We start from the raw sequence: 53,934 nt of genomic DNA, 5'->3' as shown, positions 1-53,934 counted from the left end.
CACCCACGGCAGGCCGGGACCGCCACGGCGGCGCCAGTCGATGGCCCGCAGGGTGTGGGTGACGGCGCCGCTGCCGACGATCATCACCCCCTCATCCCGCAGCGGCGCCAGCGCCGCGCCCAGGCGGCGGTGCCAGGCGGCATCGCGGTCGGGGACCACCGAGACCTGGAACACCGGCACGTCGGCCGCCGGCCGCAGCAGCGCCAGCGGCACCCAGGCGCCATGGTCGAGGCCGCGCTCCGCCGGCGGCGCCGGGTCGAGCCCGGCCGCCGCCAGCAGCTCGTGCGCCCGCCGGGCCAGCGCCGGGGCGCCGGGGGCGGCGTAGCGCTGGGCGTACAGGTCGGCCGGGAAGCCGTAAAAGTCGTGGATGGTGGCGGGCTGCGGCGCCGCATCGACGGTCGGCGCCGTCGTCTCCCAGTGGGCGGAGATCACCAGCACCGCCGCCGGCACCGGCAACGCGGCGCCAAGGGCCCGCAGGGCGGCATGGGCGGGGATGGGGTCCAGCACCAGGGTGGGGGAACCGTGGCTGACGAACAGGACTGACGGGCGCATGGCGATGACCTCCGGGTTGCTGTCCTGAAGGTAGGGCAGCGGCGCGGCGGTGTCGGCAGCGACGGCGGACCCGGACCGTTCACCGGGTGGAAACAGTGCCGCGCCTCAGCACGGCCCCGGCATGACCCAGCCGATGTGGCGCCCGCTGGCCGACACGGCGGCGCTGGCCGGCCCGCAGCCGGGCGGCGGCTCGGTTTCGGCGAGGCGGGCGAACACCGGGCCTTCCGGCGGGGCATCGGCGGGCAGGGCCTCGATGCGCTCCACCGCCATGCCCTGCGACGGCGCCAGGCAATCCCACCGGCGGCCATCCGGCGCCCGCAGGTGGACGCCCACCACCCCGGTCCGCACCGGCCAGGCCTGGGTCGCCATGGCGGCGGGTTCGCCGCTGGCGTCCATGCAGGCGGTGACGGCGGGCAGGAAGTCGGCCAGCCATGCCGTCCACAGCCAGCCCGGCGGCGGCGACTCGTAGACCGTGGCGGGGGCGGGATTGTTCACCCGCTGCGCCAGCCGCTGGCCGTATTCGGCGCCGCTGCGGCTGAGCTGCTGGAACGGCGGCTGGTGGCCGCACGACGAGGCGACGGCGCCAAGACCGAGGCCGACGACGGCGGCGACCGGCAGCAGGATGCGGCGGGACAGCAGGCGCATCATCAGGTTCCGGCCGCCTCTTTCGGCTGCGGCAGGCGCACCCAGTCGGGCAGTGCCACCGTCACCGCCACGCCGTCGGCGGTGAGCGGCGCCTCGCGGTGCTCCAGCCGCACCAGGGCCAGGGCGCGGCCGGACACGCTGGTGCGCACCTCGCCGGCCTCCTTGCCGTCGGCGGTGAGCAGGGGCGTGCCCGGCGCCGCCGTGTGGCCGGGGGGCAGGGTCAGCGGCAGCAGGCGCTTCTTGGTCAGGCCGCGGTACTTGGTGCGGGCGGTGAGTTCCTGGCCGACGTAGCAGCCCTTCTTGAAGTCGACGCCGTTCAGTTCGTCGAAGCCCGACTCCAGCAGCAGGCCCTTTTCCACCTCGATGTCGCGGCTGCCGTCGGGCAGGCCGAGGCCGATGCGCAGGGCCTCGTAGTCGTCCCGGCCGGCCGGCACGGCGCCCAGGTCGGCGAGGACGGCGGCGGCCCGCTCCGTCGGGGCGATGACGCGCAGCGGCGCCCCGGCCAGGCGCGGGTCGGTGAAGGCGATGCCGTCGCCGTCGCCGCCCGGCAGCGGCAGTACGGCGCCGGGGGCGTTCTCCGGCAGGCCCAGGCGGGCGGCGGCCCCGGCACCGAACACCGCCGCCACCTCCCAGCCCTCGGCGACGGCGATCTGTACCTTGGCGCGCAGGCGATAGCGCGACAGGCGGGTCTTCAGGTCGTCCAGGCGGGCCTGTTCGGCTTCAAGGAACAGCGTCTCGCCCATCTCGACGATGACCATGTCGTGCAGGAACTTGCCCTGCGGCGTCAGCAGCGCCGCCCACACGGCGCGGTCGGGCGCCACCTTGGTGACGTCGTTGGAAACCAGCCCCTGCAGGAAAGTGCGGCGGTCCTCGCCGGCGATGGTGAGGAGGCCGCGGTGTTCCAGAACGGTGTAGCGGATGTCGGCCATGGCCTGCCCTTCGCGATCATTCGTGGCGACTCGTTGCGCCAAAGGTGGCGCCATGGGCCGCGCTTGGCAAGGCTTGCGGCGGTGGCCTATAACGGCGGCTCCGCTGACTGCACGGTTGTCCGATGAAAGTCTGCCTGTTCGACGACTCCGTTCCCTTCGACGCCTGGACGCCGGCCCGCGCCCCCCTGGGCGGCGCCGAGAAGGCCTTCGCCCTGCTGCCGGGGCCGCTGGCCGGGCGCGGGCACGAGGTCCACGTCTACAACCGCTGTCAGTACTCCATGCCCATCGACAATGCGCGCTGGCACAACCCGGAGGCGCCGCGCCCGCTGGAGGCCGACGCCCTGATCGCCTTCCGCCGGCCGTCGCTGCTGGAAACGGTGCGCCGCCCCGGCCGCCGCCTGCTGTGGGTGACGGCGGCGCCGGAATACCTCGGCAAGGCGGCGGCGAAGTCCATCCTCGGCGCCATGCAGCCGACGCTGGTGTTCATCGGCGACACTCAGAAGGCCCGGCACAAGGGCGACGGTGTCGTCATCCGCCCCGGCGTGGCGCCCGCCTACCACCGCACCCCGGCGACGCCCGACGAAGCCGGGCCGCCCCGCGCCGTGGTCACCACCCACCCGAGCCACGGCCTCGACTGGCTGCTCGACCTGTGGATGGACGAGGTGCGGCCGCAGGTGCCGGAGGCGTTGCTCGACGTCTATTCCGCCAGCCTGCACAAGGCGATGATCGACCCCGAGGCGGCGCCGGAAGACCTGCGGCCGCTGGTCGCCCGCTGCCTGCGCGGCCAGGACCATGGCGTCGCGGTGCTGGAGCCCATGGGCGACGAAGGCATGGCCAAGGCCTATCGCACGGCGCGGGTCCACCTCTACCCCGGCCACCCCGACGACATGGCGTGCTGGACCCTGGCCGACAGCCAGGCGGCCGGCTGCCCGGCGGTGGCGCGCGGCTATCCGGCGGTGGCGGAGCGGGTGGACAACGGCCAGACCGGCTATCTGGTGCCCGATGCCAGCGCCTTCGCCAACGTGGCGGTGGAGCTGCTGCGCAACGACGCCATGCACGCCAGCCTGTCGGAAGCCGCCCGCGCCCCCCAGCGCCGCCGCACCTGGCAGGCGGCGGCGGCGGAGATGGACCAGCTGCTGCGGCGGCTGCCCGCCGGCTGAGGCGGGCGGGGCGGGGCGGCCCTTGCGGCGCCGCCGTCGCTGTGCCATGAAAACCACCCCGCTGCCGGAACCACCGCCATGAACCCCCTCATCCGCCTTGTCGATTCCCTCGTCCGCCTGAAGGGCTACCAGGTCCGCCGCGACAACGGCCTCGGCCTCGGCGGCATGCGGATGGTGCGGCGGGCCCTGGACGACGGGCAGGCGGGCGAGGCGGTCGCGGCGCTGGAGGATCGTCCTCGCCCGGCGGCCCCGCCGGCCGGGGACCTTGATGCCCTGCACGTCTGCCTGCGCACCTGCCTGCGCGAGAACCGCAACGTAAACCCCAAGCCGCGCCTGACCGGCAGCAGCCTGGAGGAACTGACCCTGCGCTGCACCCTGTCGCTGGTGCGGTCGCTCAACCACGCCGCCCGCCACGGCGGCGGCGGCGTCAGCCTGCGGGTGCTGGACGACCGGTCCGATGCCGCCCCGCTCGCCCGCCTGCGGCAGGTGCTGGCGGAGGCCGACGCCGCCGTGCCGGTGGAGGTGGTGACCACCGCCGAACCCGGCCAGGGGCCGTCGCTGCACCAGCAGTTCGACTGGGCGCGGCAGCAGGACGGCCTGACCTATTTCGTTGAGGACGACTGGCTGCACGAGACCGACGGCGTGCTCGCCATGTGGGACTTCTACCGCGACATGGCGGCGCGCTGCGGCAGCCATCTGGTGATCGCCCCGCAGGAGCACGGCTCGCTCTACATGGACCATCCGCCGTCCTACATCGTGCTCGGCCGCGACCGGCGCTGGCGCACCATCCACAACGCCACCCACACCCTGTTCACCCACGGCCGGGTGGTGCGCGAGCAGTGGGAGTGCTTCGAGAACACCCGTTTCGTCGGCACCCGCAAGCGGGCGCTGGGCAGCGAGCGGCAGACCACCAACCGGCTGTTCGACCGCATGCCGGCCTTCAGCCCGCTGGCCCCGGCCGCCGTGCACCTGCAGTACGACGAGATCCTGCCGCCGTTCTTCGACTGGCGCCCGCTGTGGGAGCGCAACGACGTGTCCCATCGCGTCGCCGCCGTTTCCGCGCCGGCCGGCTGAGCGGCGGGCGGACGGACGCGCGATCATGACCCGGCGGCTGCTGTTCATCACCTCCAACCAGATCGGCGACGCGGTGCTGTCGACCGGCGTGCTCGCCCACCTGCTGCGGCAGGAACCGGACCTGCGGGTGACGGTGGCCTGCGGCACGGTGCCGCAGCAACTGTTCGCCGCCGTGCCGAACCTGGACCGCCTGCTGGTGGTCCGCAAGCGCAAGCGCGCCGGCCATTGGCGCGAACTGTGGCGGCAGACCGTCGGCACCCGCTGGTGGCGCATCGTCGACATGCGGCGGTCCGCGCTGCCGTGGCTGCTGTGGGCGCGGCATCGCCAGTCGGTGCCGAAGATCGACGGCCTGCACCGGGTGCAACTGGCCGCCGCCGCCCTCGGCCTGCAGGACGATCCGCCGCCGCCGGTGATCTGGACCCGCCCCGAGGACGAGGCGGAGGCCGAACGGCTGCTGCCGGCCGCCGGCGGGCCGGTGCTGGGCGTCGGGCCGACCGCCAACTGGCCCGGCAAGTCGTGGCCCATCGACCACTGGATCGACCTTACCCGCCGCCTGACCGCCGCCGACGGGCCGCTGCCGGGGGCGCGGGTGGCGGTGTTCGGGGCGCCGAACGAGCGCGAGGCGGCGGCGGCGCTGCTGGCGGCGCTGGACGGGCAGGCGGTGGATCTGGTCGGCGGGCCGCACCTGCTGACGGTGGCGGCGGCGCTTGGTCGCTGCCGGCTCTATGTCGGCAACGACAGCGGCCTCATGCACATGGCGGCGGCGGCCGGGGCGCCGACGCTCGGCCTGTTCGGGCCGACCGACGACCGCCTCTACCGCCCGTGGTCGCCGCGCGCCGCCATCGTCCGCACGCCGGAAAGCCTGGAGGACTGGCGCCGCCACATGGCGCGGCCGGAGTTCGACGTTGCCACCACCGGCTCGCTGCTGACCAGCCTGGAAGTGGCGACGGTGGAGCAGGCGGCGCGGCGGCTGTTTTCCGATACGGCCGGCGCGGGAGTATGATAAGCAGGCTGCCGCCCGTCACTGCGCGAAGAACCATGCGTCCGCTGAAGGTCATCCACGTCGCCAACCTGATGCTCCGCGCCAAGGGCGCGGGCTACTTCGGGGTGCCGTTCAAGATCAGCAACGGGCTCGCCCGCGCCGGTCACAACGTGCTGAACTTCAGCGACCGCGACATCGCACGCGCCAGCACCATCTTCCGCACCACCAAGGCCGGCATCAAGGGCGTCAACCGCAAGCTGCTGGAGGTGGCGGCCGACTTCCAGCCCGACCTGGTGCTGTTCGGCCACGCCGACACCATCCGGCCGGAGACGCTGGACCGCCTGCGCCATCTGGTGCCGGGGGTGCATCTGGCGCAGTGGAACGTCGACCCGCTGTTCGAGGCCGATAACGTCGCCCGCATCAACGGCAAGATCGGCCGCGTCGACGTCACCTTCGTGTCCACCGCCGGGCCGACGCTGCGCGACCTGGGGCAGGGGCGCCACCGCGTCGCCTTCCTGCCCAACCCGGTCGACCCCTCCATCGAGCGCGCCCGCTGCTTCGACATGGCCCGCGACGCCCTGGCGGCCGACCTGTTCTTCCCCGCCGGCCTTGGGACCGAGCCGCGCTTTCACGCCGGCCGCACCACCTGCGGCAACGACATCGCGCGGCTGATCCAGGCCCGGCTGCCGGACCTGCGCTGCGACTTCCCCGGCGTCAACGGGGCGCCGCGCAAGTTCGGCCGCGCCTACGAGATCGCCCTGTCCAACGCCGCCATGGGCCTCAACCTCAGCCGGCGCAACGACGTCCACCTTTATACCTCCGACCGCATGGCGCATCTGGCCGGCAGCGGCGTGCTCACCTTCATCGACCGCGCCACCGACTACGGCCAGCTGTTCGGCGAGGACGAACTGGCGTTCTACGGCAGCGAGGACGAGCTGATCGAGCGGCTGGCCTTCTTCCACGCCGACGATGCCGCCCGCCGCCGGGTGGCGGAAGCGGGCTGGGCCGCCTACCGCGCCCTGTTCGACTGCACCCGCGTCGCCGCCTACATGATCGCCGTGCTGTTCGAGGGGCTGGACCCGGAGGCCTATCGGTGGGCGCGCTAGCCTTCCTGCGGCGGCCGGATGTCTTCGCCGCCCTGTTCACCGTCTTCGTCGCCGCCGGCTATCTGGTGCGGCCCAATCCTACCTGGGCCTTTCCGTTCTATGCCCTGATCCTGCCGCTGACCCTGTGGCTGGTGTGGCGGGAGCGGCACGGCGCCGGCTGGCTGCGCGACCCGGCCCTGCTGCTGGCCCTGGCAGCGGCCGGCTGGTATGCGCTGTCGATCCTGTGGAGCGTCGATCCGCTGCCGGGGGCGGCGCGCAAGTCGGCGTCCGGCTGGTTCACCACCAGCGTCTTCCTGCTGGCCGGCACGGCCTTCTTCGCCACCGCCCCGGCGGTGTGGCTGCGGCGGCTGATGCTGGCGGTGCCGGCGGCGGCGGTGGTCAATGCGGTGCTGTCGCTGACCCTGTTCGCCCTCGACGACGGCGGCCAGACCCGGTTGCACGGCTGGGCGGAAACCCGCCACCCTATCCTGGGCGCCAACGTCATGATCTTCGCCGGCGTGCTCGCCCTGCCGCTGCTGGCCCGCGACGAGCCGGCGCGGGTGCGGCTGCTGGCGGCGGCGGCCCTGGTGGCGGTGACGGTCTTCGTGCTGGCGACCGGCAGCCGCGGCCCGACGCTCGCCTGGGGGGCGGTGCTGACTGTCTATGCGGTGCTGGCCGGATCGCGCGCCCTGATCGCCGCGGTGGTGGCGGCCGGCGGGCTGGCGGCGGCGGTGGGGCTGGTGGTGGCCTCGGGCATCGCGCCGGACAGTCTGCCGCTGCCCGAGGTGCTGCGCGGTCTGCTGGCGGCGGCGCAGGACAACCTCAACCGACCCTCCTACCGCATGGAAATCTGGTCCGCCGCCATCGGCCACGGGCTGGAACGGCCGCTGATCGGCCGGGGCATCGCCGAGAACGGCCTCTTCAAGCAGGCCTACAACTTTCCCCACAGCCTGTATGTCTCCGCCTTCTACTACACCGGCGTGGTCGGGCTGGCGCTGGTGCTGGCGCTGCTGGCGACGCTGGCGCGGCGGGCACTTCGCCGGGCCGAGGGGCGGCTGCGGGCGCTGCTGGCGGCGACGCTGACCCTGCCGGCGGTGGCGGGGCTGACCGACCTCGGCTCCATCATCCGCTCGCCCGAAGAAAACTGGTACATCCTGTGGTTGCCGGTGGTGCTGGTGATCGGCCTGACCCGTAGAGCCCGGCAAGAGGATGATCTCCCGTGAGGGTTCTTTTCATCGACAGCACCAGCACCCTCTACCATGGCGGCTCCATGGGGGAGAAGGCGCTGGGCGGCATCGAGACGGCAACGGTGGAACTGTCGCGCCACCTCGCCCGCCTGGGGCACACGGTGGCGGTCGCCAACGCCGTGGCGGCGCCGGTGGAGGTGGCCGGCGTGCGCTGGATGCCGAGGGCAGAGGCGCGCGGCGAGACCGCCGACGTGGTGATCGTCAACAACGACCCCCGCCTGTTTGACGAGGCGCCGCAGGCCTTCCGCGCCGGCGCCCGCGCCGTCACCTGGCTGCACAACCGTCTGCGGGTGGAAAGGACCATCCGCAAGGGGCAAATGGGCGCCTTCCTGCGCTACCGGCCGGAGGTGGTGTTCGTCGGCGACCTGCACCGGCGCGACACCAGCCGCCTACACCCCTTCCGTCGCCGCATCGTCATCCCGCTTGGCGTTTCCGGCGACTTCCTGGCCGCCCCGCCGCTGCCGGCCGAGCCGCCGCCACCGCCGCGCGCCATCTTCACCTCGCAGGCCTATCGCGGCCTCAACGACATGATCGGCCTGTGGATCGACCGCATCCGCCCGGCGGTGCCGCAGGCCGAGTTCCACGTCTACACCGGCAAGCCGGAGCCGGCGCGCAGCGCCGAGGAGATGGCGGCGGCCGGCATCGTGCTGCACCCCCGCGTCGCCAAGCCGGAGCTTGTGGCCGCCCTGCGCGCCAGCCGCGTCATGCTCTACCCCGGCCACAAGGACGAAACCTTCTGCCTGGCCGCCGCCGAAGCCCTCTGCCTGGGCCTGCCGGTGGCGACGCGCGGCATCGGCTCGCTGCGGGAACGGGTGCGCGACGGCATCGACGGCCTGATCGCACCCGACCTCGACCGGCTGGCGGAGGGGGTGATCGCCCTCCTGCGCGACGACGGCGTGTGGACGCGCCTGCACGCCGGCGCCGTCGCCCGCCGCGCCGACAGCGGCTGGGACGCGGTGGCGCAGGCGTGGGATGCGCAGGTGCTGCGGCGGCGCTAGCGTGTTTTCCTTGACCGCCGGCCGCGGCTGACGCTGGATTGAGCGCGGCCCGGACGGGCGGTGGGCCGTCCTTCGACGCACAGGTGGGGAATGGAGCACTTGCGGGTTCTACAGGCCATGGCCGGCGCCGAGCACGGCGGCGCGGAACTGTTCTTCGAGCGGCTGGTGGTGGCGCTGCATCGCGCCGGCATCCAGCAGCACGTCCTGCTGCGCCAGAACGCAGAGCGCGGGCGCAAGCTGCGCGAGGCCGGCCTCAACCCGGTGGAACTGCCCTTCGGCGGCCGTTTCGACTTCCGCACCAAGCCCGCCTTCAAGCGCGAGATCGAGCGGTTCCAGCCCCATGTGGTGCTGACCTGGATGAACCGCGCCACCAGCTTCTGCCCGAAGGCGGAGGGCTTCGTCCACGTCGCCCGCCTGGGCGGTTACTACGACCTGAAATACTATCGCGGCTGCGACCATCTGGTCGGCAACACCCACGACATCGTCGACTATCTGGTGAAGAACGGCTGGCCGGCGGAGCGGGCGCATTACCTGCCCAACTTCGTCAACGCCGAACAGGCGCCGCCGGCGCCGCGCAAGCCCAACTACACCCCAGACACGGTGCCGCTCATCTTCGCCCTCGGCCGCCTGCACGAGAACAAGGGCTTCGACGTGCTGCTGAAGGCGGTGGCGCGGCTGTCCGACTGCTACCTGTGGATCGCCGGCGACGGCCCCCTGCGCCAGCAGCTGGAGGATCAGGCCCAGGCGCTTGGCATCAAGCCGCGGGTGCGGTTCCTCGGCTGGAGGGAGGACGTGGCGGCGCTCTATGCCGCCGCCGACCTGTTCGTCTGCCCGTCCCGGCACGAGCCGCTCGGCAACGTGGTGATCGAGGCCTGGGCCCACGACCGCCCGGTCATCGCCACCGCCAGCCAGGGGCCGGCGAAGCTGATCCGCGACGGCGACAACGGCCTGCTGACGCCGGTGGACGACGTGATCGCGCTGGCCGACGCCATCAAGCGGGCGCTGCGCGACAAGGACCTGCGCGGCCGCCTCGCCGCCGCCGGCCGCGCCGCCTATGAGGCCGAGTTCACCGAGGCGCAGGTGGTGGCGCAGTACCGCGACTTCTTCCGTCAGGTGATCGCCGACAAGGCGGTGGCCGCCGCCGTGCCGGTGGAGTAGGGCCATGTGCGGCATCGCCGGAGCCATGAGCCGCGACGGCTCCCCCGTTCCCGCCGCGCTGGTGGAGCGCATGGTGGCCGCCTTCGGCCATCGCGGGCCGGACGGCTCGGGCGTGCACAGCCACGGCGACGTCACCCTCGGCCACGGGCGGCTGGCGATCATCGACCTGGCGACGGGCGATCAGCCGCTGTTCGGCCCCGGCGACCTGGCGCTGGTGGCCAACGGCGAGATCTACAACTACCGCGAACTGCGGGCCGACCTGCCGGACGAGAGCTTCCGCACCCAGTCCGACTGCGAGCCGCCGCTGGCCCTCTACCGCCGTCGCGGCCTTGCCTTCACCGATGCCCTGCGCGGCATGTACGCCATCGCCCTGCACGACCCGGCGGCCGGACGGCTGGTGCTGACCCGCGACCCCTTCGGCATCAAGCCGCTGTATTACGCCGAGACCGACCGCCTGTTCGCCTTCGCCAGCGAGCCGGCGGCCCTGGTCGCCGCCGGGGTGGTGCCGGCCCGGGTGGCGGAGGCGCCGCGCGACGAGCTTCTGAACCTGCAGTTCACCACCGGCGCCGCCACCCTGTTCCCCGGTATCCGCCGCGTGCTGCCCGGTGAGACGCTGGTGGTGGAGCGCGGCCGCGTCATCGACCGCCGTCGCCTGTCCGCCCTGCCGCCGCCGGGCACGCCGGCCCCGGTGCGGCGCGACGGGGCGGCGCTGGAGGCTTTCGACCGCCTGTTCGCCGAAACGGTGGACCTGCACCAGCGCTCCGACGTGCCCTACGGCATGTTCCTGTCGGGCGGCGTCGACAGTTCCGCCGTGCTGGCCATGATGGCGCGGCTCAACCCGTCGCCGGTGCTGGCCTTCACCGCCGGCTTCCCCGAAACCGGGGTGCATGACGAGCGCGATCATGCCCGCGCGGTCGCCAGGGCGGCCGGGGCGGAGCATGTGGAGGTGGCGGTCACCGAGACGGATTTCTGGGACCACCTGCCGGCCATCGCCGCCGCCATGGACGACCCCGCCGCCGACTACGCCATCGTGCCCACCTGGCTGCTGGCCCGCGAGGCGCGCAAGGCGGTGAAGGTGATCCTGTCCGGCGAAGGCGGCGACGAGCTGTTCGGCGGCTATGGCCGCTATCGCCATGCCATGCGGCCGTGGCCCTTCACCCGCCCCATGCGGCGCAAGGGCACCTTCGACGGCCTGGGGGTGCTGCGGCGCCCGGCCGATGGCTGGCGCAGCGGCTTCGCGGCGGCCGAGGCGGCGGCGGCGTCGGCCGGCTGGCGCACCCGGTTGCAGCAGGCGCAGGCGCTCGACATCGCCGACTGGCTGCCCAACGACCTGCTCGGCAAGCTCGACCGCTGCCTGATGGCCCATGGCGTCGAGGGGCGGGTGCCGTTCCTGGACGTGCCGCTGGCCGCCTTCGCCTTCGCCCTGCCGGACCGCCTGAAGGTGCGCGGCGGCCAGGGCAAGTGGCTGCTGCGGCAATGGCTGCAGCGCCACCTGCCGGCGGCGCAGCCGTTCACGCCCAAGCGCGGCTTCACCGTGCCGGTGGGGGAATGGATCGCCCGCCACGGCGCCATGCTCGGCCCCATGGTGGTGGCCCAGCCGGGCGTGGTGGAGCTTGTGGACCCCGAAGCCGGCCGCCATCTCTTCACCAGCAGCGACAGGCGTGCCCGCTTCGCCGCCTGGACGTTGCTGTTCTATGCCCTCTGGTACCGCCGCCACATCCTCGGCCGGCTGCCGGAGGGCGATGTCTTCGCCACCCTGACCGCCGCCCCGTAAGCCCAGGAGAGCCCGCCGTGTCCGACCGTTACGACCTCATTCTCCGCAACGGCACCGTGCTGACGCCCAACGGCCGCCAGCAGATCGATATCGGCGTGCGCGGCGGCCGCGTCGCGGCGCTTGGCCTGCCTGCCTCGGCCGAGGCGGCGGAGGTGATCGACTGCACCGGCCTGCACGTGCTGCCGGGCGTCATCGACAGCCAGTGCCACTTCCGCGAACCGGGCCTGGAGCACAAGGAAGACCTGGCGACCGGCACGCTCGGCGCCATCAAGGGCGGCGTGACGGCCATCTTCGAGATGCCCAACACCAAGCCCTCCACCACCACGCCGGAGGCCATCGCCGACAAGCTGGCCCGCGCCAAGGGGCGGGCGTGGTGCGACCATGCCTTCTTCATCGGCGCCGCGCCCGACAACGCCGAGGACCTGGGCGCCTGGGAGACCCTGCCGGGCTGCGCCGGGGTGAAGATCTTCATGGGCTCGTCCACCGGCTCGCTGCTGGTGGAGCAGGACGCGGTGATCGCCCGCGTGCTCGCCAGCGGCCGCCGCCGCGTCGCCGTCCACTGCGAGGACGAGGAACGCCTGCGCGAACGCAAGCATCTGGCCGACGAAGGGGCGCATCCCCGCTTCCACCACGTCTGGCGCGACCCGGAAACGGCGCTACGCGCCACCAAGCGGCTGGTGAAGCTGGCCGAGGCGGCGCGCCGGCGCGTCCACGTGCTGCATGTGACGACGGCGCAGGAAATCCAGTTCCTCAAGGATCACAAGGATCTGGTGACGGTGGAAGTGCTGCCGCAGCACCTGACCCTGACCGCCGACGCCTACGAGACGCTCGGCACCCTGGCGCAGATGAACCCGCCCATCCGCGAGAAGGAACACCAGGACATGCTGTGGTGGGGCATCGCCCAGGGGGTGGTGGACGTCATCGGCTCCGACCACGCGCCGCACACGCTGGAGGAAAAGGCCCAGACCTATCCCGCCACGCCGTCGGGCATGACCGGCGTGCAGACCCTGGTGCCGATCATGCTCGACCATGTGGCGGCCGGGCGGCTGACGCTGGAGCGGTTCGTCGACCTGACCAGCGCCGGCCCCGCCCGCGTCTTCGGCATTGCCGGCAAGGGCCGGGTGGCGGTGGGCTATGACGCCGACTTCACCCTGGTGGACCTGAACGCGAAGCGGACGATCGAGAACGCCTGGATCGCCAGCCGCTGCGGCTGGACCCCCTTCGACGGCAAGACCGTCACCGGCTGGGCGGTGGCCACGGTGATCCGCGGCACGGTGGTGATGCGCGACGACGAAGTCATCGGCGACCCGCTGGGCCGCCCGGTGCGGTTCCAGGAGTGCTACCCGGAGGGGTGAGGGGTAGTTGCTCGCCTTGACTTATGTTCGCATTTCGCGAACATGGACGGGGTAGGGCGGGGGTGACGCATGCGTGTCAGGTGGACGAAGCGGGCTGTCAAGGAGATGGCGGCCATTCCAGGACCGGTCCGCCACCGCATCATCGCCAAGGTGGAGCAATACGCGGAAGCACCCCCCTCTCTTGGCAACAATGTGAAGTCACTGATCGGCACCGACTGCATGCGGTTGCGAGTGGGGGACTACCGGATCATTTTCCACATTGAAGATGGTGGAGTGGTGGAAGTCATGGTCGTTCTTAACGTCAAGCACAGGCGGGAAGCCTATGACTGAGATGATCTCGGTTCCCAAGGCGGACTATGACGCCCTTCTCGGGAGGCTGCAGGATCTTGAGGATCTGGTTGCTGCCCTGGAGGCCGCCGGCGATGTCACTCTGCCCCATGAGGTCGCGGTGCCGATCATGAACGGCACTCATCCCGTGCGGGCCTGGCGGGAGTATCGCGGCCAGTCACTCCGGGCGGTGGCGGAAGCCAGCGGCCTGTCGGCAAGCTATCTCTCCGAGATCGAAACCGGCGCCAAGACCGGCACGGTGGACACCTATCAGTCTCTGGCGCGGGTCCTCGATACCTCGGTTGAGGCGCTGTTGCCTTAGGTCGGGAGTAGATCGACGCCGGCAGGCGCGGGCGCATACCCACCCGCCCCCGCTCACCCCCTCACTCCCCGCGCAGGCGGGCGAGGAAGCGGCGGGTGCGGGGTTCCTGGGGGGTGTCGAAGAAGGCGCGGGCCGGGCCCTGTTCCACGATCCGGCCGCCCTCCATGAAGATTACCCGGTCGGCGACGTCGCGGGCGAAGGCCATCTCGTGGGTGACGATCACCATGGTACGATGTTCCGCCGCCAGCCCGCGGATCACCGCCAGCACCTCGCCCACCAGCTCGGGGTCGAGGGCGCTGGTCGGTTCGTCGAACAGCAGCACGTCGGGCTCCATGGCCAGCGCGCGGGCGATGGCGACCCGTTGCTGCTGCCCGCCGGACAGGCTGGAGGGGTAGGCATCGGCCTTCTCCGCCAGCCCGACCCGGGCGAGCAGGGCGCGGCCGGCGGCCTCGGCCGTGGCACGGGGCACCCCCTTCACCACCACCGGACCCTCGGTGACGTTTTCCAGCGCCGTGCGGTGGGGGAACAGGTTGAAGGTCTGGAACACGAAGCCGACGTGCTGGCGCAGCGCCCGCACCGCCGCCTTCTGCCGCGCCAGCGGGCGGCCGCCGTCGACGGTGATGGCGCCCACCCGCAGGGTGCCGCCGTCGGGCGCCTCCAGGCAGTTGAGCAGGCGCAGCAGGGTGGTCTTGCCCGAGCCGCTGGGCCCGATGAGCGCCACCACCTCGCCCTTCGCCACGGCAAGGTTGACGGCGTCCAGCACCGTCACGTCGCCGAACCGCTTGGTCAGGCCGGCGGCTTCGATCATGGTGGTCATGGCGTCAGGCCTTCACATGGCGGGAGGCGCGGGCTTCCAGCCGGTGCTGGCCCCACGACAGGGCGGTCGACAGCACCCAGTACAGCGCCGCCGCCGCCAGGTACATGGTGAACACCTCGTAGGTGCGGGCGGTGATCAGCTGCGCCTGGCGGAACAGTTCCGGCACCTGGATGGTGGCCGCCAGCGAGGTATCCTTCACCAGGCTGACGAAGCTGTTGCCGAGCGCCGGCAGGGCCACCCGCGCCGCCTGCGGCAGGATGGTCCGCCGCAGGGTCTGGGCCGGCGTCATGCCGATGGAGTAGCTGGCCTCCCACTGGCCGCGGTCGATGGAGGCGATGGCCCCGCGCAGGATCTCCGACGTATAGGCCGCCATGTTCAGCGAAAAGCCGATGAGGGCCGAGGGAATGGGGTCCAGCCGGATGCCCGCCTGCGGCAGGCCGTAGTAGATGATGAACAGCTGCACCAGCAGCGGCGTGCCGCGGATGAACGACACATAGACCCGCGCCGGCCAGCGCAGCACCTTCAACGGCGACAGCCGCATCAGCGCCAGCACGAAGCCCAGCAGCAGCCCGAAGGTCATGCCGCCGATGCTGAGCACCACCGTGTAGACGGCCCCCTTCAGCAGAAAGGGGGCCGCCTGGGCCAGCGAGGCGAGAACGCCGTCCATGGCGTCACTGCGTCACGTCGGAGCCGAACCACTCGGTGGAAATCTCGGCCAGCCGGCCGCTCTGGCGCAGGCTTTCGATGGCCTGGTCGAGGGCGGCCAGAAGCTCGGGGTTGTCCCTGCGGATGGCGATGCCCATGCGCTGCTGCGAGAACGGTTCGCCGGCGGCCACCACGGCGCCGTCCGACTGGCGCAGCAGGTAGCCGGCCATCAGCCGGTCGTTGAGCAGGGCATCCAGGCGGCCGACCCGCAGATCCTGGAGGGAGGCGACATTGTCGTCGTAGGTGCGCACGTCGGCGCCGGGGGCGTTCTCGCGCAGCCACTGTTCATAGTTGCTGCCGAGGCCGACGCCCACCGCATGGCCGTTCAGGGATTCCGGCGTCGTCAGCGTCTCGGCGCGGTTGCGGGTGGTGATGATCTGGATGCCGGAAATGGTGTAGGGCTGGGTGAAGTCGTACTTCTCCTGCCGCGCCGGGGTGATGGTCACCTGGTTCATGATGGCGTCGAAGCGCGACGAATCGAGGCCCGCCAGCATGCCGTCCCACTTGGTGGGTACGAACTCGGCCTTAACGCCCAGTTCGCCGGCCACCGCCTTGGCGAAATCGATCTCGAAGCCGACCAGATTGCCCTGTTCGTCGGTGTAGTTGAACGGCGGGTAGGTGCCTTCCACGCCGATGCGCAGGCTGCCGCGCTCCTTGATCTGGTCGAGCAGGCTCGGCTGCTGGGCGGAGACGGAACCGGCACCGGCGCCAAGGCCGGCGGCGAGCAGGGTGGCGAGCGCGAGGACGCGGCCCAGGCGGGGGAACAGCATGTCGGTCTCCTGGCGGTGCGGGTGATGCAGGCAGAACGCCTGCCGCCGGCACACGGGCTGAGGCATGAAGCCCGGAGATAATAGGCCGTGCTTGAACTGTCAAATGCGCATCAATCTACCATCCGTCGGTGTGAGATGGAGGGCGGGGAGGCTGCTGCCGCCTTGACAACCGCTCGGGTGTTTTGTCTACTCACTCAATCGACAATATGGAGTTGAAGCGATGCAGCCTCGACATCCCCTTGTCCCGCCGCCCGTACCGGGGGTTGCCCTGGTCATCGTCGGCGGCGGTGCGGCCGGGTGCCTGGCGGCGCTGGCCGTGGTGCGGCAGACCGGCGGCCGGGTGCGGCCGGTGGTGGTCGATCCGGCGGCCCAGCCGGGGGAGGGGGTGGCCTACGGCCTCGGCTGCGACCGCCATCACCTGCTCAACGTTCCGGCCGGGGGCATGAGCCTCACGAGCGCGCAGCCGGAGGATTTCCTGGCCTGGGCGCGCGCCCACGGTGCCCGTCTGGGCTGGCCGGAGGCGGCGGAGGCCGTGGCCGGCGACTACCTGCCGCGCCGCCTCTATGGCGCCTATGTCCGCCAGCGGGTGCAGGAGGCGCTGGCCGCCGGCGCCATCTGTCACCGCCGCACGGTGGCCACCGCCCTGCGCCGCTGCGGCGGCCTGTGGCGGGTGAGCCTGGGCGACGGCGGCGAGCTGGTGGCGCCGGCGGTGGTGCTGGCGCTCGGCAACCAGCCGCCGCGGATGCCGGTGGTGGACGATCCCGATGGCGTGCTGACGGGGCCGCTGTGTCGCCGCGATCCGTGGGACCCGCAGGCGCCGCCGCTGCCGGACGGGCCGGTGCTGCTGGTCGGCAGCGGCCTGTCCATGGTCGACTGGGCCCTGCGCCTGGGCGGCGACAGCACCCGCGGCGCCCCCGTCCATGCGGTGTCCCGCCGTGGACTGCTGCCGCACCGGCGCGGCACCGCCCGTCCGGCGCCGGCGCTGTTCACGCCGGACGATGCGGCGGCGGGCCTCGTCACCCTGATGCGGCGCCTGAAGGAGGCATGCCGGGCCGAGGGCGCCGACTGGCGGGCGGTGATCGACGGGCTGCGGCCGGTGACGGCGGACCTGTGGGCCCGCCTGCCGACGGCGGAGCGGCGGCGCTTCCTGCGTCACGCGGAAACCCTGTGGAATGTCCACCGCCACCGCATGCCCGACGCCTCCGCCGATGCCATCGACCTGCTGCGGCAGGCGGGGCTGCTCAGTGTCCACGCCGGCCGCATCGCGGCCGTGCGGCGGCTGGGCGACGCGCGGGCGGCGGTGACCCTGGCCCTGCGCGACGGCGGCGAGGCGACGCTGGCGGTGGCGGCGATCATCAACTGTACCGGCGCCGACGGGCACCCCGCCCGCATGGCGAGCCCGCTGGTGCGGCAATGCCTGGCGGACGGCCTGCTCGCCGCCGATGCCTGCGGCCTCGGCTTCGCGGCGGAGGCGGACGGCACGCTGCACGACGGCGGCGGACAGCCGCAGGCGGGCCTGTTCGGCCTGGGGGTGATGTTGCGCGGCACCCTTTACGAATGCACGGCGGTGCCCGACCTGCGGGCGCAGGCGGAGACGCTGGCGGAGCGGCTCGCCCCCGCGCTGACGACCCTGGAGGCGCTGCCATGACCCGTGATCCCCTGCTCGCCCTGATCGACGCCCTGGATGCCGCCGATCCGTCGCCGCAGCGGGCGCCGGCCGCCGCCGCCGCCGCCGCCGCGCATGTGCCGGCCCTGCTGGGCTGCGCCGGCTGGCTGCCGGCCGCGGCGGCGGTGGCGGAGACCGGCGGTTACCGCCGCACCCTGCTGCACGACGATCCGCGCGGGCGCTTCAGCATCGGCTGCCTGACCTGGGGACCGGGGCAGGCATCGCCCATCCACGACCATAACGGCTGGGCGGTGCTGGGGGTGGTGGCCGGCCGTCTGGTCACCCGCAGCTATGCCGCGGCGGCGGGGCCGGAACCCCTGACCATCACCCGCGTCGACGTGCTGGCGCCCGGCGGCGTGCAGGCGGTGGCGACGGCCGACGACATCCACGAGGTCCGCAACGACGACCCCCGCGACCTCGCCATCAGCCTGCACGTCTACGGCTGCCCCTTCGCGGTGGCGACGCGGCGGGTCTACGACCGCCCCATGGAGGCGGCGGGATAGGGGGAGTCATGCCAGGCCGCATGAGCGGCGGCGCGCGGTCGCGCTTGCCACGCTGCAACGAGCTGCGCTCATTGCAGCGTGGGCTCAGCCCGTGGTCTCAGCCGGCGTCGGCGATCAGGCGGCGGTCGCCGGCGGCCATGTCGGCGAGCGTGGTGCCGTCGAGCACGGCGGTATTGGCGCGGTGGGCCTCGGCGAAGACGCGGCGGATGCGGCAGTTGGCCTCGCCGTCGCAGTCCTCGCAGCGGCGGTAGGCCATGCGGCTGAGGCAGGGCAGCGGCGCCAGCGGCCCGTCGACCATGCGCATCACCTCGCCGACCGAGATCAGGTCCGGCGACCGCAGCAGGGCATAGCCGCCGTTCTTGCCGCGCCGGCTGGACAGCAGGCCGCGATGCTTCAGGTCGAGCAGGATCTGTTCCAGGAACTTGCGCGGGATGCGCTGGCCCTCGGCGATGTCGGAAATCAGCACCGACTCGCCGACGCCGGCATCGGCCAGCACCAACAGGGCGCGCAGGGCATACTTGGCCTTCTGGGAAATCACGCTGCGGATCCGCTCCTTGCAGGGGGACCGCTCTTGTTCGCCGATGCGCCGGCGCGGGTCAAGGTGCATTGCTGGCGTCTTCGGGGCAGGGCGGTCGGGAAGTTCGTTCTTGACTTTCTATACCTAGTCGGTAGGCAATGTAAAGGAAGATGGTCTGACAGAGGGAGTTCCCGATCATGCGCGACCACCGTTTTTCGCTGCTTGGTGCTGTAGCCGTCGTTGCCGCCGGCCTTGCCTGGACCGCCGCGGCGGCCGAGACCACCCTCCTGAACGTGTCCTACGACCCGACCCGCGAGCTGTACCGCGAGTTCAACCAGTCCTTCGCGGCGGCGTGGAAGAAGGAGACCGGCGAGTCGGTGTCGTTCCAGATGTCGCACGGCGGGTCCGGCAAGCAGGCGCGGGCGGTGATCGACGGTCTGGCGGCGGATGTGGTGACGCTGGCGCTCGCCTACGACATCGACGCCATCGCCGAACACACCGGCCTCATCAACGCCGACTGGCAGGCGGAACTGCCCAACGACAGCGCGCCCTACACCTCGACCATCGTGTTCCTGGTGCGCAAGGGCAACCCGAAGCAGATCACCGACTGGGGCGACCTGGTGAAGGACGGCGTGCAGGTCATCACCCCCAACCCCAAGACGTCGGGCGGAGCGCGGTGGAACTTCCTGGCCGCCTGGGCCTGGGCGCTGGAGCACAACGGCGGCGACGAGGCCAAGGCGCGCGAGTTCGTGGGGCAGGTGCTGCGCAACGTGCCGGTGCTCGACACCGGCGCCCGCGGGTCGACCACCACCTTCGTCCAGCGCGGCATCGGCGACGTGCTGCTGGCGTGGGAGAACGAGGCCTTCCTCGCCATCGAGGAACTGGGGCCGGACACGGTGGAGATCGTCGTCCCGTCGCTCAGCATCCTCGCCCAGCCGCCGGTGACGGTGGTGGACGGCAACGTCGACAAGCGCGGCACCCGCAAGGCGGCGGAAGCCTACCTCGCCTACCTCTACAGCCCCGAGGGCCAGCGGCTGGCGGCCAAGCACTACTACCGCCCGGTGAAGCCCGAACACGCCGATGCGGCCGACATCGCCCGCTTCCCCGACCTCAAGCTGGTCACCATCACCGACACCTTCGGCGGCTGGCAGGCGGCGCAGGCCAAGTTCTTCGCCGACGGCGGCGTGTTCGACCAGATCTACCAGCCCAAGTGAGGCAGCCATGATCGCCCGCCGCACCGCCCCCGGGTGGCTGCGCCCGAGCGTCATCCCCGGCTTCGGGCTGACGTTCGGGGTGACGGTCGCCTATCTCGGCCTCATCGTGCTCATCCCGCTGTCGGCGGTGGTGGTGCGGACCGCCGGCCTCGGCTGGCAGGAGTTCCTGGCGCTGGCCACCGACGGCCGCACGGTGGCGGCGGTGCGCCTCAGCTTCACCACCGCCCTGCTGGCGGCGGCGATCAATGCGGTGTTCGGCCTGCTGGTGGCGTGGGTGCTGGTGCGCTACCGCTTCCCCGGCAAGCGGCTGGTGGACGCCATGGTCGACCTGCCGTTTGCCCTGCCGACGGCGGTGGCCGGCATCGCCCTGACGGCGCTTTACGCCGGCAACGGCTGGATCGGCCGCTTCCTGGAACCGCTGGGGCTGAAGGTGGCCTATGCCCCGGCCGGCATCGTGGTGGCGCTGACCTTCATCGGCCTGCCCTTCGTGGTGCGCACCGTGCAGCCGGTGCTGCAGGACCTCGACCGCGAGGTGGAGGAAGCCGCCGCTACCCTGGGCGCCGGCCGTGCCCGCACCCTGGCGCGGGTGATCCTGCCGGCGTTGTCGCCGGCGCTGCTGACCGGCTTTGCGCTCGCCTTCGCCCGTGGGGTCGGCGAGTACGGCTCGGTCATCTTCATCGCCGGCAACATCCCGCGGGTGTCGGAGATCGCGCCGCTGCTCATCGTCATCCGGCTGGAGGAGTTCAACTATGCCGGGGCGACGGCGGTCGCGGTGATCATGCTGACGCTCAGCTTCGTCATCCTGCTGCTCCTCAACCTGATCCAGGCCTGGAGCCGCGCCCGCATGGAGAAGGGCTGACCATGGCGACCCTGTCCACCACTCCCGCCGCCCCCGCCGCCGCGCCGCGCCGGCTGCGCTCGCCGGTGAGCGAGTCGGCGCCGGTGCGGGCGCTGCTGATCGCCGGCGCCTTGCTGTTCCTGCTGCTGTTCCTTGCGCTGCCGCTGGTGGTGGTGTTCGTCGAGGCGCTGCGGGCCGGCGTCGGCACTTATCTCACGGCGCTGACCGAGCCCGACGCGGTGGCGGCAATCAAGTTGACGCTGCTGGTGGCGGCCATATCGGTGCCGCTCAACGTGGTGTTCGGCCTGTGCGCCGCCTGGGCCGTGGCGAAGTTCGAGTTCCGCGGCAAGAGCCTGCTCATCACCCTGATCGACCTGCCGTTCTCGGTGTCGCCGGTGATCGCCGGGCTGATCTACGTGCTGCTGTTCGGTGCCGCCGGCTGGTTCGGCTCGTGGCTGGCGGCGCAGGGGGTGCAGATCATCTTCGCGGTGCCCGGCATCGTGCTCGCCACCATCTTCGTCACCCTGCCGTTCGTGGCGCGGGAACTGATCCCGGTCATGCAGCAGCAGGGCACCGATGACGAGGAGGCGGCGCTGTCGCTGGGCGCCAGCGGTTGGCGCACCTTCCTGACCGTCACCCTGCCCAACGTGAAGTGGGGGCTGCTCTACGGCGTGCTGCTGTGCAACGCCCGCGCCATGGGCGAGTTCGGGGCGGTGTCGGTGGTGTCCGGGCACATTCGCGGCTTCACCAACACCATGCCGCTGCACGTCGAGATTCTCTACAACGAGTACAACTTCGCCGCCGCCTTCGCCGTCGCCTCGCTGCTGGCTGCCCTCGCCCTCGTCACCCTGGTCCTCAAGACCTGGCTGGAAGGGCGCGGGGCGGGCGGCCGCGCCGGCCATTGATGGAGTCAGTCCCATGCAGATCGAGGTTCGCGGCATCCGCAAGGCCTTCTCCGGCGCCAACGCCGCCGCCGCCCTGGACGACATCGCCCTGACCGTGCGGTCGGGGGAACTGCTGGCGCTGCTCGGGCCGTCGGGCTCGGGCAAGACGACGCTGCTGCGGGTCATCGCCGGGCTGGAGTTCCCCGACGCCGGCGAAATCCTGTTCGACGGCGCCGATGCCTCCCGCCGCACCGTGCAGCAGCGCAACGTCGGCTTCGTGTTCCAGCACTACGCCCTGTTCCGCCACATGACGGTGCTCGACAACGTCGGCTTCGGGCTGGCGGCGCGGCCGCGCGCCACCCGGCCGCCCAAGGCCGAGATCCGCCGCCGGGCCGAGGAACTGCTCGCCCTGGTGCAGTTGCAGGGGCTGGAGCACCGCTATCCGGCGCAGCTGTCGGGTGGTCAGCGGCAGCGGGTGGCGCTGGCCCGCGCCCTTGCCATCGAGCCGACGGTGCTGCTGCTCGACGAGCCCTTCGGGGCGCTGGATGCCAAGGTGCGCAAGGACCTGCGGCGGTGGCTGCGGCAGCTGCACGACCGCACCGGCCACACCACCGTCTTCGTCACCCACGACCAGGAAGAGGCGCTGGAGCTGTCCGACCGCATCGCCATCATCAACCAGGGCCGGCTGGAGCAGATCGGCACGCCGGGCGAGGTCTACCTGCACCCCGCCAACGCCTTCGTGTTCGAGTTCCTGGGCGCCGCCAACGTGCTGCCGGTGGAGGTGCGCGACGGCCGTGCCTTCGTCGATGGCTGCCCGGTGCCGGTGGCCGAAGGGGTGGCGGCGGGCGACGGCCGTTACACCCTGCACGCCCGCCCGCACGACCTGGTGCCGGCGGCGGAACGTCAGGCCGCCGGGCTGGTGGGGGTGACGGAGCTGGTGCGGGTGTCGCCGGGCCTCGTGCGTGTCGACATGAAGGTCGGCGGCCTGCCGCGCCCCATCGAGCTGGAACTGCCCATGCAGGCGGAGACGTGGTCGGACTTGCGGCCGGGCCAGCCGCTGCGGGTGCGCATCGACCGCTACCGCCTGTTCGCGGCATGAGACGGAGCGGCGGCTTGCGGCGGACCGGCGGTTGAGCGAGGCTTGGGCTCCCACCGCCCGGACCCGGCCATGACCACCGATCAGATCCTCATCCTCGCGCTGCTGCTGGCGACCCTGGTCGCGCTCGCCGCCCACCGCTGGCGTCACGACGTGGTGGCGGTGGCGGCGCTGTTGGCCGGGGTCGGGCTCGGGCTGGTGCCGGCGGCGGAGGCCTTCTCCGGCCTTGCCAACCCGGCGGTGGTGACGGTGGCCGCTATCCTGGTGCTGGGGCGGACGCTGGTGGGCATGGGGGCGCTGGATGCCTTCGCCGCCCGCATCGGCGCCCTGCCGGTGGGGCAGACCGGGTTGATGGCGGTGCTGTGCGCCGCCGCCGCCTTCTTCTCCGCCTTCATGAACAACGTCGGCGCCCTGGCGCTGATGATGCCGGTGGCGCTGGCGGTGGCGGCGCGGCGCGGGCTGTCGCCGGGGCTGGTGCTGATGCCGGTGTCCTTCGCCACCCTGCTGGGCGGCATGACCACCCTCATCGGCACGCCGCCCAACCTGCTGATCTCCCAGTTCCGCGAGCAGGCCATGGGCGAGCCCTTCGCCATCTTCGCCTTCACCCCCTATGCCCTGCCGGTGGCGGTGGCCGGGGTGGCGTGGCTGGCGCTGGCCGGCTGGCGGCTGCTGCCGGAAACCGCCTTTGCCGCCGCCGATCACCGCCCCACCTTCGAAGTCGGCCACTATCAGACCGAACTGGCGGTGCCGCCGGGATCGCCGCTCATCGGCCGCAGCCTGCCGGAGGTGGGGGACGACCTCGCCATCCACGGCGTGCTGCGCGACGGCGCCCGCCTGTTCGCCCGCCCCGGCGCCATCGTGCTGGCGGCCGGCGACATCCTGCTGGCGGAGGCCGACCTTACCACCATGGAACGGCTGGTGGCGGAGGGCGCGGTTACCCTCGGCACCGTCGCCGCGCCGGCGGAGTTCGTCGAGGCGGTGGTGACGCCGGGGTCGGTGGTGCTGGGCAGCGCGCTGGGCGCCCTTTATGCCGACGACCGCTGGGGCATCTCGGTCGCCGCCGTCGCCCGCAGCCGGCGGCGCTACGAGGGGCGGCTGGAGGATCTCACCCTGGCGGTTGGCGACGTGCTGCTGCTGCATGGCCCGGCGGAGCAGGCGCGGCAGGCCATCGACGACATGGCCTGCCTGCCGCTGCAGGCGCGGCCGATCTCGCTGGCGCGGCGGCGGCCGCGGCTGGCGGTGGCGGTCTTCGCCCTCGGGCTGGCGGCGGCGGCGAGCGGGATGGTGTCGCCGCCGGTCGCCTTCACCGCCGCCGTGCTGGCGCTGGTGCTGGGCGGGATGTTGCCGGTGGGCGACGTCTACCGCCGCATCGACTGGTCGGTGATCGTGCTGCTGGCAGCCCTGGTGCCGCTGGGCGCCGCCCTGGCCGACACCGGCGCCGCCGCCGCGCTCGCCCGCATGGCGCTCGACCTGGCGCAGGATGCCGGGCCGGCGGCGCTGCTGGCCATGACCTTCGTGTTCACGGTGCTGGTGACGCCGGTGCTCAACAACGTCGCCACCATCGTCGTCGTCGCCCCCATCGTGGTCAGCCTAGCAAGCCAAGCGGGCCTGTCGCCCGACCCCTTCCTCATCGCCGTCGCCGTCGGCGCCTCCGCCGATTTCCTGACCCCCTTCGGCCACCACAACAACACCATCATCATGGGCCCCGGCGGCTACCGCTTCGGCGACTACTGGCGCCCCGGCCTGCCGCTGGTGATCCTGACCGGGGTGATCCTGGTGCTGGTGCTGGCGTGAGCGGATGATGCAAGTCATTCTCAGCCCGCCTCCTGCCGTGGTATGAGGGCGACGGCCCCGGTTCCGCCTTTGGTCGCGGATGCGGGGCAGGAGCACAACCGCCAGCGAGGAGAGGTCCATGACGGGATCGGATGCGAAGGTCGTGGTGGTCACCGGCGCCAGCCGGGGCATCGGGCGCGGCATTGCGCGCGGCTTCGGCGCCGCCGGCTATCGCGTGGTGCTGGCGGCGCGCGACGCTGCGGCGCTGGAGGAAGCCGCCGCCGAGGCCCGCGCCGCCGGTGCCCCCGACACCCTCTGCCTGCCCGGCGACCTGCGCGAGGCGGACCGGCCGGCGGCGGTGGTGGAGGCGGCGGTGGCCCGGTTCGGGCGGCTCGACGCCATCATCAGCAACGCCGGCGCCACCAAGCGCGGCGACTTCCTGACGCTGACCGACGACGACATGCTCGACGGGTTCGCGCTCAAGTACCACGCCGCCGTGCGCCTGTGCCGCGCCGCCTGGCCGCACCTGCGGGCGAGCGGCGGCAGCATCGTCGGCATTTCCGGCATCGGCGCCCATACCCCGACCGCCGAGTTCACCATCGGCGCCCCGGTCAACGCCGCCGTCATCGCCTTCATGAAGGCATTGGCCGACCGTGGCCGGGCCGAGGGGGTGCGCGTCAACACCATCTGCCCCGGCGCCATCGCCACCGAGCGCCTGCACCGCCGCATCGCCACCCTGGCGGCGCGCGACGGCCTGAGCCTGGAAGCGGCGGAGGAGGCCATGCGCCGCGACATGGGCGTCAGCCGCTTCGGCAGCCCCGACGACATCGCCGCCATGGCGGTGTTCCTGTGTTCCGACCAGGGCGCCTACGTCCACGGCGCCACCATCGACGTCGACGGCGGCATCCGGCCGGGGGTGTGAGCGGCAGGGGCTCGCCTGTCAGGGCAGGCCGCGCTCCACCCGGGCGGTGAAGCGGTAGCCGTGGCCGCGCAGGGTTTCGATCAGGCTGCCGTCGTCGCCCAGCTTCTTGCGCAGGCGGCTGACCAGGATGTCGACGGAGCGGGCGCCGGCGTCGGGCTTCTTGTCGTCCACCGCCGCCGCCAGGGCCTCGCGCGACAGCAGCTGGCCGGGGCGGTCCATCAGGGCGCACAAGAGGTCGAACTCGGCCGCCGTCAGGGCCGGGTCGCGGCCGTCGGTGGAAACCAGCCGGCGGTTGGCGCGGTCCATCACCCAGCGGCCGAAGGAGAGGACATCGGGCGCCACCATGTCCAGGTTGCCGCCGCTGCGGTCGAGCACGTTGCGCACCCGCGCCAGCAGCTCGCGCGGGAAGAACGGCTTGGTGATGTAGTCGTCGGCGCCCAGTTCCAGGCCGCGGGCGCGGTCTTCCGGCTCGTCGCGGGCGGTGACCATGATGATGCCGAGGCGCGAGCGCGCCCGCAGCGACCGCGCCACCTCCAGCCCGTCGCAGTCGGGCAGGTTGAGGTCGAGCAGCAGCAGGTCCACCGGCTCGCTCTCCAGGATGGACTGCATGGCGAAGCCGTCGGCGGCGGTTCGGACCGCATAGCCGGCGTTGCTCAGGAATGCGGCAATCATCTCCCGCACCGCCCCTTCGTCCTCGACAACCAGAACGCGCTTCTTCCCGATCATCTCGCCCGGCCCTTCCGACTCCCCCGCCGCCATGGTGTCACGCCCCCGCTGCGGCGCCAATGGCGGCGATGGCGGCCGGGGCGGGAAACGGAGCGGAAAAGGACAGGGGAGAACAGGCAGTCGGCAGCATGGAAACCGGGTTCTGACAGAAAAGAAGCGGAAACGTCCTGTGGAAAAGCCGGTGGCGACAGAAAAGATGGGGCGTTATGGTGTATGAAGGTCTGAATACCCTTAACCGGATCAGCCGTAAATACATCAAACGCCGGGGCAGCGCACTCTGTTTCCGCTCTGCTTCCGCTGTGGGCATCTTTCTGTTTTGCCGATTTATTGCGCAGAAGCGCCCGCCGTTTCGGCAGTGCAGCATGCCGGGATGCCTCCGCCACGGGCACCTGCGACCGCCAGATCGAACGTTTCCAAGGGTTTGGCAGCGTTGGCACGGATGCTGCTGAAGGGGCTGCGTCATCCATTTCCTGGCGAGGACGCAAGCGATGAAGCGTATCCGTTCCCTGATTGCCGGAGCCCTGTGTGTCACGGGCGTGGCCGGTATCGCCATGCCTTCCGTGGCCGCCGACGACACCATCAAGGTCGGCATCCTGCATTCGCTGTCCGGCACCATGGCGATCTCCGAGACGACGCTCAAGGACGCCATGCTGATGCTCATCGACGACCTCAACGCCAAGGGCGGCCTGCTTGGCAAGAAGGTGGAGCCGGTGGTGGTCGACCCGGCCTCCGACTGGCCGCTGTTCGCCGAAAAGACCCGCGAACTGCTGGAGAAGCAGAAGGTCGCCGCCATCTTCGGCTGCTGGACCTCGGTGTCGCGCAAGTCGGTGCTGCCGGTGGTGGAGGAACTGAACGGCCTGCTGTTCTACCCGGTGCAGTACGAGGGCGAGGAAAGCTCCCGCAACATCTTCTACACCGGCGCCGCCCCCAACCAGCAGGCCATCCCGGCGGTGGAATACCTGATGAACGAGCTGGGCGTGGAGCGCTTCGTCCTGGCCGGCACCGACTACGTCTATCCGCGCACCACCAACAAGATCCTTGAGCAGTTCCTCAAGGACAAGGGCGTGGCCGCCGACGACATCATGATCAACTACACGCCGTTCGGCCATTCCGACTGGCAGACCATCGTCTCCGACATCAAGAAGTTCGGCTCCGCCGGCAAGAAGACGGCCGTGGTCTCCACCATCAACGGCGATGCCAACGTGCCGTTCTACAAGGAACTGGCCAACCAGGGCATCAAGGCGCAGGACATTCCGGTCGTCGCCTTCTCGGTCGGCGAGGAAGAACTGGCCGGCATCGACACCAAGCCGCTGGTCGGCCACCTGGCCGCCTGGAACTACTTCATGAGCGAGGACGCGCCCGTCAACGCGGCCTTCATCAAGACCTGGCACGGCTTCATCAAGGACCAGAAGCGCGTCACCAACGACCCGATGGAAGCCCACTACATCGGCTTCAACATGTGGGTCCAGGCCGTGAAGCAGGCCGGCACCGCCGACGTCGACGCCGTGCGCCAGGCCATGTACGGCCAGAAGGTGCCGAACCTGACCGGCGGGATCTCGGAAATGCTGCCGAACCACCACATCACCAAGCCGGTGCTGATCGGCGAGATCCAGCCCGACGGCCAGTTCGCTACCGTGTGGCGCACCGATGACCTGGTGGCCGGCGATGCGTGGTCCGACTTCATCCCCGAATCCGCCAAGCTGACCGCCGACTGGACCTACCCGTGGGTGTGCGGCAACTGCGAGAAGCCGACCTACGGCCAGGCCGGCATGTGATCGCCTGACCTCCGGCCCCGGCAGCCCGGCGGCGGTGTCCCTCCGCACCGCCGCCGGGCCTGCCTGTCCCCTCCGTCTTTCCGCCGCCGCCTGTCCCGACCGCCTGGGAGGTTCCGCCGTGCCGAGCCGTTCGTCCATGAAGCTGCTGCTCGCCTTCGTCCTGACCGTGGGGATCGGGCTGGCCCTGATGCTGTCGGCCGCCCTGCCGGTGCGCGCCGCCGGTGGAGATGAAGCGGCCTTCGCCGCTGCCGTCGCCGCCCTTGACCAGAAAAGCTTCGCCGACAAGGCCGAGGCGGTGACGGCGCTGGCCGCGCTCGCCCACCCGCGCACGCCGGAAGTGCTGCGCGCCCTGTCGGCCGGGCAGCTGGTGCGCCACAAGGAGACGGGCGCCATCCTCATCGCCGCCGGCGGCACCCTCACCGACGCCGCCACCGGCGAGGCCGCCGGCCGGGCCGATGGCGCGCCGCTGGCCAAGATCGTCGCCAACAACCAGATCCGCACCCGCATCGAGGCGCTGCTGGGCGCCTTCCTGCTGTTCAGCGACAAGCCGGCCGACCGCATCGCCGCCGCCAACCAGGCGCTCGCCACCCCCGCCGCCGAGACGGCGCCGCTGCTGGCCGAGGCGCTGGAGAAGGAAACCCACGCCGGCGCCCGCGCCGCCCTCGGCCGTGCCCTGGCCGCCGCCCATCTGGCCGGCGGCGGCAACGAGGCGGAGCGGCTGGCGGCGGTGGAGACGCTCGCCTCCACCAGCGACACCAGCGTCAAGGCGCTGCTGACCGCCGCCGCCGCCAACGATGCCGAAGCCAGCGTGCGCGAGGCCGCCGCCGACGCGGTGCGCGCCATCGACCGCCGGCTGGCGGTGCTGGATGTCGGCCAGAACCTCATCTTCGGCCTGTCGGCGGGCTCCATCCTGCTGCTGGCGGCCATCGGGCTTGCCATCACCTTCGGCGTCATGGGCGTCATCAACATGGCCCACGGCGAGATGATCATGCTCGGCGCCTACACCACCTTCGTGGTGCAGGAGGTGTTCCGCGCCACCCTGCCGCCGTCGGTCTTCGGGCTCTATCTGGTGGTCGCCATTCCCGCCGCCTTCGTGGTGGCCGGCGCGGTCGGCGTCGCCATGGAGCGCGGCATCATCCGCTTCCTCTACGGCCGGCCGCTGGAAACCCTGCTCGCCACCTGGGGCATCAGCCTGATCCTGCAGCAGGCGGTGCGATCCCTGTTCGGCGCCACCAACCGCGAGGTGGCGAACCCGGCCTGGATGTCGGGCTCGGTGGAGCTGCTAGGCCTGTCGCTGACCGCCAACCGCATCGTCATCATCCTGTTCGCCTTCGCCGTGCTGGCCGGGCTCGCCGCCTTCCTGCGGTGGTCGTCCATGGGCCTGAACATGCGCGCCGTCACCCAGAACCGCCGCATGGCCTCGGCCATGGGCATCCCGACCGGGCGGGTGGATGCGCTGACCTTCGGCCTCGGCTCCGGCATCGCCGGGGTGGCGGGCGTCGCCATCAGCCAGGTCGCCAACGTCAGCCCCAACCTCGGCCAGGGCTACATCGTCGACAGCTTCATGGTGGTGGTGTTCGGCGGCGTCGGCTCCCTGTGGGGCGCGCTGGCGGGGGCCTTCTCGCTCGGCATCGTCAACAAGTTCCTGGAGCCGGTGGCGGGCGCCATGCTCGGCAAGATCCTGGTGCTGGTGTTCATCATCCTGTTCATCCAGAAGCGCCCGCGCGGCCTGTTCGCCCTGCGCGGCCGCGCCGTCGAGAACTGATCCGCGAGAGGAAGGGAGCAATCGACCATGGGACCGATCACCCGCCGTCTCGCAAGCCTGGAGAAAGGGCGCGGCTGGACCGTCTTCCTGATCCTCACCGCCGCCTTTGCGGTCGGCGTGCCGCTGCTCAACGCCTACGCCCCGCCGGGCAGCGCCCTGCACGTGCCCACCTGGGTGGTGCAGCTGATGGGCAAGTACCTGTGCTATGCCCTGCTGGCGCTGGCGCTGGATCTGGTGTGGGGTTTCGCCGGGGTGCTGAGCCTCGGCCACGGCGCCTTCTTCGCGCTCGGCGGCTATGCCATGGGCATGTACCTGATGCGTCAGATCGGCGACCGCGGCGTCTATGGCAATGCCGAGCTGCCGGACTTCATGGTGTTCCTGAACTGGAAGGACCTGCCGTGGTACTGGTGGGGCTTCGACCAGTTCTGGTTCGCCGCCCTCATGGTGGTGCTGGTGCCGGGCGCGCTGGCCTTCGTGTTCGGCTGGCTGGCCTTCCGCTCGCGCATCACCGGCGTCTATCTGTCGATCATCACCCAGGCCATGACCTACGCCCTGATGCTCGCCTTCTTCCGCAACGAGATGGGCTTCGGCGGCAACAACGGCCTGACCGACTTCAAGGAAATCCTCGGCTTCGACATGAGCCGCGACGCCACCAAGGTCGGGCTCTACGTGGCGACCGTGCTGATGCTGGCCGCCGCCTACCTGGTGTGCCGCTTCATCGTGACGTCGCGCCTCGGCCGCGTGCTGCTGGCCCTGCGCGATGCCGAGAGCCGGGTGCGGTTCCTCGGCCATTCGGTGACCGGCGCCAAGCTGTTCGCCTTCACCGTCTCGGCCATGATCGCCGGCATCGCCGGCGCGCTCTATGTGCCGCAGGTGGGCATCATCAACCCGTCGGAGTTCTCGCCCGCCAACTCCATCGAGGTGGCGATCTGGACCGCCGTCGGCGGCCGCGGCACCCTGTTCGGCCCCATCCTCGGCGCGCTGACGGTGAACGGCGCCAAGTCCTTCTTCACCGGCGTCGCGCCGGAGGTGTGGCTGTTCTTCCTGGGCGCCCTGTTCGTCGTCGTCACCCTGTTCCTGCCCAAGGGCCTGGTCGGGCTGGCGGCGACGCTGAAGGGCCTGCGCCGCCCGACGCTGCCCACCCCCGAGCCCCAGCCGAGCGGAGAGAAGACCCATGCCTGAGCCCGCCATCGCCACCAACCACGGCCCGGCGGCGCTGGCCGCCGGCAGCATCCTCTACCTCGACGGCGTCTCGGTCAGCTTCGACGGCTTCAAGGCGCTGAACACCCTCAGCCTCGTCATCGCGCCCGGCGAGATGCGCACCATCATCGGCCCCAACGGCGCCGGCAAGACCACCATGATGGACGTCATCACCGGCAAGACCCGGCCCGACGAGGGCGCGGTGCTGTTCGACGGGTCCGTCGACCTGACCAGGCTGGACGAGGCCGCCATCGCCAACCTGGGCATCGGCCGCAAGTTCCAGAAGCCGACGGTGTTCGAGAACCTGACGGTGTTCGAGAACCTGGAGCTGGCGCTGAGAGGCCCGCGCCGCACCTTCGCCGTGCTGCTGGCGAGCCTGACCGGCGGCCAGCGCGACCGCATCGACGCCGTGCTGACCACCATCCGCCTGACCGAGCGGGCGCAGGCGCTGGCCGGCGCCCTCAGCCACGGGCAGAAGCAGTGGCTGGAAATCGGCATGCTGCTGGCGCAGGAGCCGCGCTTCCTCATGCTCGACGAGCCGGTGGCCGGCATGACCGACGCCGAGACGGAACAGACCGCCGACCTGCTGCGCGAAATCGCCCGCGACCGCTCCGTCCTCGTGGTCGAGCACGACATGGAATTCGTGCGGGCGCTCGGCTGCAAGGTCACGGTGCTGCACGAGGGCTCGGTGCTGGCCGAAGGCAGCCTCGCCACCGTGCAGGCGAACGAGCGTGTCATCGAAGTCTACCTGGGGCGCTGACCATGCTGACGGTATCCGACATCCATCTGCACTACGGCGCCTCCCACACCCTGCGCGGGGTCGGGCTGACGGCGCAGAAGGGGCGGGTGTTCTGCCTGCTCGGGCGCAACGGCGTCGGCAAGACGTCGCTGCTCAACGCCGTGCTCGGCCTGCATCCGGTGTCGCGCGGCGCCATCCGGTGGGAGGATGACGACATCACCCGCCTGCCCACCCACCAGCGGGCGCGGCGCGGCATCGCCTATGTGCCGCAGGGGCGCGAGATCTTCCCCCGCCTGACCGTGCGCGAGAACCTGGAAACCGCCTACGCCTGCCTGCCGCGCGGCGAGCGCCGCCTGCCCGACGAGATCTTCGAGCTGTTCCCGGTGCTGAAGTCCATGCTGCACCGGCGCGGCGGCGACCTTTCCGGCGGCCAGCAGCAGCAGCTCGCCATCGCCCGCGCCCTGGTCACCAAGCCGCGCCTGCTGGTGCTCGACGAGCCGACGGAGGGCATTCAGCCCAGCATCATCAAGGACATCGAGCGGGTCATCCGGTTGCTCGGGCAACGCGGCGACATGGCGATCCTGCTGGTGGAGCAGTATTTCGAGTTCGCCCGCGACCTCGCCGATGATTATGCTGTCATGGACCGCGGCGAGGTGGTGCTCGCCGGTACCCGCGACAGCATGGAGGAGGCGGATGTCCGCCGTCACCTTACGGTGTGAGCCTGCGCCCTCCCGCTTCCACGGCCGCCTGCGCATCGCCGCCGGGCCGCGCGACCTGCGCGACCTGCATCAGGCGGCGCCCCTGCGCGCCCTGTTCCCGCGCGTGGCGGCCGAGGAACCGCTGACCGCCTGCCTCACCAACACCGCCGGCGGGCTGGTCGGCGGCGACGTGCTGGAGGTGGCGGTGGAGGCCGAACCCGGCGCCCGCCTGCTGGTCATGGCGCAGGCGGCGGAGAAGGTCTACCGCTCCCTCGGTCCCGACGTGCGCATGACGGTGTCCTTGTCCGCCGGCGCCGGCGCGTGGCTCGAATGGCTGCCGCAGGAGACCATCCTGTTCGACGCCGCCCGCCTGCGCCGCCTGACGACGCTGAACGTCGCGCCGGGCGCGCGCGCCCTGGCCGGCGAGATGGTGGTGTTCGGCCGCACCGCCCACGGCGAGACGGTGAAGACCGGCCTGCTGCGCGACGCCTGGGAGGTGCGCCTCGGCGGCCGGCTGGTGTGGATGGACGCCCTGCACCTGGATACTCCCTTGCGCGCTCCGCTCGACCACCCCGCGGGCTTCGGCGGCGCGGTGGCGGCGGCGACGGCGGTGTGCGTGGGCGACGGGCTGGAGGACTTGCGCGACGGCGTCCGCGCGCTGGCGGGCCGCGAGTCCGTGCTGCGCGGCGCGACGGTGGTCGGCGGCGTGCTGGTGGTGCGCTGGCTCGGCCGGGACGCGGCGGCATTGCGGGCCGACTTCGCGGGCGTCTGGAGCTGGCTGCGGCAGGCGGCGGGCGGGCTGCCGGAGAAGCTGCCGCGGTTGTGGCATGTGTGAGAGGTCTGATTAACCACCAAGACACAAAGACACCAAGGGCAACACTCATTGGTCCGTCGGGCAGAACAGGCGGCCCTGCCGGCAGGTCGCTCCGACCAATGAACTGACCACAGCCTCCTTGGTGTCTTGGTGCCTTGGTGGTTCAAAATGCCGACGTGGCATGTGTGAGAGGACGGATTAACCACCAAGACACAAAGACACCAAGGAAACACCCATAGCCCATCGGGCAGAGCAGGCGGTGCCGCCTGAGCTTGATCCGGCATGGGAGTGAGGAACGGCCTCTTGGTGTCTTTGTGTCTTGGTGGTTCAAACCCACCCGACGGAGGGAACGAAGGCACAATGAACCTGACGCAGCGGGAAAAGGACAAGCTTCTGGTCGCCATGGCGGCCATGGTGGCGCGCAGGCGGCTGGAGCGGGGGGTGAAGCTCAATTACCCCGAGGCGGTGGCGCTCATCACCGATTACGTGGTCGAAGGCGCCCGCGACGGGCGCACCGTCGCCGACCTCATGCAGGCCGGCGCCACCGTGCTGACCCGCGAGCAGGTGATGGAGGGCATCGCCGAGATGATCCACGAGATCCAGGTGGAAGCCACATTCCCCGACGGCACCAAGCTCGTCACCGTCCACCATCCCATCCGCTGAGGAGGCGCGTCATGATCCCCGGAGAGATCCTCCCGGCGGCGGGCGAGATCGTGCTCAATGCCGACCGCCCCACCGTCACGGTCACCGTGAAGAACACCGGCGACCGGCCGGTGCAGGTGGGCAGCCACTTCCACTTCGCCGAGGTCAACGGCGCGCTCGACTTCGACCGTGAGGCGGCGCGCGGCCATCGCCTCGACATCCCCGCCGGCACGGCGGTGCGGTTCGAGCCGGGGCAGGCGCGTGACGTGACGCTGGTGCCCTTCGTCGGCGACCGGGTGGTGATCGGGTTCAACGGCCGCGTCGACGGCTCGCTGGGGGACTGACGGGCATGGCTTTCCGCATCGACCGCGCCGCTTACGCCGGCATGTTCGGCCCCACCGTCGGCGACCGCGTGCGCCTCGCCGATACCGACCTGCTGATCGAGGTGGAGAAGGATTTCACCACCTACGGCGAGGAAGTGAAGTTCGGCGGCGGCAAGGTGATCCGCGACGGCATGGGCCAGTCGCAGCGGTCCCGCGCGCAAGGGGCGGTGGACACCGTCATCACCAACGCGCTCATCGTCGACCACTGGGGCATCGTGAAGGCCGACGTGGGACTCAAGGACGGCCGCATCGCCGCCATCGGCAAGGCCGGCAATCCCGACGTGCAGCCGGGCGTCGAGATCGTCGTCGGTCCGGGGACGGAGGTCATCGCCGGCGAGGGCCGCATCCTCACCGCCGGCGGCATCGACGCCCACATCCACTGGATCTGCCCGCAGCAGGTGGAGGAGGCGCTGCATTCCGGCGTCACCACCATGCTCGGCGGCGGCACCGGCCCGGCGGAGGGCACCAACGCCACCACCTGCACCCCCGGCCCCTGGCACCTCGCCCGCATGATGCAGGCGGCGGAAGGGCTGCCCATCAACATGGGCTTCTTCGGCAAGGGCAACGCGAGCCGCCCCGACGCCCTGCGCGAGCAGGTGGACGGCGGTGCCATCGGCCTCAAGCTGCACGAGGACTGGGGCACCACCCCGGCCGCCATCGACTGCTGCCTGACGGTGGCGGACGAGATGGACATCCAGGTCGCCATCCACACCGACACCCTGAACGAAAGCGGCTTCGTCGAGAACACGGTGGCCGCCTTCAAGGGCCGCACCATCCACGCTTTCCACACCGAAGGGGCGGGCGGCGGTCATGCGCCCGACATCATCAAGCTGGCCGGCGTCGCCAACGTGCTGCCGTCGTCCACCAACCCGACGCGGCCCTTCACGGTGAACACGCTCGACGAGCACCTGGACATGCTCATGGTGTGCCACCACCTCGACCCGCGCATCCCCGAGGACGTGGCCTTCGCCGAAAGCCGCATCCGGCGCGAGACCATCGCGGCGGAGGATATTCTCCACGACCTCGGCGCCTTCTCCATGATCTCGTCGGACAGCCAGGCCATGGGGCGGGTCGGCGAGGTCATCACCCGCACCTGGCAGACGGCGCACAAGATGAAGGTCCAGCGCGGCCGCCTGCCCGAGGAGACGGGCGACAACGATAACGTCCGCGTGCGCCGCTACATCGCCAAGTACACCATCAACCCGGCGCTGGCCCACGGCATCAGCCGCCATGTCGGCTCGGTGGAGGTGGGCAAGCTGGCTGACCTGGTGCTGTGGAAGCCGGCCTTCTTCGGCGTCAAGCCCGACCTGATCCTGAAGGGCGGCATGATCGCGGCGGCGCTCATGGGCGACCCCAACGCCTCCATCCCGACGCCGCAGCCGGTCCACTACCGCCCCATGTTCGGCAGCTTCGGCCGCGCCGTGGGGGCGAGCTGCGTCACCTTCGTCTCCGGCGCCTTCGCCGCCGCGGGCGGGGCGGAGCGTCTGGGGCTCGCGCGCTCCGTCCTGGCGGTGGAGGGCTGCCGCACGGTGCGGAAGGCCGACATGGTGCTGAACGGGGCGTGCCCGCATATCGAGGTCGACCCCGAGACCTACGAAGTACGGGCCGACGGCCAGTTGCTCACCTGCGAACCCGCCGACGTGCTGCCCATGGCGCAGCGGTATTTCCTGTTCTGACCCGGTTTGGGAACCACCAAGACACCAAGACACCAAGGGGACCGTCCAAGCCCCGGCCCGAGGTGTCCCCCTCCCGGCACTCCTTCTCGGTGTCTTTGTGTCTTGGTGGTTCAGACACCACTCCCCCCAAGGACGACCCCATGACCCGCGCCACCTCCGTCCTTCCCGCCGGCACCTGGGACGCCGCGTCCGCCGTCGGCACCGTCACCCTGCCCGTTGCCGAGCGCCATCGCCGCCGTATCCGCCTGCCGGTGGACGACGGTGGCGACGTGCTGCTCGACCTGCCCGATGCCGTCATGCTCATGGACGGCGACGGCCTCGCGCTGGAGGGCGGCGGCGTGCTGCGCGTCGTCGCGGCGGCGGAGGAGGTGGCGGACATCACCTGCACCGACCCGCTGCACCTCGCCCGCATGGCGTGGCACCTGGGCAACCGGCATCTGCCGCTGCAGGTGGTGGACGCGCACACGCTGCGGATCGCGTGGGACCACGTCATCGCCGCCATGGTGCAGGGCCTCGGCGCCGGCGTCCGCCGCCGCTCCGCCCCCTTCCAGCCGGAGGGCGGCGCTTATTCCGGCGGCGGCCACGGACACCACCACCACGACGACCACGCTCATGATCACTGACGGCGCCCTCTACCGCCTGATGACCTGGCTGTCGCCGTCCTTCCCGGTCGGCGCCTATACCTATTCCCACGGCCTGGAGTGGGCGGTGGAGAGCGGCGCCGTGCATGACCGGGCGACGCTGGAGGACTGGGTGCGCGGCGTGCTCGCCCACGGCGCCGGCCGCAGCGACGCCGATCTGTTCCGCGATGCCTGGGGCGCCGACGCCGCTGCCCTCGACCGGGTGATCGAGGTCGCCGACGCCTTCCGCGGCACCGCTGAGCTGGCGCTGGAAAGCGCCGCCCAGGGCCGCGCCTTCCTCACCGCCGTGCAGGCCAGCTGGCCGCACCCGCGTCTCGGCGCCCTGGCCGGGCGCTGCGCCGCCCTCGACCGGCCGCCGGCCTATCCGGTCGCCGTGGCGGTGGCGGCGGCGGCCCACGGCGTGCCGCTGGCGCCGGCGCTGACCGCCTTCCTGCACGCCTTCACGGCCAATCTGGTGAGTGCGGCGGTGCGGCTGGTGCCGCTCGGCCAGACCGACGGCCAGCGGGTGCAGGCGGCGCTCGCCCCGGCGGTGGCCGAGGCCGCCCGTGCCGCGCTCGCCCGCCCGGCGGAGGATTTCGGCGCCGCCGCGCCCATGGTCGACCTGTTCAGCATGTTCCACGAAACCCAGTACACGAGGCTGTTCCGCTCATGACCGCTTCCGCTTCTTCCCCGCTTCGCGTCGGCATCGGCGGCCCGGTGGGCTCCGGCAAGACGGCACTGCTTGATGCGTTGTGCAAGGCCATGCGCGACACCTGGCGCATCGCCGCCATCACCAACGACATCTATACCCGCGAGGACGCCGAGTTCCTCACCCGCTCGGGCGCCCTGCCGCCGGAGCGCATCGCCGGGGTGGAGACGGGCGGCTGCCCGCACACCGCCATCCGCGAGGACGCCTCCATCAACCTGGCGGCGGTGGCGGAGATGCACCGCAAGTTCCCCGACCTGGAGGTGATTTTCGTCGAAAGCGGCGGCGACAACCTCTCGGCCACCTTCTCGCCGGAACTGGCCGACATCACGCTCTACGTCATCGACGTGTCGGCCGGCGACAAGATCCCGCGCAAGGGCGGGCCGGGCATCACGCGCTCCGACCTGCTGATCATCAACAAGATCGACCTCGCGCCCATGGTCGGTGCGTCGCTGGAGGTGATGGACCGCGACGCGAAGAAGATGCGCGGCACCCGGCCCTTCCTGTTCGCCCAGGTGAAGGACGGCAAGGGCGTGGCGGAGGTGATCGACTTCATCGTCCGCACCGGCGGCCTGCGCGACCCGCGCTGACCGCCGGCGCGGCGGCCGCCGTCAGGGCTCGGTCGGGGCGGGGGGACCGAAGCGGTTGTCCCCCTCGCTGCCCTTGATGACCATGAAGTACAGCAGCACCAGGATGCCCAGAACGGGGATGAAGGCGATGAGCAGCCACCAGCCGCTCTTGTCCACATCGTGCAGGCGGCGGACGCCGACCGCCAGGCTGGGGATGATCACCGCCAGGGTGTAGAGCCCGCCCAGCAGGCCGAGCCCCGCCCCGTCGCTGTACGTGCCGGTGACGCTGTCGACCACCGCCAGGATGATCGAGACGATGATGTTGAACAGAACGAAAAACCAATACTCCGACCGCAGCGCACGGCCATTGAACTGGGCATAGTTCTTAAGGACGCGAACGTACCATTGCATTTGCGGCACCTATGAAAGTTGGCTGAAGAGCAATGCGACGTTAGGACGTGACCCGCCCCTACAAGAGGCTGATAACCCTTTTACTTGTAATGGCATCATGCTCTGCGTCGCCGGGCGCTCTGTCAAGCCGCCCTCGTTCGGTGCCTGGTGTTGCTGCTTTCGTCGGTCCGGTTCAGGCCGGGGTGCGGGTCCGCAGGGTCGCCGCCAGCTCGCGGCCGAGGCGCCGGGCGGTGGCCAGATGGCGGGCGGGGGCGTCGGGGGTGGTGTCGCTGTCGTGCATCAGGGTGGTGGTGACCGACCGCAGGCCGCAGTAGCCGAAGATACCGCGCCGGATCTGGCTGTCGAAGGCCTCGGTGTGGCCGTGGCGGGCGAAGGCACCGGCATCCGCCGCCGCCAGCCCGATGACGTGAACCGGCCTGTCGCGCAGCAGCGGCGTGATGCCGCCGTCGCTCTCCTCAAAGGCCCAGCCGCCGGTGAACACCCGGTCGATCCAGCCCTTCAGCAGCGCCGGCATGCTCCACCAGTACACCGGGAAGACCAGGGCCAGCGCCTCGGCCCGGTCGATGCGGCGTTGCTCCGCCGCCACGTCGGCGGGCACTGGCGCCTTGCGGTGGAAGGCCAGCCGGTCGGCGGCGGTGAAGGCGGGCTGGAAGCCCTCGGCGGTGAGGTCGGCGATCTCGATGTCGCCTGCGTCAAGCCCGGCCTCCCGGGCGCCCTCCGCCAGGGCGGCGGCCACGGCGGCGGTGAGGGAGGCGGGATCGGGGTGGGAGGTGACCACGAGAAGGCTCATGTCGCTGTCTCCTGCCGGACGAACAGCGGCCGGCGCGCTAACCTACGAAGCGTAAGTTACGTTTGGTAGGTTAGCGCGATGACGGGCGGAGTCAAGGGGTGGTGACAGGCTCCTGCACGGCCCCCACCAGCATGTCGGTCAGGGTGCGGGTGGCTGCATCGGGCGTCAGGGCGCCGGTGGCGGCGGCATGAACCAGCGCCTCGGCGGCGCCGATGAAGGCGAGCAGCGCCGCATCCAGCCGCCCGCGATCCACCCCGGGCAGCGGCTCCAGGGCCTGCCGGCATTCCGCCAGGAAGGTGCAGTAGCAGTCCTGCAACTGCCCTTCGGTGTCGTCGCTGGCGGTGAGGGCGGCGGTGATGGCGCGGATCTCGGCGCCGCTGGAGACGCCGCAGTCGACGTAGGAGCGGGCGAGGATGGCGGCGGTGTCGCGCAGGGAGCCGCCGCCGGCCGCCAGCGCCTTGCGCATGAGGGCGTTCTGGCGCTCGTCGTACTCGCGGTACAACGCCACCAGCAGGCCGCCGCGGGTGCCGAAGTGCTCGTACGCCACCGGCTTGCTCACCCCTGCTGCCTCGGCCAGCCGGGCCAGGGTGAGGGCGTCGGCGCCGTCCTGCCGCACGATGTCGTAGGCAACATCCATAAGCTGCTGCCGCCGCTGCGCCTTGCTGAGCCGCTTGCCGGCCATGGAGGGGTGGTCCTTGTTCCTGTGGGGGCGCCGTCAGCCGGGCTGATCGTCGCGGGCGGTTTGCCAGAAGTGCCGGGTGCGCGGCCCGATGCGGCCCGGCCAGCGCTCGGCCAGGGCCAGCACCTGATCCTGCAGGCCGGCCGCCAGGGCGCTGTCGCTGAGCAGGTGCAGGCTGCGGATCATGCGGGTGACGCGCAGGGTGTTGTGGTCGCCGTCGCGGAACCAGTCCGGCGCCTGCTTGCCGGCCGGAAAGGCCACCGCGTCGCCGTCAACCGTGAAGCCGAGCCGCCGCCCCATGGCCGCCAGCGCCTGCCGCAAGCGGTCCTGCGCCACGGCGCTGCCCCGGATGGCGGCGATGTCGTCGTCGGTGAGCAGCGGGGCGAAGGCGTTGAAGGCGCTGGCCTCGGGCAGGGGAAACAGCCACTGCACGAAATCATGCACCGTCTCCAGCCGGGTGGCATCGAAGCGGCAGATGTCGTCCAGGCTGCGGCCGCGATGATCGCGCCCGTCGCCGCAATAGAAGTCGGTGATCTCGCTCATGCCGGCCGCCACACCAATAACTCCAACCATCCCCAACATGGCAGGGGGGATGCGGGCGCTCAAGGGGGTGTGGAAATTGGCTGGGGCGCCAGGATTCGAACCTGGGAATGGCGGTACCAAAAACCGCTGCCTTACCGCTTGGCGACGCCCCAGCAGCCGGTCGGGCCGGAAAGGACGGGCAAAATAGACCATCAGACGGCGGATCGCAAGACGCTCCCGCCGTCGTGGCGGGCTCCCTGTTTAGGCGATGGCCGGCTGTTCCTCCGCCGGTGGGCGGGCGAGGGCGGTGGTGGCGGTCGGCCAGGGCGAGGCGGCGGGGTGGCCGTCGGGGCGCCAGCCGTCGCAGTGGCGGCGCAGGAAGGCGGTGATGTCGGTCGCCATCAGCGGCCGGCTGATGAGATATCCCTGCATCACGTCGCACGAGCCGGCGCGCAGGAAGTCGAAATGCGCCTGCGTCTCCACCCCCTCCGCCACCACCTTGAGGCCGAGCGAGCGGGCAAGGGAGATGATGGCGGCGACGATGGAGCGGTCGTCGGCTTCCGTCGTCAGGTCGCGCACGAAGCTCTGGTCGATCTTCAGGGCGTCGAGCGGGAACCGCTTCAGGTAGCTCAGCGACGAATAGCCGGTGCCGAAATCGTCCACCGCCACCCGCAGGCCCATGGCCTTCAGGCGCTGCAGGGTGGCGCGCGACTGTTCCACGTCGCCCATCACCATGCTCTCGGTGATTTCCAGCTCCAGGTTGGCCGGCGGCAGGCCGGAGCGGGCGAGGGCGGCCGCCACGTCGTCGATCAGCGTGCGCTCGCGGAACTGGCGGGCCGACAGGTTGACGGCGATGGTCAGGTCGGCGAAGCCCTGGCGGCGCAGGTGCTCGGCGAAGGTGCAGGCTTCCTGCAGGATCCAGGCGCCCAGCGGCACGATCAGGCCGGTCTGCTCCGCCACCGGAATGAACTCCGCCGGCGAGACCATGGGCCGGCCCTGCGGCACCCAGCGCACCAGCGCCTCCAGCCCCAGCACCTGGCCGGTGGTGCCGCAGACCTTGGGCTGGTAGGCGAGGGCGAACTCGGTGCGCTTCAGGGCCCGCCGCAGGTCGGCCTCCAGGGTCAGGCGGCGGAAGACGGCGGCTTCCATGTCCTGGGTGTAGAACTGGAAGGTGTTGCCGCCGGCCTCCTTGGCGCGGGCGAGGGCGACGTCGGCGTTCTTCAGCAGCGCCTCGGCGTCGCGGCCGTCGGTGGGATGCACCGCCACCCCGACCGAGGCGGTGACGTAGACCTCGTGCCCGTCCAGCGACAGCGGCCGCGCCAGTTCCTGGAACGCCTGCCGCAGCACCGCCACCGTCTGCTGCACCTCGGTGAAGCCGCGCAGCACCAGGGCGAACTCGTCGCCGCCCAGGCGACCGACCGTGTGAACGTCCACATCGACCACCGCCGTCAGGCGCTGGCCGACCTCGCGGATGAGGGCGTCGCCGGCGGCGTGGCCGAGGCCGTCGTTGAGGGTGCGGAAGTTGTCGAGGTCGAACAGCGCCAGCGCCACTTTCTCATCCGGCTTGCGCAGCTGGATGGCCATGGCCAGCCGGTTGCGCACCATGGCGCGGTTGGGCAGGCGGGTGAGGGCGTCGTGGTAGGTGCGGAAGTGCAGTTCCTCGGCGCTCGCCTTGGCGTCGGTGACGTCGTGGAAGACGGCGACATAGCTGCGCGGGCGGCCTTCCCAGTTCTCGATCATGGTGACGGTCAGCATGATGGCGTATTCGCTGCCGTCGGGGCGGGTGTTCCACACCTCGCCCTGCCAGTGCCCGACCTTGCGGGCGGCGCGCCAGATGGCGGGGAAATCCTGGTCGGCGCGGGCATCCAGCGTCAGCCCGCCCCAGTGGCGGCCGATGGCGTCGTCGGGGCGGACGCCGGTGATGGCGGTGAAGGCCGGGTTGACCGAGACGATGCGGCCGTCGGCATCGGCGACGATCACCCCTTCGACAGCGCGTTCGAACACCTTGTTGGTGATGGCCAGCTGGTCCTCGGCGGCGGCGCGGCTTTCCATCTCCTGCCGCAGGTCGGCGTTGGTGCGGGCGAGGTCGCTGGCCTTGGCGCGCAGACGGGCGAGAATGGCCCCCAGGTAGACCACCAGCAGCACGGCGGCGGTGAACAGCAGGCCGCGGAAGGTGGCGGCCCGCTCGGCGGCGGCGGAGAAGGCGGCGCTGAACACCGCGTCCAGCCGCCGCGCCTGGGGCTCCATGGCCGGGGCGGTGGCGGCGCGCAGGTGATCGTCGAGCGCTTCCCGCGTGTCGAGGATCATCTCCAGGTGGGCGAGCACGGTGTCGACCGTCTGGGCCAGGATGGCGCTGCCGCCGGTGGTGTAGGCCTTCAGCTCGGCGGCGGCGACGACGGCGGTGCCGATGGCCAGTTCCGGCCGCGGCCCGGCCAGATCGTGGGCGGCCCGCAGCAGCCGCGCTGCCGCCCGCTCGGCATGGAGGCGGTCGGCGTCGCTCAGGCGGGCGGAGGCGAGGTCGCGCACCGCCTCGTCGATGGCCACCGGGATGTAGGACAGCGAGGCATGCAGCACCGCATTGCGGGACTTGAAGGCGTCGATGTGGCTGTCCTTGGCGGCCAGATCCTCCTCCAGCACCGCCAGCACCGCCTGGGCATCGCCGCGCCAGGGCTCCGCCAGGCCTTCGGCCAGCAGACGCAGACGCAGGGCCTGGGCCTCCAGCCCGCGCATGTGGGCGACCAGCGGGTCGACGTGCGGCAGGTAGCCGTGACGGGCCAGCACCAGGTCGCGGTTGAGGGTCGCCTCGCGCTGGGCGAAGGCCTGCACTTCGGCCGCTGCCTCGCGCGGGCGGGCGGTGTCGACCCGGCTTTCCAGGAAGAACACGGTCAGCGCCGCGACCAGGGCGGCGCCGATGCCGATGGTGGCGAGGCGGGCGCGCAGCCGGGTCATGACGCCGGCTCCCGCACCGGCGGCCGGGCGGTGCCGGGCGGCCGGCCGGTCAGGGTGCGCAGGAAGGCGGTGATGTCGGCGACGTCCCCGTCGGTGAGGCTGCGGCCGAGCTGGTAATAGCCCATCACCCGCACCGCCCCTTCCAGGGTCTGGATGGAGCCGTCGTGCAGGTAGGGGGCGGTCTGCGCCACGTTGCGCAGCGACGGCACCTTGAAGGCGTGGCGGTCTTCCTCCCGCCCGGTGACGGCGAAGCGGCCGAGGTCGGACTCCGGCACGGTGCTGCGGCGGGGGAAGAACGGCCGGAACAGGCCGACCTTCTGGATCATGGTGCCGCCGACGGCGCGGCCCTGGTGGCACGAGGCGCAGCCGTAGGACTTGAACAGCGCATAGCCGCGGCGGGCATCCTCGTCGATGGCGGTGGTGTCGCCGCCGAGCCAGCGGTCGAACGGCGAATCCGGCGTCACCAGGGTGGCGACATAGGCCGCCAGCGCCGCCTTCAGCCGATCCTCGGCCAGACCCTGCGACGCCAGCCGGCCGTAGACCGGGTCCTGCCGCAGGCGGGCGGCGATGTCGTCCCAGCGGCCGGCCATTTCCTCTTCCACCGCATGGCCGACCTGCTCGGTCAGCGACTTGGTGTGGCCGGTCCAGCCATAGCGGGCGTGCAGGGCGGTGTTGAAGATGCTGGGGGTGTTGAAGGGGCGGGTGCCGGCGCTGCCTTCGGCCAGGGCGCGGCCGTCGTCGCCGCCGTTGCCGACGTCGTGGCAGCTGGCGCAGGACAGGGTGCGGTCCCCCGACAGGCGGGGGTCGAAGAACAGGTGACGGCCGAGGTCGGCCAGCCGCGGGTCCACCGCCACGGTCACCGGCAGCGGCTCCACCGGCTCGCCGGAGGGCAGGCCGGCGGCATCGGACGGCGGCGGCACCGGCGCGGCCAGCGCCGCCGGATCGCCGGCGCGGGCGGCGACGGCGGTCAGCAGCAGCAGGCCGCCGGCCAGGGCGAGCCCGGTCAGCAGGCGAGCGCGGCGGACAAGCGGTAAGGATGTGGCCGGATCAGCCAGAACAGGCATTCAGCGAAGCCCCATTCGCCGGTGAGCTTTCGGATGATGATGCCGGTGATAGGGTTAAGGAACAAACAAAAAGGGAGGCATAACCTTCTTCTGGTCAGCCTCCCTTAATCCTGTGGTGTAACTTAAGGAGTAAGCGCCTTCTATCGCTGAGCTTTTATGACCTCGCCTTTGCGCGTGGCAGGCGAAGGTCGAGGCTTTGTCCCCGGCGGCCCTGCCTGCCGCCGGGGTGGCCGTTTTACTTGGCGTCGGCGGCGGCAGCGGCCGGCGTCCACCGCAGCACCGGCTTGCGGGCGGCCAGGGTTTCATCCAGGCGCCGGCGCGGGGTGAGGCGCGGCGCCTGCTTGAACGACTCGGCATCGCTCTTCGCCTTCTCCGCCAGATGACGGACGGCGGCGATGAACACGTCGAGGGTCTGGCGGCTTTCCGTCTCCGTCGGTTCCATCAGCAGGGCGCCGTGCACGACCAGCGGGAAGTACATGGTCATGGGGTGGAAGCCCTCGTCGATGAGCGCCTTGGCGAAGTCCAGCGTCGAGACGCCGGTGTCCTTCAGGAAGCGGTCGTCGAACAGCGCCTCGTGCATCACCGGCGCCGGGAACGACGGGGTCAGCACGTCCGACAGGCGGGCGTAGAGGTAGTTGGCGTTGAGCACGGCGTCGTCGCTGGCCTGCTTCAGGCCATCGCGGCCCATGCTCATCATGTAGCCGAGCGCCCGGACGAACACGCCGAACTGGCCGTGGTAGCCCTTCATGCGGCCGAACGGGTGCTTGCCGGCCGGGGCGCAGGCCGGATCCTTCACATGCTCCACCAGCCGGAAGGTGCCGTTCTCCTCCACCACGAAGGGCAGCGGGGCGAAGGGCGCCAGGGCGTCGGACAGCACCGTCGGGCCGGAGCCGGGGCCGCCGCCGCCATGGGGGGTGGAGAAGGTCTTGTGCAGGTTGATGTGCATGGCGTCGACGCCGAGGTCGGCGATCTTCACCCGCCCCATGATGGCGTTGTAGTTGGCGCCGTCCATGTAGACGTAGGCGCCGACGTCGTGCACCGCCTGCGAGATGGCGATGATGTCGCGCTCGAACAGGCCGCAGGTGTTGGGGTTGGTGACCATGAAGGCGGCGACGTCGGGGCCGAGGGCGGCCTTCAGGGCGTCGAGGTCGACGCGGCCGTCTTCGGTGGCCGGGATCGACTTCACCGTGTAGCCGACCAGGGCGGCGGTGGCCGGGTTGGTGCCGTGGGCGCTTTCGGGCACCAGCACCACCTTGCGGGCGTCGCCCTTGTGCTCGTGCGCCTGGCGGATGGCGAGCATGCCCGCCAGTTCGCCGTGGGCGCCGGCGGCGGGCGACAGGGCGACGGCCGGCATGCCGGTCATGGCCTTCAGCCAGCGCGCCAGCTCGTGCATCAGCTCCAGCGCGCCCTGCACCGTCTGCTGCGGCTGGAACGGGTGGATGTCGGCAAAGCCCGGCAGGCGGGCCAGCTTCTCGTTCAGGCGCGGGTTGTGCTTCATGGTGCACGACCCCAGCGGGAAGAAGCCGGTGTCGATGCCGTAGTTCTTCTGCGACAGGCGGGTGTAGTGGCGCACCACCTCGGGCTCCGACAGGCCGGGCAGGCCGACGGCGCCCTTGCGGCGCAGGCCGCCCAGGCGGTCGTCGACGTCCGGCGCCGGCGGCAGGTCGACAGCGGACTTGCCGGGGCTGTCCATCTCGAAGATGAGCGGCTCTTCCACCACCAGACCGCGGTTGCCGGTGACGGTGGGGCTGTTGGCGCCCTGCATGGCGTCCATGGCGGTCAGTCCTTCAGGCATCACAGCACCTCCGCGAGGGCGGCGACATAGGCGTCGATGTCGGCCTCGGTGTTCATTTCGGTGGCGGCGACGATCATCACCTCGGCCAATTCCTCGTACTCCGGCCAGAAGCGGCTGGCGGGCACGCCGGCGAGGATGCCGCGGGCGGCCAGCGCGTCCACCACCTCGGCGGCGGGCTTGGGCAGGCGCACGGCGAACTCGTTGAAGAAGGCGCGCGGCAGCACCTTCACGCCCTTCACCTGCGCCATCTTCTGGGCCAGCAGCACGGCCGTCTTGTGGTTCAGCTCGGCCAGGCCGGTGAAGCCCGCTTCGCCCAGCAGCGTCATGTGGATGGTGAAGGCCAGCGCGATGAGGCCCGAGTTGGTGCAGATGTTGGACGTCGCCTTCTCGCGCCGGATGTGCTGCTCGCGGGTCGACAGGGTGAGCACGAAACCGCGGCGGCCGTCCTGGTCCACCGTCTCGCCGCACAGGCGGCCGGGCATCTGGCGGACGAACTTGTCGCGGGTGGCGAACAGGCCGACGCCGGGGCCGCCGAAGCCCGTCGGGGTGGCGAGCGACTGGCCTTCCGCCACCACGATGTCGGCGCCCATGTCGCCCGGCGGCGTCACGAGGCCGAGCGACAGCGGCTCGGCCACCGCCACCACCAGCAGCGCGCCGTGTTCGTGGCAAGCGTAGGCGAGCGTGCTCAGGTCCTGCAGGTGGCCGAAGAAGTCGGGGTTCTGCACCACCACGCAGGCCGTTTCGCTATCGACACGACCGATCAGGTCTTCCAGGCACAGCGGATCAGGCGCCAGGGTCTCGCAGTAGGCATCGGTGAACTTGAGGAACGTTTCGGTGGTGGACGCAAACTGCGGATGCAGGCGGCCCGACAGGATCACCTTGTTGCGCCGGGTGATGCGCACCGCCATGGCGGCGGCCTCGGCGCAGGCGGTGGCGCCGTCGTACATGGAGGCATTGGCGACCGGCATGCCGGTCATGAGCGCCACCTGGGTCTGGAACTCGAACAGGTACTGCAGGGTGCCCTGGGCGATTTCCGGCTGGTAGGGGGTATAGGCGGTGAGGAACTCGCCGCGCTGGATGAGGTAGTCGAGGCTCGCCGGCCAATGGTGGCGATAGGCGCCGCAGCCGAGGAAGCTCGGGCCGTCGGCCTGGGTCATGTTCCGGCGGGCGAGGCGGCCGAGGGTGCTTTCGACCGCCATTTCCGACTGGTGGGTCGGCAGGTCGGCGAAATCACCGCCGCGGGCGGCTGCGGGCACGTCCTTGAACAGCGCATCGACGCTCTCGGCCCCGATGACCTGGAGCATGGCCTGCCGGTCGGCATCGGTGAGGGGAAGGTATCGCATGGGGATCGGTTCCTGCGTGTGGGGGCGCGGGAGACGGGCCTAGCCGGAAGGGGAACCACCAAGACACCAAGACACCAAGAAGTCAGGAGCCAGGACCGGCCAACGCGCCGGTCACCCGGGGCAGAGTCCGGTCGCCTCGGTTGACGAGTGCCGGCTTCTCCCTGCCCACGGTCTCCTTGGTGTCTTGGTGTCTTGGTGGTTCAAACCCGTTCCAGCCCCGGCACCGCAACCCGGCGCCGGCCTTACAGCGACGCCACGTAGTCGTCGTAGGCGGCCTGGTCCATCAGGCCTTCGGTGTCCGGCTCGCCATCAAGCTTGATGCGATAGAACCAGCCGTCGCCGAAGGGGTCGAGGTTGATGGTGCCGGGGCTGTCGGGCAGAGCCTTGTTGAAGGCCACCACCTCGCCGCCGAGGGGGCTGTAGACCTCGCTCGCCGCCTTCACCGATTCGACCACCGCAGCCTCTTCGCCCTTGACGAGGGTGCGGCCGACTTCCGGCAGTTCCACGAACACCACGTCGCCCAGCTGTTCCTGGGCGTAATGGCTGATGCCGACGGTGGCGGTGTTGTCGTCCTCGATGCGGATCCACTCGTGATCCTTGGAAAACCACATGGTCATGTGACGCTCATCCCCTGTAGTAGCGCTGTTCGACGAAGGGCAGGGCAACAACGCGCGCCGGCAGCGGCTTGCCCCGAACGAGAAGGGTTACGGCGGTGCCGGGCTCGGCAAAGGCGGTTTCGACATAGCCCATGGCGACCGGGCCGCCGACCGTCGGGCCGAAGCCGCCGGAGGTGATCTCGCCGATGCGGCGGCCGCTGTCGTCCTGGATTTCGGTGTGGGCGCGGGCCGGGGCCTTGCCCTCGGGCAGGATGCCGACGCGGGTGCGGCCGACGCCGTCTGCCAGCTGGCGCCGGATAACGTCGGCGCCGGGGAAGCCGCCTTCTTCGCGGCGGCGCTTCTGCATGGCCCACACCAGGGCGCCTTCCACCGGCGTGGTGGTGGTGTCGATGTCCGACCCGTAGAGGCAGAGGCCGGCTTCCAGGCGCAGGCTGTCGCGGGCGCCGAGGCCGACCGGCGCCACGTCCGGCTGTTCGAGGATATGGCGGGCGAGATGCTCCGCCTGGTCAGCCGGCACGGAAATCTCGAAGCCGTCCTCGCCGGTGTAGCCGGAGCGGGTAACGAAGCAGGGCACGCCCGCCACCTCCAGCTTGCCCGCCGACATGAAGGTCATGGCGGCGGAAGCCGGCGCCAGATGCTCCATCACCCTGGCGGCGCCGGGGCCCTGGAGGGCGAGCAGGGCGCGGTCCTCCAGCACCTCCACCGTCACGCCCTGCGGCTCCAGGTGGCGCTTCAGGTGGGCGAAGTCGGCCTCCTTGCAGGCGGCGTTGACCACCAGCATCAGGCAGTCGCCGGCGTTGGACACCATCAGGTCGTCCAGGATGCCGCCGGCGTCGTCGGTAAACAGGGTGTAGCGCTGGCGGCCCGGCTTCAGTTCCAGGATGTTGCTCGGCACCAGGGTTTCCAGCGCCCGCGCCACCGCCTCGACACTGCTGCCGGTCAGGCGGCACTGGCCCATGTGGCTGACGTCGAACAGGCCGGCGTGCGCCCGCGTGTGCAGGTGTTCGTTGAGGATGCCCATGGGGTACTGCACGGGCATGGAATAACCGGCGAACGGCACCATCTTCGCCCCCAGCTCGCGATGCAGCGAGTCGAGTGGCGTGGTGCGCAAGGCATCGCCGGCAGCAGGGGTGTCCGACATGCGGTCCTCCGACAGCCAAGGCATCGCACCGCCGGCCGGATGGCCCGCGGCAGGTGATGCCCCCCTCTGTCTCAGGACCTGAAAGATTCACCGGCCCGGGGCCGGCTTACTTCGTCGGTGGGGTGATCGTGGCGCCTTGATGAAGGGAACGCCGGGGCGATGACCCGCTTTCCAGAGCGTCCCCCTGAACCACGCGGTCCTTGTTGCCTGAGAGTTTCCGGGGGCGGTTGCTCCTTCGGCGCCGGTACGGACCGATCTCTCCCGCGTGGCGGATCGGGACCGCCCCAGTGTAGAGGACTGGCGCCGGCCGTCAACGCCCCTCATGCCGCCGCAGGGAGACGCCCGCCCGCCTGCCGCCGCTGCCGCCGCAAGCGGCCCTGCCGCCGCCCGTGGGAGTGGACTTGCCGAAAATCCTTCCGCATGATGCGAAAAAAGCGCAGCGGTTGGGGGAAGCCCGGAGGGTGCGTGGTCACAAGTCTTGATTTCCGCCCCGTCACGCTGGTGACCGGCTGGCTGCTGCTGGTGCTGTCGGTGGGCATGATCCTGCCGATGGTGGTCGACGCCTACCTCGACAACCCGGACTGGCAGGTGTTCGGCGTCGCCTGCGGCCTCGGCCTGTTCTTCGGCAGCGCCCTGGTGCTGACCAGCCGCGGCGGCCCCATGAGCCTCAACCTGCGCCAGGCCTTCCTGCTCACCAACGTGGTCTGGGTGGTGCTGCCGGCCTTCGCGGCGCTGCCCCTGTGGCTCTCCGGCCTGACCTACACCGATGCCTTCTTCGAGGCCATGTCGGGCATCACCACCACCGGCGCCACCGTCATGGTCGGGCTCGACACCACGCCGCCCGGCATCCTGCTGTGGCGGGCGGTGCTGCAGTGGCTGGGCGGGCTCGGCATCATCATCATGGCGCTGACCATCCTGCCCATGCTGCGGGTCGGCGGCATGCAGATGTTCCGGGTGGAGGCCTTTGAGGCGCAGGAAAAGATCCTGCCGCGCGCCACCCAGCTGGCCGGCGCGCTGGTCGGGCTCTACATCGCCCTGACCGGCGGCACGGCGCTGCTGCTGTGGTGGGCCGGCATGCCCAGCTTCGATGCGGTGGCCCACGCCCTCACCACCATCGCCACCGGCGGCTACAGCACCCGCGACGCCTCCGTCGGCGCCTTCGACAGCGCCCTCATCGACGCCATCATCACCGTCGGCATGATCGTCGGCGGCATCCCCTTCCTGCTGCTGCTGCAGGCGGTGCGCGGCAAGGGCAACCAGCTGCTGACCGACACGCAGGTTCACTGGTACCTGGGGACGCTGGCGGTGTTCGTGCTGTCGGTGGCGCTGTGGCTGTGGCTGGTGGACGATTTCCACCCCTTCCAGGCGCTGCGCTATTCCGCCTTCAACGTCACCTCGGTGATGACCGGCACCGGCTACGCCACCGCCGACTTCAACGCCTGGACCGGCTTTCCCATCGCCGCCATCTTCTGCCTGATGTTCGTCGGCGGCTGCGCCGGTTCCACCACCTGCGCCATCAAGATCTTCCGCTTCCAGATCCTGTACGAGACCGCGCGGGTGCAGATTCGCCGCCTGCTGCAGCCGCACGGGGTGTTCATCCCCTACTTCAACCACCGTCCGGTGCAGGCCGGCGTGCCCGAGGCGGTGATGGGGTTCTTCTTCCTCTACCTGCTGTCCTGCGCCTTCCTGACCATGGCGCTCGGCCTCATGGGGCTGGATCTGGTGACCTCCGTCTCCGGCGCCGTGACGGCCATCAGCAACGTCGGCCCCGGCCTCGGCTCCACCATCGGCCCGGCCGGCAACTTCGCGCCGCTGCCCGATGCCGCCAAGTGGCTGCTGGCCTTCGGCATGATGCTCGGCCGGCTGGAGCTGTACAGCGTGCTGGTGCTGCTGCTGCCGCGCTTCTGGCGGGATTGAAACGCCGCCGCCGCCACCCCTTGTCTTGAGTGTATGGCCCTTCGGAGACGCATCCATCATGGCGGCAGCCTCGGTCCTGCGCATTCCCTTCCGCCTCGCGCCGGTGACGGCGGCGGCGACCGTGCCGCTGCGCCACGCGGTGCTGCGACCCATGCAGGCGGAGGCCGACTGCATCTATGACCAGGACGCCACCGCCGGCGCCTACCACGCCGGTGCCTTCGTGGAGGACCGGCTGATCGGCGTGGCCTCGGTCTTCCCCGAAAGCGAGGACGGCCGCCTGCACGCCGGCGACTGGCGCATCCGCGGCATGGCGGTGGCGGAACGGTTCCGCGGCCACCGCATCGGCGCCGCGCTTCTGCATGCGGTGGTGGCCCATTGCGCCCTGCAGCAGGACGGCGGCCTGCTGTGGTGCAACGCCCGCATTCCGGCGGAGAGCTTCTACCGCCGGTTCGGCTTCGTGCGCGGCGGCGACCCCTTCGACCAACCACCCCTCGGCCCCTGCGTCCGCATGCACCGCCCGCTGGGACCGGGCGACAGGGTGTACCGGATGTGAGGGAGGGGCGTGGTAGCGTCTGGCGGCATGGCGGCTTGATTTCTTCTTCAGGTTGACTAGGCTTCCGGCGCGCCGGGTTGACCGGCGTCATCCGGATCCTGGTCATGCCGCCGCCCTACTTCCATTCCGGCTAGGGGTGCTTCCAGTACAGGGGCACCGACTACAGCCTCGCCCACCTTGACGAGTTTGTTCTGACGGTGACCGATTCGGCCAAGGTTGACGCCCGCATCGCCGTCACCTTCACCGACCATTGCTTCACCCGCGACCGCCGGCAGGGGGACGCGGCGGATCTCGCCTTTCCCGGCTGCTCGCGGGATGACGGCGTCTTTTGCCTGCAGCGCTACCATCATTCACTCCAGGCCCCGGCTTACATCCGCGATTTCCACAGGGCGGTTGCGTGGAACCTGAAGGGCGACGAAACCTACGCCGTCATTCCCACCGTGACGCAGGACGGGCAGGCGCAGCACTACGCCATCATCTTCTCGCTGGACCGGGTCCGGGGCGTCGAGGGGATCGACCTGCACATGCGGGTAAGGACCGCCCATCCCCGCACCGAGCGCGACCTGACCACCTACGGCAGCATTCGCTTCGCCCATCTGGTGCGGCTGCGGCGGGAGAACCAGCGACCGCGGCGGGTGTACGACAGCCGGCGCCGCAAGCCCCGGCGGCCCTGACCGATCCGGCGGCAGAAACGAAAATAGCCCCTTTCGGGGCTATTTCGATGGCGAAGCCACCTCGGGGCGAACCTCTTGCCGGCGAACCGGCTGTCCCCTCGTCCGAGCGGGACCAGCCTTGCGGCTGGTGGGGCTGGCTCTGCGCACGCCCAGGAGTCCAGCGGTCTGCCGATGCTGGCGTTCCAGCAAGCACCGGCACCTTCATTTAGCCACAGCGGTGGCCGAAGTCAATCGGGCTGCGGCCCCTCACAGAATCTCCAGCACCTGTTCCGGCGGGCGGCCGAGGCGGGCCTTGCGGTCGTCCACCACCACGATCGGGCGTTCGATCACCGCCGGGTGGGCGATCATGCCGGCGATCAGCTGGTCGTCGGTCAGCGCCGGGTCGTCCAGGCCGTGTTCCTTCGCCTCCTTGCGGCGCAGCAGGTCGCGCGGGGCCATGCGGAGCAGTGCCAGCAGCCGGCGCAGGTCGTCGGCGGTGGGCGGGGTTTCCAGGTAGGGGATGACGGTCGGCTCGATGCCCCGTTCCTGCAGCAGCGCCAGGGTCTGGCGCGACTTGGAACAGCGGGGATTGTGGTAGATGGTCACGGCCATGATACGGCTGCTCCAGTTGGTGCTGGCGTCCGGTTGGTCTACAACTGATGGCATCCGCCGCGCGAAGGCGCGCGTTGCGACGGTTGAACCAGTTCAAGGGTAACCCCTCTTGCCATGAAGCCTGCCGCCGTACAACCCCACCCGTCCGCCCGCCTGTTCACCGCCCTTGCCGTCCTGCTGCTGGCCGCCCTGCTGGCGGTGGTGGCGCCGTTGCCGGCCGCTGCCCAGCAGGGCGGCGGACAGCCGGCGGTGGAGGCCGAGACCACCGCCCAGCTGGAGGCCCTGGTCGCCACCCTGAAGGACGACGCCCGCCGCCAGCAGCTGGTCGGCCAGCTGGAGGCGATGATCGCCGCCCAGCGCCAGGTGGAGGAACGTCTGCCGCCCTCCACCCTCGGTGCCCGCCTGCTGGAGCAGGTGTCGGGCGCCCTCGGCTCGGCCAGCGCCCAGGTGGTGCGGCTGGCGACGGCGGCCGCCGACGTGCCCGGCATCGTCCGCTGGTTCAGCCGCTGGACCGGTGATCCGCAGGCGCGCGAGCGCTTCCTTGATGGCAGCCTGCGGGTGGCCGGCATCATCCTGTGCGCGCTGGCGGCGCTGTGGCTGGCCCGCAAGCTGGTGGCGCGGCCCCGCCACCGGCTGGAGGCGCGCGAGGTGCGGCCGCGGTGGGCGGAACGGGTGATGCTGACCATCGGCCTCGCCCTGGTCGAGCTGATCCCGCCCGCCGCCATGGTGGCGGTGGGCTATGCCGTCATGCCGCTGGTCAACCCCGCCCCCACCGCCCGCGTCGCCGCCATCGTGCTGATCACCGCGCTCGCGGCCCTGCAGGCGGTGATGATCATCGCCCGCCTGCTGCTGGCGCCGCACGCCCGCAGCCTGCGCTGGCTGCCGCTGTCCGACGAGACGGCGCATTACCTGTATCTGTGGGCGCGACGGCTGTCGCTGATCGGCATCGTCGGCTTCTTCGGCGCCGAGACGGCGGTGATCTTCGGCCTGCCGCCGGGGGGCTATGCCCTCATCACCCGCGTCGTCGGCTTCATCATGGCCATCCTGGCGATCATCGTGGTGATGCAGAACCGCCATCACGTGGCGTCGTGGCTGCGCGCCCGCCGGGTGGTGGTGCGCGAGACGCCGGCGACCGCCCCCGCCGCCGCCACCGCCACCGCCGCCCCGGTCTCCGAGCGTCCGGCCTCGGCCGCCGAGGTGGCTGCCACCACCCCCGACACCACCGGCGCCCTGACCGGCACCGCCCCGGCCCCCGGCGACGC

53 protein-coding genes, 1 tRNA gene, 1 pseudogene and 1 riboswitch (1 of these 56 only partly in view) are annotated in these 53,934 nt (G+C 71.1%); of the genes and pseudogenes, 35 read left to right on the top strand and 20 right to left on the bottom strand.

Annotated features, from left to right (window positions below; translation table 11 throughout):
• The 3 genes from ABD056_RS12280 to ygfZ all read right to left on the bottom strand — a co-directional run.
• On the bottom strand, positions 1-552 hold the 5' portion of the coding sequence (locus tag ABD056_RS12280) for a DODA-type extradiol aromatic ring-opening family dioxygenase (protein ID WP_343867001.1). The gene continues 216 nt to the left of window position 1, outside the view; 552 of the gene's 768 nt are visible here — the first part of the coding sequence; its start codon is at positions 550-552; the stop codon falls past the left edge of the window.
• 105 nt (positions 553-657) lie between these two features.
• Entirely contained in the window at positions 658-1,200 is a 543-nt protein-coding gene (locus ABD056_RS12275) for a hypothetical protein (protein WP_343867000.1), read from the bottom strand.
• Positions 1,200-2,126 (bottom strand): CAF17-like 4Fe-4S cluster assembly/insertion protein YgfZ, encoded by a 927-nt coding sequence (gene ygfZ, locus ABD056_RS12270; protein ID WP_343866999.1) that lies wholly within the window; start codon positions 2,124-2,126, stop codon positions 1,200-1,202. Before ygfZ ends, ABD056_RS12275 begins: the two co-directional genes overlap by 1 nt.
• A 122-nt stretch (positions 2,127-2,248) precedes the next feature.
• Between ygfZ and ABD056_RS12265 the strand changes: the two genes are divergently transcribed.
• From ABD056_RS12265 to ABD056_RS12215, 11 genes are all read left to right on the top strand, one after another.
• Positions 2,249-3,286 carry a glycosyltransferase gene (locus tag ABD056_RS12265; RefSeq protein WP_343866998.1) on the top strand — a complete coding sequence of 346 codons (1,038 nt, stop codon included), beginning with the start codon at positions 2,249-2,251 and terminating at the stop codon, positions 3,284-3,286.
• A gap of 78 nt (positions 3,287-3,364) precedes the next feature.
• Positions 3,365-4,360: a hypothetical protein gene (locus ABD056_RS12260; protein WP_343866997.1), complete on the top strand. Its 996-nt coding sequence runs from the start codon at positions 3,365-3,367 to the stop codon at positions 4,358-4,360.
• Positions 4,361-4,385: 25 nt separating this feature from the next.
• A complete protein-coding gene (locus ABD056_RS12255; RefSeq protein ID WP_343866996.1) occupies positions 4,386-5,363 on the top strand; it encodes a glycosyltransferase family 9 protein in 978 nt (325 codons plus the stop codon).
• Positions 5,364-5,398: 35 nt separating this feature from the next.
• A complete protein-coding gene (locus ABD056_RS12250; protein ID WP_343866994.1) occupies positions 5,399-6,448 on the top strand; it encodes a glycosyltransferase family protein in 1,050 nt (349 codons plus the stop codon).
• Positions 6,436-7,650 (top strand): O-antigen ligase family protein, encoded by a 1,215-nt coding sequence (locus ABD056_RS12245; protein ID WP_343866992.1) that lies wholly within the window; start codon positions 6,436-6,438, stop codon positions 7,648-7,650. The genes ABD056_RS12250 and ABD056_RS12245 overlap by 13 nt, the downstream gene beginning before the upstream one ends.
• A complete protein-coding gene (locus ABD056_RS12240) occupies positions 7,647-8,672 on the top strand; it encodes a glycosyltransferase family 4 protein (protein ID WP_343866991.1) in 1,026 nt (341 codons plus the stop codon). The genes ABD056_RS12245 and ABD056_RS12240 overlap by 4 nt, the downstream gene beginning before the upstream one ends.
• Before the next feature lie 90 nt (positions 8,673-8,762).
• Positions 8,763-9,830: a glycosyltransferase gene (locus ABD056_RS12235; RefSeq protein ID WP_343866990.1), complete on the top strand. Its 1,068-nt coding sequence runs from the start codon at positions 8,763-8,765 to the stop codon at positions 9,828-9,830.
• A 4-nt stretch (positions 9,831-9,834) separates the two neighbouring features.
• The gene (gene asnB / locus ABD056_RS12230; protein WP_343866988.1) at positions 9,835-11,604 is read left to right on the top strand and encodes an asparagine synthase (glutamine-hydrolyzing); all 1,770 of its coding nucleotides are present in this window, start codon (positions 9,835-9,837) and stop codon (positions 11,602-11,604) included.
• A 17-nt stretch (positions 11,605-11,621) separates the two neighbouring features.
• Positions 11,622-12,959 (top strand): dihydroorotase, encoded by a 1,338-nt coding sequence (locus tag ABD056_RS12225; RefSeq protein ID WP_343866986.1) that lies wholly within the window; start codon positions 11,622-11,624, stop codon positions 12,957-12,959.
• 105 nt (positions 12,960-13,064) lie between these two features.
• Positions 13,065-13,289: a type II toxin-antitoxin system RelE family toxin gene (locus ABD056_RS12220; RefSeq protein WP_343866985.1), complete on the top strand. Its 225-nt coding sequence runs from the start codon at positions 13,065-13,067 to the stop codon at positions 13,287-13,289.
• The gene (locus ABD056_RS12215) at positions 13,282-13,608 is read left to right on the top strand and encodes a helix-turn-helix domain-containing protein (RefSeq protein WP_343866983.1); all 327 of its coding nucleotides are present in this window, start codon (positions 13,282-13,284) and stop codon (positions 13,606-13,608) included. Before ABD056_RS12220 ends, ABD056_RS12215 begins: the two co-directional genes overlap by 8 nt.
• Before the next feature lie 61 nt (positions 13,609-13,669).
• On the opposite strand, the gene tcyN is transcribed toward ABD056_RS12215, so the two are convergent.
• The 3 genes from tcyN to tcyJ are packed head-to-tail and all read right to left on the bottom strand — an operon-like array spanning position 13,670 to position 15,900.
• Entirely contained in the window at positions 13,670-14,416 is a 747-nt protein-coding gene (gene tcyN, locus ABD056_RS12210) for an L-cystine ABC transporter ATP-binding protein TcyN (protein ID WP_343867029.1), read from the bottom strand.
• Positions 14,417-14,429: 13 nt separating this feature from the next.
• Positions 14,430-15,092, bottom strand: a complete 663-nt coding sequence (gene tcyL, locus ABD056_RS12205; protein ID WP_343866981.1) for a cystine ABC transporter permease — start codon at positions 15,090-15,092, stop codon at positions 14,430-14,432.
• Positions 15,093-15,096: 4 nt separating this feature from the next.
• On the bottom strand, positions 15,097-15,900 hold the full coding sequence (gene tcyJ / locus ABD056_RS12200) for a cystine ABC transporter substrate-binding protein (RefSeq protein WP_343866979.1): 804 nt from the start codon (positions 15,898-15,900) through the stop codon (positions 15,097-15,099).
• A 220-nt stretch (positions 15,901-16,120) separates the two neighbouring features.
• On the opposite strand from tcyJ, the gene ABD056_RS12195 reads away from it, so the two are divergent.
• Both ABD056_RS12195 and ABD056_RS12190 read left to right on the top strand, forming a co-directional pair.
• On the top strand, positions 16,121-17,548 hold the full coding sequence (locus ABD056_RS12195) for an FAD/NAD(P)-binding protein (protein ID WP_343866977.1): 1,428 nt from the start codon (positions 16,121-16,123) through the stop codon (positions 17,546-17,548).
• Positions 17,545-18,069 carry a cysteine dioxygenase family protein gene (locus ABD056_RS12190; protein ID WP_343866975.1) on the top strand — a complete coding sequence of 175 codons (525 nt, stop codon included), beginning with the start codon at positions 17,545-17,547 and terminating at the stop codon, positions 18,067-18,069. The genes ABD056_RS12195 and ABD056_RS12190 overlap by 4 nt, the downstream gene beginning before the upstream one ends.
• A 97-nt stretch (positions 18,070-18,166) precedes the next feature.
• On the opposite strand, the gene ABD056_RS12185 is transcribed toward ABD056_RS12190, so the two are convergent.
• Entirely contained in the window at positions 18,167-18,607 is a 441-nt protein-coding gene (locus ABD056_RS12185) for an RrF2 family transcriptional regulator (RefSeq protein WP_343866973.1), read from the bottom strand.
• A gap of 176 nt (positions 18,608-18,783) precedes the next feature.
• On the opposite strand from ABD056_RS12185, the gene ABD056_RS12180 reads away from it, so the two are divergent.
• From ABD056_RS12180 to ABD056_RS12155, 6 genes are all read left to right on the top strand, one after another.
• A complete protein-coding gene (locus ABD056_RS12180) occupies positions 18,784-19,800 on the top strand; it encodes a sulfate ABC transporter substrate-binding protein (RefSeq protein WP_343866971.1) in 1,017 nt (338 codons plus the stop codon).
• 7 nt (positions 19,801-19,807) lie between these two features.
• Positions 19,808-20,659: a sulfate ABC transporter permease subunit CysT gene (cysT, locus tag ABD056_RS12175; protein WP_343866970.1), complete on the top strand. Its 852-nt coding sequence runs from the start codon at positions 19,808-19,810 to the stop codon at positions 20,657-20,659.
• Between the two features lie 2 nt (positions 20,660-20,661).
• Positions 20,662-21,543 carry a sulfate ABC transporter permease subunit CysW gene (cysW, locus tag ABD056_RS12170; protein WP_343866968.1) on the top strand — a complete coding sequence of 294 codons (882 nt, stop codon included), beginning with the start codon at positions 20,662-20,664 and terminating at the stop codon, positions 21,541-21,543.
• Positions 21,544-21,556: 13 nt separating this feature from the next.
• Positions 21,557-22,621: a sulfate/molybdate ABC transporter ATP-binding protein gene (locus ABD056_RS12165; RefSeq protein ID WP_343866967.1), complete on the top strand. Its 1,065-nt coding sequence runs from the start codon at positions 21,557-21,559 to the stop codon at positions 22,619-22,621.
• Positions 22,622-22,690: 69 nt separating this feature from the next.
• Positions 22,691-24,412 carry an SLC13 family permease gene (locus tag ABD056_RS12160; RefSeq protein ID WP_343866966.1) on the top strand — a complete coding sequence of 574 codons (1,722 nt, stop codon included), beginning with the start codon at positions 22,691-22,693 and terminating at the stop codon, positions 24,410-24,412.
• A 118-nt stretch (positions 24,413-24,530) separates the two neighbouring features.
• Positions 24,531-25,313, top strand: a complete 783-nt coding sequence (locus tag ABD056_RS12155) for an SDR family oxidoreductase (RefSeq protein WP_343866964.1) — start codon at positions 24,531-24,533, stop codon at positions 25,311-25,313.
• Between the two features lie 18 nt (positions 25,314-25,331).
• On the opposite strand, the gene ABD056_RS12150 is transcribed toward ABD056_RS12155, so the two are convergent.
• Positions 25,332-26,039: a response regulator transcription factor gene (locus tag ABD056_RS12150; protein WP_343866963.1), complete on the bottom strand. Its 708-nt coding sequence runs from the start codon at positions 26,037-26,039 to the stop codon at positions 25,332-25,334.
• Positions 26,040-26,590: 551 nt separating this feature from the next.
• On the opposite strand from ABD056_RS12150, the gene urtA reads away from it, so the two are divergent.
• The 12 genes from urtA to ureG all read left to right on the top strand — a co-directional run bounded on the left by urtA (position 26,591) and on the right by ureG (position 37,647).
• Positions 26,591-27,814 carry an urea ABC transporter substrate-binding protein gene (gene urtA / locus ABD056_RS12145; protein ID WP_343866962.1) on the top strand — a complete coding sequence of 408 codons (1,224 nt, stop codon included), beginning with the start codon at positions 26,591-26,593 and terminating at the stop codon, positions 27,812-27,814.
• Positions 27,815-27,932: 118 nt separating this feature from the next.
• A complete protein-coding gene (gene urtB / locus ABD056_RS12140) occupies positions 27,933-29,579 on the top strand; it encodes an urea ABC transporter permease subunit UrtB (protein WP_343866960.1) in 1,647 nt (548 codons plus the stop codon).
• A gap of 27 nt (positions 29,580-29,606) precedes the next feature.
• Positions 29,607-30,761, top strand: coding sequence for an urea ABC transporter permease subunit UrtC (gene urtC, locus ABD056_RS12135; protein WP_343866959.1), 1,155 nt, complete (start codon positions 29,607-29,609; stop codon positions 30,759-30,761).
• Positions 30,754-31,539 carry an urea ABC transporter ATP-binding protein UrtD gene (gene urtD, locus ABD056_RS12130; RefSeq protein ID WP_343866958.1) on the top strand — a complete coding sequence of 262 codons (786 nt, stop codon included), beginning with the start codon at positions 30,754-30,756 and terminating at the stop codon, positions 31,537-31,539. The genes urtC and urtD overlap by 8 nt, the downstream gene beginning before the upstream one ends.
• A 2-nt stretch (positions 31,540-31,541) precedes the next feature.
• A complete protein-coding gene (urtE, locus tag ABD056_RS12125) occupies positions 31,542-32,237 on the top strand; it encodes an urea ABC transporter ATP-binding subunit UrtE (RefSeq protein WP_097281157.1) in 696 nt (231 codons plus the stop codon).
• Positions 32,212-33,051: an urease accessory protein UreD gene (locus tag ABD056_RS12120; protein ID WP_343866956.1), complete on the top strand. Its 840-nt coding sequence runs from the start codon at positions 32,212-32,214 to the stop codon at positions 33,049-33,051. Before urtE ends, ABD056_RS12120 begins: the two co-directional genes overlap by 26 nt.
• Before the next feature lie 339 nt (positions 33,052-33,390).
• Positions 33,391-33,693: an urease subunit gamma gene (locus ABD056_RS12115; protein ID WP_343866955.1), complete on the top strand. Its 303-nt coding sequence runs from the start codon at positions 33,391-33,393 to the stop codon at positions 33,691-33,693.
• A gap of 11 nt (positions 33,694-33,704) precedes the next feature.
• A complete protein-coding gene (locus ABD056_RS12110) occupies positions 33,705-34,016 on the top strand; it encodes an urease subunit beta (protein ID WP_343866954.1) in 312 nt (103 codons plus the stop codon).
• Between the two features lie 5 nt (positions 34,017-34,021).
• On the top strand, positions 34,022-35,731 hold the full coding sequence (gene ureC, locus ABD056_RS12105) for an urease subunit alpha (RefSeq protein ID WP_343866953.1): 1,710 nt from the start codon (positions 34,022-34,024) through the stop codon (positions 35,729-35,731).
• A 140-nt stretch (positions 35,732-35,871) separates the two neighbouring features.
• Positions 35,872-36,354: an urease accessory protein UreE gene (gene ureE, locus ABD056_RS12100; protein ID WP_343866952.1), complete on the top strand. Its 483-nt coding sequence runs from the start codon at positions 35,872-35,874 to the stop codon at positions 36,352-36,354.
• Positions 36,344-37,024, top strand: a complete 681-nt coding sequence (locus ABD056_RS12095) for an urease accessory protein UreF (RefSeq protein WP_343866951.1) — start codon at positions 36,344-36,346, stop codon at positions 37,022-37,024. The genes ureE and ABD056_RS12095 overlap by 11 nt, the downstream gene beginning before the upstream one ends.
• Complete coding sequence (gene ureG, locus ABD056_RS12090; protein ID WP_343866950.1) at positions 37,021-37,647, top strand: urease accessory protein UreG; 627 nt, start codon at positions 37,021-37,023, stop codon at positions 37,645-37,647. Before ABD056_RS12095 ends, ureG begins: the two co-directional genes overlap by 4 nt.
• A gap of 21 nt (positions 37,648-37,668) precedes the next feature.
• Here the strand turns inward: ureG and ABD056_RS12085 are convergent, their stop codons facing one another.
• The 11 genes from ABD056_RS12085 to gcvT form a co-directional block, all read right to left on the bottom strand.
• Complete coding sequence (locus ABD056_RS12085) at positions 37,669-38,037, bottom strand: DUF805 domain-containing protein (protein ID WP_343866949.1); 369 nt, start codon at positions 38,035-38,037, stop codon at positions 37,669-37,671.
• A 172-nt stretch (positions 38,038-38,209) separates the two neighbouring features.
• On the bottom strand, positions 38,210-38,827 hold the full coding sequence (locus tag ABD056_RS12080) for an NAD(P)H-dependent oxidoreductase (protein ID WP_343866948.1): 618 nt from the start codon (positions 38,825-38,827) through the stop codon (positions 38,210-38,212).
• A gap of 91 nt (positions 38,828-38,918) precedes the next feature.
• Positions 38,919-39,509 (bottom strand): TetR/AcrR family transcriptional regulator, encoded by a 591-nt coding sequence (locus ABD056_RS12075; RefSeq protein WP_343866947.1) that lies wholly within the window; start codon positions 39,507-39,509, stop codon positions 38,919-38,921.
• 33 nt (positions 39,510-39,542) lie between these two features.
• A complete protein-coding gene (locus tag ABD056_RS12070) occupies positions 39,543-40,049 on the bottom strand; it encodes an opioid growth factor receptor-related protein (protein WP_343866946.1) in 507 nt (168 codons plus the stop codon).
• Positions 40,050-40,126: 77 nt separating this feature from the next.
• Positions 40,127-40,201: transfer RNA gene (locus ABD056_RS12065), tRNA-Gln, on the bottom strand.
• Between the two features lie 88 nt (positions 40,202-40,289).
• The gene (locus tag ABD056_RS12060) at positions 40,290-42,977 is read right to left on the bottom strand and encodes an EAL domain-containing protein (protein ID WP_343866945.1); all 2,688 of its coding nucleotides are present in this window, start codon (positions 42,975-42,977) and stop codon (positions 40,290-40,292) included.
• Entirely contained in the window at positions 42,974-44,041 is a 1,068-nt protein-coding gene (locus ABD056_RS12055) for a cytochrome-c peroxidase (protein WP_343866944.1), read from the bottom strand. The genes ABD056_RS12060 and ABD056_RS12055 overlap by 4 nt, the downstream gene beginning before the upstream one ends.
• 235 nt (positions 44,042-44,276) lie before the next feature.
• On the bottom strand, positions 44,277-45,836 hold the full coding sequence (gene gcvPB / locus ABD056_RS12050; protein ID WP_343866943.1) for an aminomethyl-transferring glycine dehydrogenase subunit GcvPB: 1,560 nt from the start codon (positions 45,834-45,836) through the stop codon (positions 44,277-44,279).
• Complete coding sequence (gcvPA, locus tag ABD056_RS12045) at positions 45,836-47,179, bottom strand: aminomethyl-transferring glycine dehydrogenase subunit GcvPA (RefSeq protein WP_343866942.1); 1,344 nt, start codon at positions 47,177-47,179, stop codon at positions 45,836-45,838. The genes gcvPB and gcvPA overlap by 1 nt, the downstream gene beginning before the upstream one ends.
• Before the next feature lie 242 nt (positions 47,180-47,421).
• The gene (gene gcvH / locus ABD056_RS12040) at positions 47,422-47,796 is read right to left on the bottom strand and encodes a glycine cleavage system protein GcvH (RefSeq protein WP_343866941.1); all 375 of its coding nucleotides are present in this window, start codon (positions 47,794-47,796) and stop codon (positions 47,422-47,424) included.
• Positions 47,797-47,803: 7 nt separating this feature from the next.
• A complete protein-coding gene (gene gcvT / locus ABD056_RS12035; RefSeq protein WP_343866940.1) occupies positions 47,804-48,937 on the bottom strand; it encodes a glycine cleavage system aminomethyltransferase GcvT in 1,134 nt (377 codons plus the stop codon).
• A 184-nt stretch (positions 48,938-49,121) separates the two neighbouring features.
• Positions 49,122-49,211, bottom strand: a riboswitch (glycine riboswitch).
• Positions 49,212-49,402: 191 nt separating this feature from the next.
• On the opposite strand from gcvT, the gene ABD056_RS12030 reads away from it, so the two are divergent.
• The 3 genes from ABD056_RS12030 (at position 49,403) to ABD056_RS12020 (ending at position 52,081) form a co-directional block, all read left to right on the top strand.
• A complete protein-coding gene (locus ABD056_RS12030; RefSeq protein WP_343866938.1) occupies positions 49,403-50,854 on the top strand; it encodes a TrkH family potassium uptake protein in 1,452 nt (483 codons plus the stop codon).
• 58 nt (positions 50,855-50,912) lie between these two features.
• Entirely contained in the window at positions 50,913-51,407 is a 495-nt protein-coding gene (locus ABD056_RS12025) for a GNAT family N-acetyltransferase (RefSeq protein ID WP_343866936.1), read from the top strand.
• 197 nt (positions 51,408-51,604) lie between these two features.
• A complete protein-coding gene (locus tag ABD056_RS12020; RefSeq protein WP_343866935.1) occupies positions 51,605-52,081 on the top strand; it encodes a hypothetical protein in 477 nt (158 codons plus the stop codon).
• 246 nt (positions 52,082-52,327) lie between these two features.
• On the opposite strand, the gene arsC is transcribed toward ABD056_RS12020, so the two are convergent.
• Positions 52,328-52,672 (bottom strand): arsenate reductase (glutaredoxin), encoded by a 345-nt coding sequence (gene arsC / locus ABD056_RS12015; RefSeq protein ID WP_343866934.1) that lies wholly within the window; start codon positions 52,670-52,672, stop codon positions 52,328-52,330.
• 114 nt (positions 52,673-52,786) lie between these two features.
• On the opposite strand from arsC, the pseudogene ABD056_RS12010 reads away from it, so the two are divergent.
• Positions 52,787-53,934 (top strand): annotated as a pseudogene (locus ABD056_RS12010) (hypothetical protein); the annotation flags it as partial.

The organism is Caenispirillum bisanense (assembly GCF_039523075.1).
Classification (GTDB): Bacteria; Pseudomonadota; Alphaproteobacteria; order Rhodospirillales; family Rhodospirillaceae; genus Caenispirillum; species Caenispirillum bisanense.
The sequence above is the reverse complement of the archived record's forward strand: the minus strand, read 5'-3'. Positions and strand labels throughout refer to the sequence as shown.

What these genes read in the sequence shown, in the direction of transcription:
- ABD056_RS12265 (WP_343866998.1), top strand. Translation starts at nt 2,249, where the DNA reads ATGAAAGTCTGCCTGTTCGACGACTCCGTTCCCTTCGACGCCTGGACG.
- cysT (WP_343866970.1), top strand. Translation starts at nt 19,808, where the DNA reads ATGATCGCCCGCCGCACCGCCCCCGGGTGGCTGCGCCCGAGCGTCATC.
- gcvT (WP_343866940.1), bottom strand. Translation starts at nt 48,937, where the DNA reads ATGTCGGACACCCCTGCTGCCGGCGATGCCTTGCGCACCACGCCACTC.
- ABD056_RS12025 (WP_343866936.1), top strand. Translation starts at nt 50,913, where the DNA reads ATGGCGGCAGCCTCGGTCCTGCGCATTCCCTTCCGCCTCGCGCCGGTG.
- gcvPB (WP_343866943.1), bottom strand. Translation starts at nt 45,836, where the DNA reads ATGCCTGAAGGACTGACCGCCATGGACGCCATGCAGGGCGCCAACAGC.
- ABD056_RS12095 (WP_343866951.1), top strand. Translation starts at nt 36,344, where the DNA reads ATGATCACTGACGGCGCCCTCTACCGCCTGATGACCTGGCTGTCGCCG.
- ABD056_RS12190 (WP_343866975.1), top strand. Translation starts at nt 17,545, where the DNA reads ATGACCCGTGATCCCCTGCTCGCCCTGATCGACGCCCTGGATGCCGCC.
- ABD056_RS12275 (WP_343867000.1), bottom strand. Translation starts at nt 1,200, where the DNA reads ATGATGCGCCTGCTGTCCCGCCGCATCCTGCTGCCGGTCGCCGCCGTC.
- ABD056_RS12150 (WP_343866963.1), bottom strand. Translation starts at nt 26,039, where the DNA reads ATGATCGGGAAGAAGCGCGTTCTGGTTGTCGAGGACGAAGGGGCGGTG.
- ABD056_RS12080 (WP_343866948.1), bottom strand. Translation starts at nt 38,827, where the DNA reads ATGAGCCTTCTCGTGGTCACCTCCCACCCCGATCCCGCCTCCCTCACC.
- urtD (WP_343866958.1), top strand. Translation starts at nt 30,754, where the DNA reads ATGCCTGAGCCCGCCATCGCCACCAACCACGGCCCGGCGGCGCTGGCC.
- ABD056_RS12220 (WP_343866985.1), top strand. Translation starts at nt 13,065, where the DNA reads ATGGCGGCCATTCCAGGACCGGTCCGCCACCGCATCATCGCCAAGGTG.
- ABD056_RS12070 (WP_343866946.1), bottom strand. Translation starts at nt 40,049, where the DNA reads ATGAGCGAGATCACCGACTTCTATTGCGGCGACGGGCGCGATCATCGC.
- ABD056_RS12055 (WP_343866944.1), bottom strand. Translation starts at nt 44,041, where the DNA reads ATGCCTGTTCTGGCTGATCCGGCCACATCCTTACCGCTTGTCCGCCGC.
- urtE (WP_097281157.1), top strand. Translation starts at nt 31,542, where the DNA reads ATGCTGACGGTATCCGACATCCATCTGCACTACGGCGCCTCCCACACC.
- ABD056_RS12215 (WP_343866983.1), top strand. Translation starts at nt 13,282, where the DNA reads ATGACTGAGATGATCTCGGTTCCCAAGGCGGACTATGACGCCCTTCTC.
- ABD056_RS12085 (WP_343866949.1), bottom strand. Translation starts at nt 38,037, where the DNA reads ATGCAATGGTACGTTCGCGTCCTTAAGAACTATGCCCAGTTCAATGGC.
- ureG (WP_343866950.1), top strand. Translation starts at nt 37,021, where the DNA reads ATGACCGCTTCCGCTTCTTCCCCGCTTCGCGTCGGCATCGGCGGCCCG.
- ABD056_RS12115 (WP_343866955.1), top strand. Translation starts at nt 33,391, where the DNA reads ATGAACCTGACGCAGCGGGAAAAGGACAAGCTTCTGGTCGCCATGGCG.
- urtA (WP_343866962.1), top strand. Translation starts at nt 26,591, where the DNA reads ATGCCTTCCGTGGCCGCCGACGACACCATCAAGGTCGGCATCCTGCAT.
- ygfZ (WP_343866999.1), bottom strand. Translation starts at nt 2,126, where the DNA reads ATGGCCGACATCCGCTACACCGTTCTGGAACACCGCGGCCTCCTCACC.
- ABD056_RS12255 (WP_343866996.1), top strand. Translation starts at nt 4,386, where the DNA reads ATGACCCGGCGGCTGCTGTTCATCACCTCCAACCAGATCGGCGACGCG.
- tcyJ (WP_343866979.1), bottom strand. Translation starts at nt 15,900, where the DNA reads ATGCTGTTCCCCCGCCTGGGCCGCGTCCTCGCGCTCGCCACCCTGCTC.
- tcyL (WP_343866981.1), bottom strand. Translation starts at nt 15,092, where the DNA reads ATGGACGGCGTTCTCGCCTCGCTGGCCCAGGCGGCCCCCTTTCTGCTG.
- gcvPA (WP_343866942.1), bottom strand. Translation starts at nt 47,179, where the DNA reads ATGCGATACCTTCCCCTCACCGATGCCGACCGGCAGGCCATGCTCCAG.
- ureE (WP_343866952.1), top strand. Translation starts at nt 35,872, where the DNA reads ATGACCCGCGCCACCTCCGTCCTTCCCGCCGGCACCTGGGACGCCGCG.
- ABD056_RS12110 (WP_343866954.1), top strand. Translation starts at nt 33,705, where the DNA reads ATGATCCCCGGAGAGATCCTCCCGGCGGCGGGCGAGATCGTGCTCAAT.
- ABD056_RS12165 (WP_343866967.1), top strand. Translation starts at nt 21,557, where the DNA reads ATGCAGATCGAGGTTCGCGGCATCCGCAAGGCCTTCTCCGGCGCCAAC.
- ABD056_RS12120 (WP_343866956.1), top strand. Translation starts at nt 32,212, where the DNA reads ATGTCCGCCGTCACCTTACGGTGTGAGCCTGCGCCCTCCCGCTTCCAC.
- ABD056_RS12155 (WP_343866964.1), top strand. Translation starts at nt 24,531, where the DNA reads ATGACGGGATCGGATGCGAAGGTCGTGGTGGTCACCGGCGCCAGCCGG.
- asnB (WP_343866988.1), top strand. Translation starts at nt 9,835, where the DNA reads ATGTGCGGCATCGCCGGAGCCATGAGCCGCGACGGCTCCCCCGTTCCC.
- urtC (WP_343866959.1), top strand. Translation starts at nt 29,607, where the DNA reads ATGGGACCGATCACCCGCCGTCTCGCAAGCCTGGAGAAAGGGCGCGGC.
- cysW (WP_343866968.1), top strand. Translation starts at nt 20,662, where the DNA reads ATGGCGACCCTGTCCACCACTCCCGCCGCCCCCGCCGCCGCGCCGCGC.
- ABD056_RS12060 (WP_343866945.1), bottom strand. Translation starts at nt 42,977, where the DNA reads ATGACCCGGCTGCGCGCCCGCCTCGCCACCATCGGCATCGGCGCCGCC.
- ABD056_RS12235 (WP_343866990.1), top strand. Translation starts at nt 8,763, where the DNA reads ATGGAGCACTTGCGGGTTCTACAGGCCATGGCCGGCGCCGAGCACGGC.
- ureC (WP_343866953.1), top strand. Translation starts at nt 34,022, where the DNA reads ATGGCTTTCCGCATCGACCGCGCCGCTTACGCCGGCATGTTCGGCCCC.
- ABD056_RS12250 (WP_343866994.1), top strand. Translation starts at nt 5,399, where the DNA reads ATGCGTCCGCTGAAGGTCATCCACGTCGCCAACCTGATGCTCCGCGCC.
- ABD056_RS12075 (WP_343866947.1), bottom strand. Translation starts at nt 39,509, where the DNA reads ATGGCCGGCAAGCGGCTCAGCAAGGCGCAGCGGCGGCAGCAGCTTATG.
- tcyN (WP_343867029.1), bottom strand. Translation starts at nt 14,416, where the DNA reads ATGATCGAAGCCGCCGGCCTGACCAAGCGGTTCGGCGACGTGACGGTG.
- ABD056_RS12195 (WP_343866977.1), top strand. Translation starts at nt 16,121, where the DNA reads ATGCAGCCTCGACATCCCCTTGTCCCGCCGCCCGTACCGGGGGTTGCC.
- ABD056_RS12160 (WP_343866966.1), top strand. Translation starts at nt 22,691, where the DNA reads ATGACCACCGATCAGATCCTCATCCTCGCGCTGCTGCTGGCGACCCTG.
- ABD056_RS12180 (WP_343866971.1), top strand. Translation starts at nt 18,784, where the DNA reads ATGCGCGACCACCGTTTTTCGCTGCTTGGTGCTGTAGCCGTCGTTGCC.
- arsC (WP_343866934.1), bottom strand. Translation starts at nt 52,672, where the DNA reads ATGGCCGTGACCATCTACCACAATCCCCGCTGTTCCAAGTCGCGCCAG.
- gcvH (WP_343866941.1), bottom strand. Translation starts at nt 47,796, where the DNA reads ATGACCATGTGGTTTTCCAAGGATCACGAGTGGATCCGCATCGAGGAC.
- ABD056_RS12260 (WP_343866997.1), top strand. Translation starts at nt 3,365, where the DNA reads ATGAACCCCCTCATCCGCCTTGTCGATTCCCTCGTCCGCCTGAAGGGC.